We start from the raw sequence: 57671 nt of genomic DNA on the forward strand, positions 1-57671 counted from the left end.
GTCCATGCAGATTTGCTCCTGGCCACTACGGTAAAGGCGCAACAGTTAACAAAGGGGCAGCCGGTCCTGGCAGGGGTGACAACTGAAGATCCGGATAGCAGTCCCATGAACAGGCTTTGCGAACTTAACGGACAATCGGATGGATATGTCCCCAAGATTTCAGAACTGGATATTTCCGCGTATCCACTGGATGATCTTATCGCGATGATCAACCGGAAAGAGATCTGGCTGCTCGTCGAAGGCATGCCGGACCAGTCGCCCGCGGGCTGCGTGGCGCTGAAACTGAATATTCAGTCCGTATTAAACCGTGTGCGCTGCCCCTTATTGCTGGTGCCGCAAAGCTGGACAAACCACCTGCCGGAGCGGATCGCTTATCTGGCCGACCTGCGCTATTGCCGGAATCAGGTATTACGTTATGTGGGTGAGGTCTGCACTGCGCTGGATGCGGGGCTGACCATTGCTCATTTGTCCGCCAGGGGCCTGGCCGATATCGCCGAGAGTTATGCAGAAGAGCTCTTCTGCAAAGACGTGGTGCCGCATACGCATCACAAAAAGGTAGTATTGAATAATATCCGGGAACGGGACCTGCACAAAGCCGTAGATGTACTGGTTCATGGCATGCAGCAGGACCTGCTGGTTTTTGTTAACCACCGTTATCATTTTGAAGAGCTGATCGGCCGGCGTATCGGCGACACGCTTCCGGCGGACATCACCGTGCCTGTGCTCATCTTCCCCTTATAACCATTTGATTTATGAACACATTAACCATAGCACCAAACGCCGACACTAAAACCGAGATCCAGTTCCTGGACGGGCCGCGTTCGCGCTTAAAAGAGCTGAAGTTTGCATTGCAGACGATGATTGACCTGGTACGCGGGCTGCGGGCACTGCATTTTATCGGGCCGTGTATCACGGTCTTCGGGTCGGCCAGGTTTGGCGAAGACCACCCTTATTACGAACAAACGCGGAACGCCGCCGCGGCCTTTGCCCGGCTGGGTTTTACGATCCTGACGGGCGGGGGACCGGGGCTGATGGAGGCCGCCAACCGCGGTGCCAGGGAAGCCGGGGGCAGGTCAGTAGGCTGCAATATCCAGTTACCCGTGGAGCAAAAGCCTAATCCTTACCTGGATAAATGGGTATATATGCGCCATTTTTTCCTGCGTAAAGTACTGCTGGTCAAATATTCATTCGCCTTTGTGGTCATGCCCGGCGGCTTTGGCACACTGGACGAGTACTTCGAGGCGCTGACCCTGATCCAGACACACAAGATCCATGATTTCCCGGTTATTATCTTCGGCAGGGAATATCACCGGGAACTGCTGGAGCACGTCGCGGTCATGCAGCGTTACGCCACGATCGGAGAGGCAGACAGCAGGTTGTTCCTGGTCACCGATGACCTGGAGGAAGCGGTTGAACTTATCCGTGCGAACAGTATCCGCAAATTTGGCCTGAAACCTCAACAAAAAAGAAAACCGCTCCGCTGGCTGTTCGAGCGTGCCTGATAAAGGATACGTGACTGCCCGGTCCGGGTTATGAAACCCGGGAATGACAGGGATCACCTCCAAAACTGATCTTCGTCATTTGCGGAAAGCGTAGCCGGGCCGATCTTAGCGTCCGCAACCTGTCAAATAAAAATGTTATGGATACTATGTTATTGAATTCGTCCCGCCCGCTGCAATATTATGTGATTGCCAGAAGATGGTCCTCTGACCTCGAATTTTTCAGGCTGGAAAGCGGCTTTTTGCAGCGATTACTTGACCGCTACATGAGCCGTTTGCAGGGCCATTCACAGTTCGGCAAACTGGTAAAGGCAGGCGAGGACCTGCAGGAACTGGAAAGAATGGTTGACGGCGACCTGCTGGACCGGCAGCTTACACAGCTGGAACTGATGGCGGAGGATGTTATCCCGGAGGATGCGGATGCGCTCACCGAAGTTCAGGTAAAACTGGAACGGCTGATGAGTAAGCTGACTCAACGGTTTCGCGAGGTTAAACAGGAGGTCTATGCCCTGGTGCTGGAGGCGCCAGACATAGACATCCTACTCTGATTGAAGTATTAACTGCTCTGATTAAACCCCTGAGAGGCGCCGTGAACTTCACGTGCGCCTTTCTTTTTTCAATCCTTTGGCAGCGAACCGCTTTTTGCAGCGCGCGGTACCACCTTCCGGATTGTTTAGCGGAATTCAGGTACGGACAGCAGGTAACCACGAACAGACTGCAAGTATCCCAAAAGACACTTAACGAGGCTCGTCCAGGTATCCCCATTCTTCGTCCTTCGAAAGTTCGGGGTACTGAAAAGATTTATCCTTTAATACCCTGTAAACTGCCCATATCAGCACGACAGGTGCGGCGGTGAACAAAGCGCCCTGCAGGGCGAGTGGCACGCCTGCTGCCAGCAAGCCGGTGTAGACTACCAGATAAAGGGTAGCCAGGCCAATAGCAAATTTTGCGTTCATAACCCATCCTTTTTTATAGATACAAGCAATGGTTAAAATTGTGTTTACCGGTTTATACAAAAAAGACACCCCGTAATTTTCCCGTTTAATAACTCCAAAATGAGGGTGAAACGGACCTCATTCCGGTGCCCATGCACTTTGATCGAAAGGCATGAACTTCCATGGGAAATCACCGGTTAAACCCGGTCGGAGAGGTGTAGGTTTACCTGGCGTTACTGTTCAAAAAGCTGGTACAGGCATCGGGGTGGTCCGCCACTTTACATTACTCCGGTTGGCAAGGCTTGAGCTAAAACCGTGAGCCCGGGCGTGACATCGACAGTTTTACCAGCAGGTAATATTAAAGGGGTTTGAGCAAACGCCAAATGGTGACCACCCGCACATATTAGCGTCCGGGGTTCCTGCAATGATTTCTATCAGGAAGCCGGTTGAAGTTTATCATGGCGGGCCGGGCTTTGGACGGATAGCTTTGCTTTATAATTCGAACATAATATGAAAAAAATCAAATTTTATTTAGCACCTATCGGCCTTTTTTTGGCCCTGAATTCCTTTGCGCAGGAAAAACACGAGTGGGATTTCCGGCTGCGTGCGATCACGGTCGTACCGCAGGAAAGCGCCTCAATCAGCGTCATCGGCGGTAATATCACCCTGAGCAACTCCTTCGCGCCTGAACTGGACATCACTTATTTTTTTGCCAGAAATTTTTCGGCCGAACTGATCCTCGGTACCGTGAAACACACGGTCAAAACTACCGGATCGGACCTCAGCGCTATCGGCGGTCCTTCATCCGCGGAGGTTGGCCTAGGCAGTGTGTGGCTGCTGCCACCAACGTTGAACCTGCAATACCATTTGCCTACGCGTTCTTTTTTCAAACCTTATGTAGGTGCGGGCGCCAATTATACCATTTTTTATAGCGCGGACAAGGGGACGGTGGTGCAGGATATCGATTATAAAGACAGGTTTGCCTTTGCCGCGCAGGCAGGGCTGGATGTTGACCTGAATAAAAAGGTGTTTTTGAATATCGATTTGAAGAAGCTTTGGTTGTCAACGACCGCTACGGTCAATGCCGCTAACCTGACGCCATCCGGCAGCCCGGCGCTGGCACCGGTTTTGCAAAACATCAAGGCTGATGTAAAAATCAATCCTTGGGTTATCGGTGTGGGCATCGGATACCGCCTGAAATAGTTTTCAGTGACAATATGCCTGGGAACCCCTCCATGACGGCATGTGAGGGGTTTTGGTTTTTACCGGAACCTTTGGAATAGACATCGTCATGCTACATTTTAAAAAGCGGAGACCTGCCCGGCCGTTTTTCAAACGTTACCGGCCTAAGCGGCCGGTACTGAATTAGCGATAACTTCCGTCAACCGGTTGCGATCGAGCAGCGTGATCTGCTTACCGGTCACGGCGATCATTCCTTCACGCATGAGTAACCGCACGGTCCGAAAGACCGTTTCGTAGGTAGCGGCGGTAAAATCAGCAAGATCCGTCCAGGCCATGCAAAAATCTATCGCACCCAGGGCATTTGTCCCGAACTGTTCTTCCAGCCGGAGCAGGGCCTGGGCAACGCGTCCCTTGACAGGCATGTGTGCCAGATCACGCATCTTCTGTTCGGCATTTTCCAGTTCTTCTGCAAACAAAACCATGAGCTGATAGCACAAAGCGCTGTTCGTCTGTAAGGTTTCCCGGAAGAATTCGAGTTCGACAAAGCACAGGACAAGGGGTTCGACGGCCGTGGCGGAAACCGAATAAACCAGCTTGCTGCCCAGGCCGCGGTGCCCCATGATGGCTCCGCCTGCCGCGAAACGAATGATGAGCTCTTTATCCGCTGTCCATTGCTTATGTACTTTTGCCGTACCGGTGTAAACAAAGTATATACCCGTTACGGGATCTCCTTCGCGAAAGACCGTTTCCCCTTTTTTAAAGGACAGATTCCGGTGATGCAGGTCGATAGCTGGATGAAACCCCGGCGGCGTATGCCGGCAAAGGAAACATTTTTCGAGGTTGCAGTTCAGCGGCGTTTTGAACATGGCTTCAGACGGTAAAATATTGGTCGAATAACTTTAAGCGTATGGTGATCGTAATATACGCTTTTTCAGCGGACCGGGCCTCTTCGGCCTGGTTCAGCAGGCTAAGCTGTTCTATTAAAGGTTCCAGCCAATGATGGAGGGCCTGATGGTCTGCGCCTTTAACCCTGCACTCCCGGATCATTTTGGCGATGCCTTTTTGCAGTGCACCGCCGGCCTTTTTATAGTGCATCAGATTACCCGTTCCTGCAGCTTCTTTAACGATTGCCTGCAGGGCGGCTACATTTGCGCCGGTCACCTTATCCACTTTCCATTTAACACCGTTATTCAGTGCCAGTTTATCCTGGCACCAGGCATTGCCGGCGGTAACGCATACCGTCAGCAATAGAAATATAAAAAATCTTTTCATCAGAGGTCTTTCTTTTTAAATATCCGTAAAGCAAAAAACAGGGGTACCAGGATCCAGACCAGTTGCATCAGGAGTGAAAATATAATACCTGAGCCGCTGCCAAAGAACTGCTGGTAAAGGGCGCCGGTATAACCCATCAGGGCGGAGATATCCAACTGCAATAAGATCAGTATCCGGGCAAGGTCTATCGGGTTTAGGGCGGTTAGCATGATCATCGCTTTTTCCAGCGGGTAATCTGCAAAGGTATACAGGAACAATAGCACGAGGCCATCGAAAATTATGGAAAAATAAAACCACAGCATTAATGCCAGGCCAATACCTCTGGCCTTATCACGGGTAATTGTAGATGTAAGGAAAGCCAGAGAAACAAAGCTAAGCGTAAGCAGGCAGCCGGATACCATTAAGGTGATACCAGTGGCTGAAAACGCAAACAAACACACGGGAATACAAACCCCGATGATGAAGGCGAGCAGAATGGAACTGCTGATCCCGATGAATTTTCCCAGTAAAATATTACGCCTGCTGATGGGTTGTGAAACCAGCATTTCGGTAAACTCTGCCGCGTTGAAATAATAAGTTGTGGCGTAAACGATGCTGACCAGCGGTACGATGATCAGAATAACCGTTGTAATACTTACCAGTCCCTTGGTCACATCCGCATCTGACATGAAAATCGTCAGGCTGATTGCTAATAGTAAGAGGGTGTAGGCCAGCAGCACTTTGCTCCTGATGATATCGAAGATAATGTATTTAGCGATCTTTAACATGACGTTGTACTTAAAAGCTGCGTGAGCGCCCGGCTTAATTTTTGTTCGCCTGTCTCCATTTTCAGGTCCGGCAATGTTTTATAGAATTTGATCTTTCCTTCAAAGAGGTAAAGGATATGGTCAGATATCTCGTCCGCCTCGCTGAGGATGTGCGAGGTGATCAGCACCAGCTTGCCGTTGGCCCTTTCGGCCAGGATCTTTTCCTTCAGCGCATCCGCGGCGAGCGGGTCAAGGCCGGCAGACGGTTCATCGAGGATTAGTACATCGGGACTGAACATAAAAGCCAGTGCCGCGCTTACCTTCTGAAGCGTACCACCTGATAAGGTGCGCATTGTTTTCTGATACATGCCTTCGAGTTGATAGGCTTTCAGCAGATCAGTATCCACCGCGTCCTGCTGCCTGATATCCATAACCATTTTAAACAACTGGCCGATCTGCATATTATCGGGGTAATGACCTATTTGCGGCATGTAACCGATGTGTCTTTTATAATCAAACGTATTTAGTATGGATTTGCCCTTGAACAGAATGCTGCCGCTATCGGGAAGCACCATTCCGAGGATCGACTTGATCAGCGTGGTTTTGCCGGAAGCGTTCGGGCCGAGTATGGATACCACCCCGCCGGCAGCGAAATCGCAGCTGACGTTTTTAAGCACTTCCAGCCTGCCAAATGATTTTTTCAGTCCTTCGACCGCAATTATCTTTTCCATGGTTTCATTCTTGGTTTTTCGTCTTTAACAGATTCGGGCGTAACAGAGGGAATGGCACGTTCTACCTTATCAATAAGGTTGACGATAAAACTTCTCATCAGCATCACACTTTGGGGATTCTGTTCAATGATCTGGGCGTAAAGGCTGATCGGCCGGTAAGGTATATCGCCGGTGCCGTCCCTGTTCAGGTCGTAGCCTTCATATTTATCCCAATAGTTAACATTGAAATAAATTTCTTTTAAAGTGCCATTGGTTGTCACGTCGAAAGAGTTTCCTTTATAGTTATTTTGGGTGAAGATGTTCTTACTGCAACTGGCCAGCACGCGCATGGCCCAGCCGTTAGAGATAAAATCATTATGCTTCACGGTAATGCGGTCTGAGTTCTCCATGTAAATACCGGTGGTGTTCCTGATAAAATGGTTGCCTTCAATCCGGGCATCCGTAATTTCTTTGAGCAGCACGCCGTAAATAGTGCTTCCCCAGTTCTCGATAAACGTATTATCCAGCATGGCGATACGCCGGGTGTACATGACGGAAACACCGGAGCCGTTATTCTTAAAGGTGTTGTGGCGGTAGGTATCGTCATCGGAGAACATAAAGTGCAGGCCGTAACGAATGTTTTTTTCGCTGAGGTTATTTTCGATCAGGCATTTTTTGGCGAATTCGAAATAGATGCCGTCCCGATGCTTCGTTACGTAGTTTCCCCGGATCAGTACTTCCTTACATTTCCATAAATGGATGCCGTTACCGGAATTCTCAATATCATTCGAGCCGGTGATGCGGTTATTCAGCACTTTTATAAAGCGGCAGTTGGATAAATATATTCCGAAGAAATTATTCCGTAATATGTTGTTGCTGATCGTTACCTGTTCGACATTGCTCAGGCGGATCGCGGCGAAATCCCGCATGGAACCGGTTTTCGTATTCACCACCGTAAAACCGTCCAGTTTGACATGGCTGGCGGTGATCGTCAGTACCTCTTCCCGGAAACGGGCGTCCAATACCGGTTGTCCTTCGCCAAGTATAGTGAGTGATTTATCAATCAGGGTGTTCAGGGAGATATAAACCCCTTTTTTTACCCTGATCGTATCGCCGTTTTGGGACAGCATAACGGCCTGGCGCAAGGAACTGACCGGCGTCCCCGGTGCAACCAGGATGGTTCGGGCGGCCAGGATCAGGGGTAACAACAACCCGGAAAAGATCAGCAGCAGTGTTCTCATCAGCGGTTTTGTTTTATAAAACCCGGCCAGTCGGATACGATGGCCGCGCTATCCTGCTGCGCGGCTTCCGCGGCCCGTCGGTTTATAAAAGCCGCAAGGTTTCCACCCATAGGTGAAGCCAGCGAAGCATCATGGAGGTACCAGGCTTTGCGGGCGTCGGAAAAAGTTCCGGGATGCCCAAAATCATTGACCAGCAAACTGCTTTCCGGGTCATTGGCGACAGCGGGATTTTCCCTTAAAAAACCCGCCATGCATTCCACCGCGTCAAACTTGTATATTTTGCCCTTCTCGCTGATCACTTCGGTGGCAAAACGTTTGTCCATAATCGTCATTTTACAGTGAGTACAGGCGTCTTTGCCGTATAAGATCGGTTCGGGGCCGTGGCTACAGGCTGCCAGCAGGCAGCAAAGGGTAATCAAACTTAGCGGTTTCATTTGGTGTGGTTTAGCGATAAACGCGGTTTGTAAAAAAGGGCTGCTGCGACTAATAAGCCCCCGATACCCACCAGTATACCTCCGGTATCGGGTAATGATCCGGCGGTAAAGTTGAGCAGTTGCTTGTAACCAAAAAGGGGCGGCTGGTAGTTCATTCCTTCTACTTTTATAGCCGCATGCGGGTTAAGCCGGTGGCCGTAATTATATTCCCAGATGTAAAAATCGGTGAACCCCACTATCGCAAACAGGCACAAACCGATAAACCAGACCCATAGCAATTTGCGGCTTTTGGCAATGGCCGCGGCGATACCGATGACTGTAAGCGCCCCGAAAACATAAGGAAGAATCTTAAACTCCTTAAAATCATCTTCTGAAATAAACTTCATCCCTATATAGTGGTTCAGGCCGTTGATCTGGTCAATGTTGCCCGTGAGCCCGTTCAGCCAGATCTTCATTTCCAGCCCCTCGGGGTATTGTGGCGCGTCCAAATTAATATGCCATAGCGGTAGGAAATAGGCAGTCAGCATAAACAAACAGGCAGCGGCTATTAATATTCTTGTAGTCGGTTTCATGAGCTATAAATTAACCATAGCATATGGCGCCTGAGCACTATATGCTATGGTTGTTAAGTTTATTGAGTTACCGGGTTCACGCCGATAGAGAATTTAACAGGTACTTTGGAGCCTGCCGGAGATACCCTGAAGTAACCCTGCATTTCCTGATGCAGCGCAGAACAAAAGTCGGTGCAGTAGAACGGTACAATCCCCTGCTGGTATGGATTCCATTTCAGCGTACTGGTTTCGCCCGGCATAATCAGTAATTCCGCATTATTCGCGCCTTTAATGGCAAACCCGTGCGGTACGTCCCAATCCTGTTCAAGGTTTGTTATGTGGATATAAACATCGTCACCTACCTGTATTCCTTCGATATTATCCGGGGCCAGGTGTGAACGCATCGCTGTCATATAGACATCCACGCGTTTCCCTGTCCTGACCACCTTGGTTTCCTTTTCGGATTTAACCGCGTAGGGATTGGTGTTTTCAGCCAGTTTGAAGAATTTTACCTGGTTCTTTACGATCTTATCCGCGGGGATCGACTGGGCGTAATGCGGTTCGCCGATGGTCGGAAAATCCAGCAGGAGTTTCATTTTATTGCCCGAAATATCGAACAACTGCGCAGCCTGTGAAAGTTCGGGCCCGGTAGGCAGGTAACGGTCCTTGGTGATCTTATCCATAACGATAACGTATTTACCATAGGGCTTTTTAGAATCGCCACCGGGGATGGATAAGTGGCCGGGTGAATAAAACACCGGAGCCCGGTCAATGATCTCCAAATTATCTACTTTCCATTTTACCACTTCAGACGATACGAACATGGTGGTATAAGCAAAACCTTTATCATCAAATTCGGTATGCAGCGGGCCAAGGCCGGGTTTCTTTACTTCACCACGTAAAACGGCTTCGTACTTCAGCACGGGCAGGTTACCGTCAATCATGCCATCGTACGCTTTTTTAGCGATCGCGTCCAGCATCTTTTTATAAGAGAATACCGGGATCACAGCGGCCAGTTTACCACTGGCTACAATACTCTCACCATCCGGTGTCACATCAACGCCGTGCGGGGATTTCGGGCAGGGCATATAATACACCAGGCCCGGAAATTTGGTCACGTCCAAAATTTGTGTTTCCTTTTCAATGGTTGAGGTGGCGCTATGAGTTTTATCACTGTACACATTGTGGGCATATTTCACCGGGATCTTGGTGCCTTTGCCTGCCAGTATCAGTTCTTCGGCTTTTTTCCAGTTGATGGCCATCACAAAATCCTTATCGCGCTGGCTGGCATTTACCTCCAGCAGCGTATTCGCCTGTTCGGTATTGTAGCAGGTAAAGAACATCCAGTCGTGTGAGGGACCTTTCCCGGCATGGGCCAGGTCATAGTTGAATGGCGGCACGATCAGTTGAAAAGCAAGTTTCATCCCGCCGGTTTCTTTATCCACTTTTACAAATGATACCGCGCCTTTAAAGTTCTTTTTATAACTGTCAATAGGTACATCGTTGCCGGCATTGTCCAGCGGCTGGCTGAAACGGGTGTTACCCACTACGTATTCCGTATTTTCGGTACAGAATGGCGAAGCGTGGTTGCCGCCGATGTTCGGCAATTCGATGATCTCTGTTGTTTTAAACGTGGTAAGATCGATACGGGCGATCCGCGGTGTATTGTTCCCGTTGATGAACAGCCAGCGCCCGTCGTCCTCGCCGTTGGTTTTGGAAAGCTCCGGGTGATGGGAGTCGTCCCAGGCCACAAAGCCGTGAGAAGTGTTCAGCATGGGCTTCGTTTCTTCGGAATAACCATAACCGTTTTCCGGATTCTGTGAAAATACCGGGATCACTTTCAGCAGCCTACCTGAAGGAATACCGTAGGCCGCCACCTGGCCGCTAAAGCCACCAGACATAAAGGTGTAGATCTCGTCATATTTACCCGGCGCGACATATACTTTTTGTGCGGCATCGGCATCTACGGAAGAACCGGCTTTGCCCGGTTTGCAACCGGGCATGGTGCTGCCGGCCAGCAAGGCCAAAGCGGGTATGAGTATTTTATAGTTTGAAAATTTCATGATTCTTTATCGTTTTGAATTATTTACTGTCGTTTTTCCTGAAGTATTCCAGAAGCTGGCGGGTCTGTTCGTCGGTGACATCCTGAAAGGTCATCTGGGTCAGGTGTTTTTCCAGCAGCGCTTTGCCCACCGGGTCCTTCGCCGCCATCTCCACCGGGTTCGTGATCTGGTTCATGATCCATTCAGGTGTACGTCTTTTGGTAACGCCCAGCAGGCCCGGCCCCACAATTTTCTGATCGGTCATCTTATGACAGGCAGAACATTTGGCGGTAAAAACAGCCTCCCCTTTGGCGGCCATGGCCGGGTCCAGTGCATCCAGTTTTACATTTGTAAATTTGCCTATACCTTTACTGTCACTTTTGGCTTCGGGATCCACGTCCGCACTGGCGGCAGCAGTTTCCGGTGCTGATGCGGCGGTGTCAGTTTCAGATCCGCCGTTAGATTGCCCGCAGGCGAACAGGAGTGTCATTCCGGCCAGCAGTGCGGCGAGAAATAAGGTTTTTTGAGTTTTCATTTTGATGAATTTTGATGGGTTAAAATTATCGGTAAGTCAGGGGCCGGTACGTGACCACCCTCAGTTTAAAATATGATCTGTATCATGTTTTGGCTACCGAATGTATTACAGTGTCTTTTACTGGTTCAAATTTTTTTATTTCAAAAAATATCCGTTGGCGCCAAAGCCCGAAACCAGTTCGGTAACCGGTGTCCTGGAAAATTCGTCGTGCAGCATGTCCCTGATCGGCTTGACCTGCTCATGCATCGGGCAGGGCTGCACTGCTGAGCAGCGCTCCAGCCCAAGCACACAGGAGGTGAAGAGCCCGTTGCCATCAATGGCGCGCACAATGTCAATCAGGAACAGGCGGTCGCCATTCTCCAGGTAGAAGCCGCCGGTCGGTCCCTTGGCTGAGGAGAGGATCTTTTTGCGAACCAGGGTTTGCAGGATCTTACCGGTAAAATGCATCGGCGATCCGATGGCCCGGGCTACCTCGATGATGCCGGCCTTTTCACCGCGGCTGCTTTTCAAAGCGACGTAGACGGTCGCCCGGATGGCATATTCACAGGTTTTGGATAGTATCATTTTCCGGTTTTGGATTTGCGAACCTGAACTATTACGGACGACTAGGACAATTCCTTTTCCAGCTGTATGGCTTTAGGAAAAAGGATATTGCTTTCCAGGTGCACGTGGCGGTGCAGGTCGTTTTCGTATTCTTCCAGTTTTTTGAATAGAATGGTGTACGAGCTGCAGGCATCTGCGGGCAAGGTGTAATTACCGGTTATCCTCCGAATCGTTTCGAAGTCTCCGCCGACCTGCTCGTGTTCACTGTCCATGACCTGGATCGGCACCGATATCCTGCCGAAGTTTGCCGCAGGCAGCAGGCCGCCGGTATTATAGACCTGTGCGAGCTCTTTAATAAAAGGGAACAGGATCTTTTCTTCCTTGACCATGTGGAGGATCAGGTCGTTGCCGATCTTTTCAAATAACTGAGCCACCTGCACCAGTTCCGGATGCCGGTCGCCGTGTACGCGGGCTACTTTTTGGGCGATCTCCAGGATGAACGGCGTGTTGTCGCGCACGTAGCGGTGATGGGTGTTGATAATATAATCACTCAGGAAACCGATGTCCCAGTTCTGGAAATCGTTCTCGCTGTTGGCTGATTCCCCTTTCACTGCTTCCAGCTGCCGCTCAACCTCGGCAGGATCGAGCCCCTTTTTCTCGCAGGCCTCGGCAATGGTTTTTTTGCCGCCGCAGCAAAAATCGATACCCAGCTTTTTGAATACCTGCGCCTTGCGATAATCTTTGGCTACAATCTGCCCGATCGTTTCCGCATTTTCCGGTTCGGTCTTTTTTGCGATTTTTACCTGCCAAACTTCCGGTCCGTTTTCCAGGTAGTCCCAGTGAAAAACCTGGCCTCTTTCGGCCAACAGCTGGTAGTAAAGTGGTTTTGGATCGTGGTCGTTGTGAATAATAAAAGCTTCGCCGCCCTGCAGCGAATCAAATTTGTCGAAGATGGTCGGATGCTTGAACCTTGGTTCGATCACCGTTACGTCGAGAATGTCTAATACTTCCATTTTTTGATGTTTAAATAATAAAAGACAAACATATCTTTTATTGTTAGTTTAAAAAGTGACGCTCATCACTAAGGTCCCGGGGAGAAAAAATAAAGACAAAAAAAAACGCGCTGTAAAGAAACAGCGCGTTGAAAATGGAACAATATTTCGGTTTTAACCGCATTTGGAGGAGCCGCAATCCTTACAGGTCAGGCAGCCTTCCTGGTAGTGCAGATTGGCTGACTGGCAGTTCTGGCATAGCTGCCGGCTTACCCGGGTGCCATCCGGTATAAACTTTTTAAGGGCGCGGGCGACTCCGTTTTTCCAGGTGTTGATCGATTCATCCAGTTGCAGGGTGCCGATAAGATCGACGACCTTCTCAATGGGCATGCCATGGCGCAGGGTCCCGGATATCAGTTTGGCGTAGTTCCAGTATTCCGGATTAAATTTATAAGACAGGCCCTCGATGGTGGTCTTATGCCCGTAGCGGTTACTATACTGAAAGTCATAGCGGGAATTACCGTCAGGCTCACGACTTTTAAGAATATGTCCGTGGTCAACCCAGGCCGGTATAAGGATGCCGTCCTCATCGTCAGCCAGGCCGGTGAAGATCTCATAGGGTTTACCGCCGAGCAGGCCGATAAACGCGATCCATTTATCCTTATCGTTATGGAAGCGGACAATACCGGCCTCCAGCACCGGCGGCCGTTTTGTTGGCAAAAAGGGGGGTGCACCAGGCTCAGCGGCAGGCTTGCCTTCGGTATTAGCGATCAGCACACCGGAGCGTGAGCCGTCACGATAGACTGTCAGGCCCTTACAGCCGGCTTTCCAGGCCGCCATGTACAATCGCCCGACCAGTTCTTCCGTCACCCCGGCGGGCATATTAATGGTCACGCTGATGGAATGATCGACCCATTGCTGGATCCGTCCCTGCATTTCCACCTTTTTCAGGTAATCAACATCATTGGAGGTGGACTTAAAATAAGGTGAAAGGCCGATCAGTTCATCCATTTCCTGCTGCTTGTAGTTCTTATTCAAATCATGGCCGTTCACCATCATCCATTGTTTGAATCGATGATGAAAGACCAGGTATTCTTCCCAGGAGTCACCAACCTCGTCAATGAAATCCACGCGGGCATCCTGGTCATTGGGGTTCACTTTGCGGCGGCGTTTGTAGACCGGCATAAATACAGGTTCGATACCGGAACTGGTCTGCGACATCAGGCTGGCTGTTCCTGTTGGAGCAATCGTGAGCAAGGCGATATTGCGACGGCCATGTTCGGTCATTTCGTAGTACAGCTCCGGGTCCGCTGCTGCCAGTCGCAGTAGGAATGGATTGTTCTTTTCACGTTCCGCATCGAATAAAGGGAAAGCGCCGCGTTCTTTGGCTGTACCGACGGAACCCCGGTAGGTTTCCAGGGCAAGCGCCCGGTGCACGCCGACCGCAAATTCTGTCCCTGCCGCGCTGCCATACCGCAGGCCAAGCGCAGCGAGCATATCGCCCTCGGCAGTGATGCCAATGCCGGTCCGGCGACCTTCCGTCGCTTTGGTGCGGACCTTTTGCCAAAGCAATATTTCCGTGCGTTTCAGCTCTTCTGATTCAGGATCAGCGGAGATTTTTTGCAGGATCAGGTCGATCTTTTCCAGTTCGAGGTCAATTATATCATCCATAATGCGCTGTGCGGAATGAACATGTTTTTTAAAAAGGTCCCAATTGAAGGATGCCTGAATGGTAAAGGGCTGGTCGACGTAGCTGAACAGGTTGACGGCAAGTAAACGGCAGGAATCATATGGACATAGCGGGATTTCGCCGCAGGGGTTTGTCGATACCGTCTTAAAACCCAGATCAGCATAACAATCAGGGAGCGATTCCCGGATGATCGTATCCCAGAACAGGATCCCGGGCTCGGCGGAGCGCCAGGCATTATGGACGATCTTATTCCAAAGCGGCAACGGGTCGATCTTTTTTTCAATCAGGGGCGATACACTTTCTATTGGGTATTGCTGCCGGTAGGAGGTTCCCGCCTCAACGGCCTGCATAAATTCATCATCGAGGCGGACCGACACATTGGCGCCGGTCACTTTGCCCTGTTCCAGCTTGGCGTCAATAAAGTCTGCTGCGTCCGGATGCCGGACAGCGACCGATAGCATGAGTGCTCCGCGCCGGCCGTCCTGCGCCACTTCACGTGTAGAATTGGAGAAGCGCTCCATGAATGGCACGAGGCCGGTCGAGGTGAGCGCTGAGTTTTTTACAGGAGATCCTTTCGGGCGGATATAAGAAAGGTCATGACCTACACCACCACGCCTTTTCATCAGCTGTACCTGTTCCTGGTCGATCTTGAAAATTCCGCCGTACGAATCAGCTACCCCTTCATGGCCGATGACGAAACAGTTGGAAAGCGAGGCGACCTGATAGGGGTTACCGATCCCGGTCATAGGACTGCCCTGTGGAATGAGGTACTTAAAATTGCGTATCAGGTCAAAAATCTCCGCTTCCGGTAATGGGTTTGGGTACCGCTGCTCGATACGCGCAAGTTCAGCCGCGATGCGGTGGTGCATATCATCAGGCGTAGCTTCATAGATCGCGCCGGAAGAATCCTTGAGCGCATATTTATTCACCCACACCCGCGCCGCCAGCTCATCACCGTTGAAATAAGCGAGCGAAAGCTGGTAGGCTTCATCAGCCGTGTAAATCTTGACGGGGTTTTCAGGTTTGGCGACATTTATCATAATTTCTGGTTCTTGTTGATCATTTTGCAAGCCCGGGCGGGGCATATTGACCCGTACAAACTTGCTTTTTTTTACCCGGTCGAAAAGTGACGCGGGTCATATCCGCGGATTATTATTTTGTTTGACCAGGGTGAGTAGGCCGACGCCGAATAATAAAAATGCGGCGCAAAGGCACAACAGTAAAGGCTGGTAATGGGGGATGGATACCGCCCAAAGCGCAAGCAGCGGCTGCAGGAATAACAGGGCCAAATAAATGGCTGCGAGGGCGACATAGATATATTTCAGCCAAACAAACAGTACTCCGGAACGGAATGCTTCGATCCCGGCGAGCTGTTCGATCAGCAGGGGCATCAGGATACCGAGTGTCAGCAGGTGAATGTAGCCGATGATCAGGTTACGGTTCAAAAATGCCCAATCGCCGATCAGCGGTATACAGACCGCCAGTTGCAGCAGGCATTTTATGGTCAGCGCCAGCAGCGCCACTTTCTGAAGAAAGGAAAGAGCATCCTGATGTTTTCGGTGCCGGTGCATGATCGCAAGCCAGCTGAGCAAGTTGAGGGCAGCACCGGCACCGGCAAGTATCCCCGCCCATATCCCGTGCTGCGCCCATAAGGTGAAAATAAAAAATAACGGCAGGGTCGAAAACAGGAACAGCCTGAACCAGTGCAGGTCGGTGCGTGCAATCCTTTCCAGCGGTAAATTTGCGGCCAACAGGCCCAGCGCGGCCAGTTCCATGAAGCCGTTCATTTGGAAATGAAGGTAAAAATAGATGGCATCCTGGTACCAGGGGCCGGCCTTCAGGCCCAATACCGACAGGGGGCCGAGCGCAAAAGGGCCCAGTGCCGACAGACAAAGCAGGATCATGGCCCCGCGGATGAGTGTAAAGGCGGCGCTGTTTACGTTTGAGCGCAGCCGCGGGTTTTTAATGACCAGGTACGCCAAACGAAAACCGGCAATGACAAACAGGCTTGAAAAGCTGATGGAAACAATTTTATATCCCTGCCATGAAAAACTGACCAGCATTCCCCAGGCGCTGACCTGTGCAGCGAGCAGCACATGGCGGAAACCGTCGTTCAACCGTTCGCCGCAGCAAAGACGGGCAAGGAGGTAAGCAATGGTCAGGAACATCCAGCCCGAAAAGGCGAAATGGGAATGGGCGTGTAACAAATACTGGTAGTTAAAAGGCAGCATCCCCAATTGCATATAACGCAAAGCAAGGCCCCATACGCTCAGGACAATGAAATTCAGCACGGCCAGACGCGCGTAGTTCAGGTTAGGCAGCCGGGCCATCAGATGCCCAATAATCGCTTACCTTCCCCGGTAATGCTGTCGTAAGACCATACAGGTTGCCATACCAGTTCAACGGTAGCCGTATAGCCGATATAATGCCCTTCGATGCAGTTCTTCACCGCCGATACAATGCTTTCCCCCATTGGGCAGTACGCTGAGGAAAGGGTCATGGTGACAAGGATCGTACGCTTAGCGGCATCAATGGCGACGCCGTAGACAAGGCCGAGGTCTATTATATTGATGTGAAGCTCAGGATCAATGACCAGCCGGAGGGTTTCCAGAACCTCCGCCTTCATAAAGGATAACGGATCGGTAATATCAAAGTTGGCCATAAGTACGGGTTTTGTGAAAAATGACGATACCTACATTGGCTAAATAAAGCAGTGCGGTGATGACCAGCGCGGCCCCGCCGGTATAGATCAGCGGAATAAGCATGAAATAACAGCCCGGCATAAAAGTCAGGCAAAAGATCACAAACGCAATGGTCTGGGCTTTCAGCAGGTGACCGGCGAACAGGTCGGACGGCATCGGGGTACTGAATTTACCGGTCAGGTGTTCGTAGTGCCTCACCCAAACAATGAAAGGCAGGGTTTTAAAGGTCTGACCCAGTATCAGCGGGGTGATCCAGCCCATCAACATCAATTGGCCGTAGGCCATGGAAAACCGGAGGGTCGCCGGGTTATGTTTGAGGTGAAAATAGATAATGAACGGCACCATCAACACGGCGATTTTCAGGATAATAAAAGAAAGGAAGCTGATCAGCATTGGAAGGTCGATCTGTTTACGCAGGCGGGATCGCAGGCATTTATACAGGAAAATGAAATAACAGCTGAGCCCGGCACCGCCGGCCAGCAATAGGAGGTAAGTCCGGTAACTGAGGCCAGAAAAATAGGCATCGACCAGGAAACACAACAATGCACCAACAATCAAATAATAACTCCAGGTCAGCAGTCTGGTTTCCTGGTAAGAAGATACGAGGAACATCGGCACCAGCTTGGAACTTACACCGATCAGCATGAGCAGGAACCAGCCGACCAGACCCATGTGCGCATGGATGCGGAGAAAATGCAGCTGATCCTGCGGGAATAGCTGCAGCGTAAAATTGAAGACGAGTGCGACCCCCAGGGCTACGGTCAGGCAAAGGCAGATGCAGGCGCTGAAAATGAAATCTTCCTGGATCGTCTGTTGCTGTTTCTTCCGGCCGGTAAGATAGACATTGACCGTAAACAAAACAATGCTGAGCAGCAACAAGATGGCACCGCATTGCATGTGTATACCGGGCACAAACACCCAGAAGGAATAAATAAGACCGGCCATCCCCGGCACAAAAAGCACAAAGCTCAGCCAGGCCAGTTTTATACTGTAAAGATTCGTTTCGAGGACGACGGGAATCAACTGGTACGACGCACCTAAAATGATCATGGTTCCCCAGCCCAGCGCCGCCAGGTGGGTGACAGCCAGGATATGCGGATGGAAATAGTGGCCTGTAAAAGCCTTTACGGATAACAGCATCATCACGGATAAGATCAGGAAACAGCAGGCCGCAAGTACGTAATGTGTTACGACGATATTGTACAGACCTGGTTTTTGTTTGATTGCGGTCATTTGAGGAAGATCAATAAGTGCACATTACCCGGCGCGATATTTTTGAAGAGGTAGCTGAGGCCTTGCTTTTCCAGTTCGGGAAGCAGGTATACCGGGATCTTTTTATGGTAAACGAACAAAGCCTCTCCTTTAGTCAATCCGGGCGTATGTTCCAGGATGGCCAGCATCGGCTTTGGCATTTCAAGTGCTCGCACATCCAGGTAGCTGACCTGCTCCGGGCGGAATCCCGCCAGAACCCGGTCAAACAGCGCATCGTCCACGAAGGATTCGGGGTTTGCCGGAACGTCAATCGTACCGGTACCGGTATCTGCCTGATTAAAAAAGGTGATCACCAGATCCGGCTTTTCAAAAACCACGCGATGGGCAAAACCTTTAGCCGTTAACAGGTGAATAAGCGGCAGAGGCTCGAAGGTATTGATCAGCTTCAATCCCTGTCCGGGTCCAAGCGAATTGATCGCGGCCAGAATCTCCTTCAGCGGGTCCTTGTCTTTGGCAAGGATCGGCCGGACATCCAGTTCGAGGTAATCCTCCTGCTCGATAAACGCGGTGTTCAAAGGCAACGCATTATCAGCAGCCGCTCCCCGGATTACCTGAAATCCGATCTGCTCCATGCTGTGCAAAAAATCTGAGAGGGGTGTGTTGGAAATTTTGCAGGCATCGGAGATACTTACCCGTTTGACCAGCAGTTGCCGTAAGACCGGGTTTCTGAGTTTTGCAAATTTGCTGTTAAGGCTGATCAGGGTTTTGATAACCAGGTCACGGTCGAACCGGAGTAACTCGCTGATCTTGGTATTGGCGTCGATAGTCATTTGCATTTACAAAAATGAACTGTTTTTTATGCTTAAAATATGACCCATATCATGTTTTGTGGTGACTTTTCAACAAACCATCCCGGGACACCACATTTGTGCGTCATAACAGATGAACAATCCGTCTTTTACTGGTCTCCTTTTGACACAAGTCGTTTACCGAAGATGCCATATGAAAACCGCGACAGGACAGCAAGTGCAGCTTGTCTGGCGGCCCGCTGAAATGCCCCGGGCATAGCCGGGGCGGTTTCAGGGCGAAGCGGCAGGGCCGTCAAATGAGCGGCGCTTGCAACAACCGGCTCGCCGGCGGCTGCAAGACAAGATTCCGTCCTGGTCATATATTACAGGACCATCAGCACAAAAAAAGCCCGCTTAAAAAGCAGGCTTTTACCCAAAACAACATCGTGTTGATTATTTTCCTTCGTTCTTTTTGTCGCTAACTTCTTTCCTGATCTCGGTTGCCACCACTTTAAGTTGCTGCATCGCGTTCCTTAACCTTGTTCCGGCCGCTTTATTGCCTTTTTCGTAAAAAGATGCGGCGTCCGATTCCGCATGCGCGATCAGTTCTTTTAATGAATTGAATTTTTCCATGATAATTTGTTAAATGTTTTATGCTGTTATATCCAGCAAAGGTGACATTTTGAATAAAACTTCCAAAATAAAAATGGAGCCTGCTTCGGGGGCCTTCATGGCTGGCTCGTTATAACAAAAAATTTCTGTCTCTTTAAAAGAGGGTTAGCTTGAACCAGGCTGATGTGCTGGGGCATGTACCCCAAACGCCCACGCGTCGGCGTAAAAGACCAAATAGGAACGAAAATGACTATGCGATACCTATTCGGTCCTTTGATTTGCGTTACAGGGGTGATGGGATCAACTTTTAACTTTTAATAAACCAGCGTTTATAGCCACAACAACCGTACTGACAGTCATTAGGACAGCGCCTATTGCCGGACTTAGTAAAATTCCCTGGTTATACAATACCCCGGCGGCCAATGGCAACGTAATTATGTTATAACCCGTGGCCCAAACCAAGTTTTGCATCATTTTCCGATAGGTTGCTTTGCCAAACAGGATCAGATTTACAATGTCCTTTGGATTGCTGTTTACCAGAACGATCCCGGCTGTTTCGGCAGCGATATCACTGCCCGAAGCCACAGCAATGCCAATATCTGCCTGGGCAAGTGCAGGTGCATCGTTTACACCGTCGCCAGTCATCGCAATAAACCCGCCCTGCCGCTGCAACTCTTTGATCTTTTCTAACTTCTGGTGTGGTAATACTTCCGCAAAAAAACCGTCCATTTTCAGTTGCTTGCTAACACTTTCAGCCACCTGCTGGTTATCGCCTGTTAGTAGGATGGACCTTATACCGTTTTCATGGAGCGTAGCGATCGCATCCGCTGATTCCGGCCTGATGGCATCAGCAAGGGCGATGAAACCAGCTAATTGATCATTTAGTAATACAAATACCACTGTTTCGTTACCGGCAATACCCGCATTTTCAGGAAGTTTAAGGCCGTTATCTTTCAGGTAGCCGGGACTAACCACTTTAACCCTTTTATGCTCTACAGTGGCTTCAATGCCTTTTCCTGTAAGGGCGTTAAATTGATCAGCTTTTAATAAAGTCAACCCCCGCTTTCTTACTTCACTCAAAATGCCTGTCGCAATAGGGTGCTCGGAATTGGCTTCCAGTGCACCGGCCAGTCCGATCAGTTCGTCTTCGTTTGCCACAGTATTGCCGGTAAGGACGACCCTGGCTACTTCAAACTTCCCTTTAGTCAACGTTCCGGTCTTGTCAAATACAACGGAAGTGATCTTCCTTGAGTTTTCAAAAGCCGTCCTGTTTTTGATCAAAAGGCCGTGCTGTGCCGATAAGGCTGTCGATCTCGCCACAACCAGCGGTACAGCCAGTCCGAGTGCGTGCGGGCAGCAAATAACGATAACCGTAACCATGCGTTCCATAGCAAATGCAAGGTCGCGTCCCAGGCTTATCCATACCACGAATGTGACTATGCCGGCTAATAGCGCTATAACGGTTAGCCAGCGGGCGGCTTTGTCTGCTAAAAGCTGTGTATTGGATTTGGCATCCTGCGCATTGCGTACCAATTCCACCACTTTAAAAAGGTAGGAATCTTTTCCGCTGTGCATCACCCTGACCTTCAATGCCCCGTTGCCGTTTACCGAACCGGCAATAACCTTCTGTCCCTTTATCTTCTGCACTGGGGCAGATTCTCCGGTCAGCATCGACTCATTCAGATAGCTTTCGCCATCCTCAACCATACCGTCAGCCGCAATCTTTTCTCCGGGCTTGATCAGAATAAGATCGTTTTCCTTCAAATTTTCCGTTTGCACATCTTCGACATTTTCACCGTTGACCAGGTGCGCGGTGGATGGCATCAATTGAACCAGCAGCTCAAGTTCGCGCGACGCACCGGCCACGGATCGCATTTCTATCCAATGCCCCAACAACATGATCAGGATCAATGTATTCAACTCCCAAAAGAAATCCATCCCCTGCAATCCAAAGATGATGGCAGTGCTGTAGGCATAGGCAACAGATATGGCGAAACCGATCAACGTCATCATGCCGGGATTTTTCGCTTTCATTTCAGCCAGCCAGCCACTCAGAAATGGCCAGCCACCATAAATAAAAACCACCGTCGATAAAGCGAACAGAACATACTGATCACCTATGAACGATACATGCAGATGTAGCCAGTGCTGGATCATCTTGGACAGTAACAGGATCGGTAAAGTCAATGCCAATACCACGTAAAACCGCTTCCGGAAATCCTTGATCATTGCGTCATGGTCATGCCCTGGATGGCCCATGGCATTGTGGTCCATATGGTGCCCATCATGATGATGTTCATTTGTATGTTGTTGTTCATGCTTATGCATGTTGTGCTGATGATCGTGATGTTCCATAACTTTTATTTTACGGTTTAATCATTATTAATTCATGCTTTTAGTAGATCAATGTTAATCCTCCGCCTAAACCCATATCACTATCATAGTGACTGGATATGGAGAAGTTTTCGTTGATAATATAACGCAGTCCTGTACTATATTCTTTATCTGTATTACCAACCAAAGTCCACCTTAGGCGGCTCGTCAGGGGTATATCTTCACGCCCTAACTGAAATCTCAATTTCCCGTTGCCGTCTATGCGGGCATCGGCAACAAACAGGAATGGTAAGGTGTAAGCCAGACCCGCGACTACAGTATGGCGGTTATTCTTATTGCTTACCTGGCCAAACATATTTGTTTCCAGTTCATCTGTCTTCTTATAGTGATAGTCAAATCCGGCATAAGCATATAGCCATTGCATCCGGCCAAAGTAGCGCCCGAACATGGTTTCGCTTTCGTAGCCTTTGCTTTTGTTTAAACCCAGATGCCACATAGTCGAAAATTTCCACCTGGTGTTGGCTAATGATGCATTGCCATCGCTACCGTTGGATTCCAATCCTACCTCAGCAGCGGCATAAAATTTACGATCGTCCGCCGCGATCTTTTTAAACCCTGCAACCGGGTCAGGTACCTCGGGATTTGGTGGTGAATTTTCGTAACTAAAAATCCGGCCCATACCGCTCATCATATGGTAAAGGATATGGCAATGAAAAAACCAATCACCACTTTCCGTTGCACGGAATTCTATGGTATCTTTTTCCATGGGCATAATATCGAGCGTATTCTTCAATGGTGAATACTCGCCCTGCCCATTCAACACCCGAAAGTAGTGGCCGTGCAGGTGCATCGGATGGCGCATCATTGTATTATTGTATAAGACAATGCGCACGTTTTCCCCTTTTTTGATCAGGATCTTGTCTGTCTCAGATACGGTTTTGTTATTGATGGACCATACATAGCGGTTCATATTACCGGTCAGCTCAAAGTTCAATAGTTTTGTCGGGCCTGATGGCAACGTGGTCGGTCGAACAGATTTCAGCATGGTATATTTAAGCGTGACATGGGGCTCCCCGTCGTTCATTTCAGCATACATCACCATATTCATGTCCATTACCTGGTTGGTCATCTTCATGCCCGGCATTTCTTTCATGTTGCCCTTCATGTCCATCATGTCGTTCATCATTTGCATACCTTCAAAATATTTCAGCCTGGGTAACTTCTTCGCCGGCTTCTTTTCGCCGCTTCCCAGCCATAACGAGGTATACCTTGTCCGGTCTTCCGATGTGGCTAAAAACTCGTAGCTGCCATCCCTTGGGATAGTGACTTCAACATCATAGGTTTCGGCAACGCCAACAATCATACGGTCAACCGTAACGGGCTGCACATCCTCCCCATCATTGGCGACTACGCTGATCTTTCCACCAGCCCAGCCAAGCCAGAAATAGGTAGACGAACTGCCATTGATCACACGCAGCTTTACCCGGTCACCCGCTTTAAATTGTGGCGCAGCATCTTCGGCCTTTCCGTTACTGAAAAAACGGTCATAATAAACATCACTCACATCCATAGCGGTCATTCTTTTCCACTCGTTAGTCAGTTTTGTCTTCAAATGTCCGGTTTGGATAGCTTGCAGATAGTCCTGGGTGCTTCCTTTGCGAATAGCATACCAGTCTGTCGCGTTATGTAACCTGCGCTGCACCTGCTCAGGGTTTTCGTCAGTCCAGTCACTTAACATTAAAGTATATTCCTTAACCGGCGATGGCTTTCTTTCATTGATAATAAACGCGCCGTACAAGCCGCTTTGTTCCTGCGTCATGGTATGAGAGTGATACCAATAAGTACCATGCTGAACGAGCGGAAACTTAAATAAGTGCGTTTGCCCACCTTCAATCGGGGTGGTGGTTAAATAAGAAACGCCGTCATAACGGTTTGGCAGGATAAGTCCGTGCCAATGGATGGAGGTTTCCATCATCATTTCATTGTGTACATAAATTTCGGCGGTATCGCCCTCTGTGAAGGTTAACTGCGGAGCCGGTATAGTTCCGTTGATCGCCATAGCAGGCCGCTTTTTACCCGTATAATTTACCGTAGTATCGTTGATATACAAATGGTATATCTCCCTATGACCTTTTTTGGTAAAGAAAGGGAGATGTTTATTGCCTTCGGTGTTGCCCATACCCATTTTATGATCCTGGGAAAAAGCAGGAACCGCCAGCAGAATTGTGAAAACATATAAAATAAATTTTTTCATCATTTCTATTAAAAAGGGCCGCTATTACGGCGGCCCTGTGAACTTATTTTGCCGCCGGAAGCGTTTGGTTTACCCCACCGCAGGTAAGCATCTCATTACCGTAATAAGGATTTTTGATGGCTGCAGCTTCACTTAGCCAATAGCTTTTTTTCATCGGACAATAAGCCCAGTACACCGCCGCCGTATTCAATTTTAATGCCTTAACCAGGGCAAACATATTCTCAGATAAACTGGCAAAATGCTCACGCTGATGGGCGATATTGCTATTTTCAGCAATGTGGCGGGCATCGAACTGAAGCTTAGCAGTATATTTTGTCCAGTTTGTTTTGTCAGCAGCCGAAAGCTGGTCAGCCGGAAACGCAGTAATAGCAGCAAGAAGGTCCTTTGCTTGGGCGTTTGTAGCTGCAGCATTACCGCTGATGAGGGCATTTTTTACGCCATAATACGCACTAAGAACTTCATCTTTTGGCGCATTGTCTTGCGCACTAACTGAGGAAATAGAAAATATCGCGATCATCGCGCCTATTAGAATTTGGATCTTTTTCATTTGTCTTTAGAATTAATTGTATAAACAATGCGCTTCTGCCTTAGCAGAAGGTTATATTTTGAAACAGGGGCTGATTATCAATACAGATTCGGCCCTAGGGAATGACAGAAGAAATTATCAGATCCGAAAGGCGCAGTTACGCAGAAAGAGAGGCACAGCAATTTGGGGTGGCGGTGCTTGTTTGATAAACGGCTTAGCTGCCACCGTAATTATGGTGCTGCCGACAAAACGAAAGGGCTCACCAATCGGTAGACCTGTGCTCGTACCCAAACTGATATGGGTATAGCTCGGCGAACTGCTTTTGTCCGATTTAAGTAACTGATGCTGGTGGGTACAACACTCTTTAGCAGCTTTTTCTTTGCGCTCCATACCGCAGGTGTCGCACTTTTTTGTATGACCATGCCACAGGCTGACTTTGATCAAGTGCCCCATGCAATACTGGTAATGCAGGGTCGCCCCGGAAGAAACACCCAGGTATAGCACAGTTATAAAGGTGACGAACAGTTTTTTAATCACAATATAAATATCAGCAATAAATGCGAACGGCGTTTATATAATTCCGTTTTCCTTTTATAATTTAATGCTAAAATAGGCCGTTCGGGCATAGCGCCTAATGACGAAGATCATCTTTTTATATGCTGTTGATCAGTTAATTACAGGTTGTTTTCAAGTTGTTTTGTAAAAAAACAATCATGAAAAAGATCCACACCACTGTATTAGCTGTAGCGGCGCTGCTATTGCTGACCGTTACTACCGTATTCGCGCAAAAAGCGCCGGCAAAAGCCACTTCGACAATCATTCGTATCGACAAAAAAGGCGGTATACATGATCATGGAGGTACACTTCTCGGACATATCGGCAAGAACAATATCGTCAGGAATATTAAAGGGGAAACCATTTACTTTATTGACAAGGATGGTAACGTCATTGATGCCAAGGGAAATAAACTAGGAAAGGCAAAAAAGAACGGCTTTTACTTAAACAATAACGGCGAAACGATACTGACCGTAAAAGACAAAGGTGCAGAAGAGTGCGAGATATTGGATCCGCAGGGACATAATTTAGGAACAACGCATAAAAATTACAAATTACATGCCTGTGCAGCCCATTGCCTTTTTTTGAAAGAGAAAAACACACCCCGTCCCATAAATTAATTTAAAGGGTACGGAGGCGGCACCCTTTAAATTATAGGCCTCGCTGTCACTGTCCGGATAGCTTAACTGGCTGAGCATAATGCCGGTGACGCTTTTAAATTGTGCGAACTGTTACGCAAAAGATCTGGTCTGATCGCTATCGCCGGCATCGGGAATATGGAAGAACTTGCCGCTAAGGAGGCGAGCGTTAGCAAAGCGGCCGAAGCTATGAAGTTCTGTCGTTGAAAACAGATAGACTGTTAAGAGTAATATCGCGGTGACTTTTTTCAAAACTTTGTAAAGTTAGGAATAATATTTAATCGTTATTGATCTCAAATGAGGTGATTGTCAACGAACAATCATTTAAATCTGTAGGAACCAAACACACATTCACCTGCTGATCATCAACCTGCCGATTATAGGCGCGGCGTTGAGTGTATTTGTTTTGCCATGGAGAAAAATCAATTCTACTTTGTATAATCCCCCATTAGAGCGTAGAAGGTCACTTGCTTACCTATTAATAAAAATAAATATTGATTTCTTTTAAACTCCAGATTTTATTCAGCATTTAATGATAAAATTGATAGCGGTTGACCCAATGTTTAGTGTCGATAATCAATTTTTAAAAGAAACATTGACCGATTGTAATATTTTTCAAACTATGAATAGTCAATTCTCATGCATAAAGAAAATCATGTAACCGGCTCTGAAACTATACGAGATATAGTTATCGGAATGTCAGATGGTTTAACAGTCCCCTTTGCGCTTGCTGCAGGCCTAAGCGGAGCCATAAGTTCTTCTGGCATAGTTGTAACCGCGGGCATTGCAGAGATCGTGGCGGGTTCAATAGCGATGGGCCTGGGTGGCTTTTTAGCCGGGCGAACGGAATCTGACCATTATAATTCCGAATTAAAGCGGGAGTACGATGAGGTAGAACGTGTACCGGAGCAGGAAAAGGCAGAAGTAAAGGAAGTATTCGCGGCATTTGGACTGTCCGAAGCTTTGCAGCAGCAGGTTGCCGATGAGATGGCTAAAGACAATCATAAGTGGGTAGATTTCATGATGCGCTATGAATTAGGTCTGGAGGAACCTCAAGCTAACCGGGCCACTAAAAGTGCCGTTACCATTGGCTTGTCTTATATTGCGGGTGGTATTATACCACTGTCTCCTTATATTTTAGAAACTAATTCTCAAACAGCACTAGTTTATTCCTGTATCGTAACATTGATTAGCCTTTTTATATTCGGCTATTTTAAAAGCAGGCTTACCGGCCAGCCGGCTATAAGCGGTGCGTTTAAGGTTGTTGTAATAGGCGCTCTGGCTGCCGGTGCTGCATTTGTTATGGCCAAACTGATCAATGGGAAATGATCCTGGTTCATTTAATTGTTAAAAATTGTTAATTAATAAGGCATACCCCGAAATTCATATTAAATCCAGAATTGGCGTTTAAACTTGTATATCAAAACGCTTGTATTGCGAGAATACAATCTTTCGTTAGCGGCCTGCGATACAAGCCGGTCAGAGGCACATCATTACGGATATATTCTTAAAATTAAAACCATGAAACGAATACTTGCTATTATATTATTTGCTTTTGCAACGCCTGCAATCAATTGGTCAGGCGATTTTAACGAGGCGCAAAAAGAAGCACAAAAAACGCACAAACTGATTATTATAAACTTTTCGGGAAGCGACTGGTGCGGCCCTTGTATCCGTACACGAAAAGAGATACTGGAAACCAAAATATTTGAAGATTACGCTTCCGGTCACCTGGTGTTAGTAAGGGCCGATTTTCCCCGTCAAAAGAAAAATCAACTTCCTAAAGAACAGGTAAAAAGAAATGAAACTTTAGCGGATAGATACAATCCAGACGGCGAGTTTCCGCTAACCCTGCTGGTTGACGAAAATGGTAAAGTGTTAAAAAAATGGGAAGGCTTCCCTAATGTAACCCCACAGAAGTTTGTAGATCAAATTAATCAAACCGCAAATGCAAGCCATTGAAACCGTTCACAAGCGGGTGCTCAAATTGATGGGTAACCGGTTTGAGATAAGTGTAGTTGCCGATGACAAACACTGGGCGGAAAATAGAATCGATATAGCTATAGCTGAGATTCAGCGCATTGAGAAACAACTTACAACATTCAGTGACGATAGCCAAACCAACCGGATAAATGCTAATGCCGGTATTGCTCCTGTTAAAGTGGATCAGGACGTATTCGATCTTATAGCGCGCTCCCTAAAGATTTCTGAATTAACGCAGGGTGCTTTTGATATTACCTATGGTTCGATTGATAAGTGCCTGTGGAATTTCGACATGAATATGAAGGCTCTGCCTGATGCTGCGACAGCTCAAGCTTCTGTAAGATTGATCAATTACCAAAACGTAATATTGGATAACGAAAACACAACCGTTTTTTTAAAAGAACAAGGTATGCGTATAGGCTTCGGCGGTATTGGTAAAGGATATGCCGCAGATAAAGCCAAGGCTATTTTGCAGCAAAACGGGGTTAAAAGCGGTATTGTAAATGCTGCTGGCGACTTGGTTACCTGGGGATTACAACCCAGCGGCAAACCCTGGACGATAGCGATTGCCGACCCGGATCAGGCAGTAACACCATTTTCCACACTGAATATTAGCAATATGGCCATAGCCACATCCGGTAACTATGCAAAGTATGTAGTTATTGACGGAAAAAAATATTCACATACCATTGATCCCAAGACCGGTCTGCCGGTAAGCGGAATTAAAAGCGTTAGTATTATCAGTCCAAGCGCTGAATTCGCCGACGCCATGGCTACCCCTGTTACGGTCATGGGTGCCTATGTAGGGCTCAATTTGATCAACCAACTGCAAAATGTAGCCTGCGTAATCATTTCAGATGACAGCAAAGTTTATACATCAAAAAACATCAATATTAAATAACATGATAAAAGCCCCCCTACGTGTAATAACTCTCATTTGCGCATGCGCAATGTATAATCTTTCATCCTGTGTCTCTGTTAAACCATACCAAAAAAACCGACTCAATGACAGTGAAATGGACCTGACGGCGCGTAAATCGCAGAAGTTTGAACAAAGTTTTCAGCTCTATCGGGAAGGTGGGTCCGGTGCCAACGGTGGCAAAAGTGGTGGTGGTTGTGGATGTAATTAAATAAACACTTAAATGAGAAAAATATATTTAGGTGTATTGGCCATGTATATGGGCATATTGGCATCACACGCACAAACCAAACCGCAACCGGTTAAAGATTCCACTAATTATGAATCGCGAAAGCTGAAGATTGATGAGATCAATTTTGTATCGGCGTACTACCATCAAACCGGAAATAACTCAGCCGTAACGGGAGGCGTAGGGACAGAAAAGCTGACTGATTTTGCGAATACTTTCGACCTGCAAATGTCGAAATACAGCAAAACAGGTAAAAAGCACACGTTTAATTTTGAGTTAGGTGTTGATCATTATACATCGGCCTCATCAGACAAGATCGATCCTAACAGTGTTTCATCGGCGTCAAGCCAGGATACCCGTATTTACCCATCTTTTAACTGGACGGTTTCCAATGATAAAACTGGGAATGCCTTTGGTCTTACTGCATCCTATTCACGCGAATATGATTATCAATCATTCGGTGGGGGCATCAACATCACCCGTATGTCTAAAAATAAAAACACGCAGTTTGATTTTAAGGCACAGGTATTTTTAGACAAATGGAAAGTGATATTGCCGGTGGAACTTCGGCCCCCGGGCTATGGATCAGGTTCTGAACATGAAGACAATAGACCAGTAGATTATAAGGCGCGCAATTCGTTCAGTACATCCTTTTCACTTTCACAAGTGTTAACGCAGCGTTTACAAATGGCGCTGATTGTAGAACCATCCTACCAGCATGGCTTATTAGCCACCAAGTACCAGCGGGATTATTTTACGGATGGGTCTGTGCGGGTAGAAAACTTGCCTGATAACCGTTACAAACTCCCTATCGGGTTAAGATTTAATTACTTTTTAGATGACCACTTCGTTGTCCGCACCTTTTACAGGTATTACATGGATAATTGGGGCATAAGGGCACATACTGCCGAAGTGGAGATCCCTGTAAAATTAACCTCCTTTGTTTCGGTAAGTCCCTTTTACCGTTACAATACACAAATAGGTACCCGGTATTTCGCGCCATACGGTCAGCATGATCCGTCGGCACAATTTTACACCAGCGATCATGACCTGTCCAGCCTGCACAGCAATTTTGTTGGTGCTAATATCAGGTTGTCTCCGCCTACCGGCGTGTTTGGCAATGCACACTTTACATCGCTGGAATTACGTGCAGGGCATTATATGCGTTCAACCGGTTTAAACTCAAATATTGTTACGCTTGCGCTAAAATTTAAATAGCAAGCTAAAGTACTTTCTTATCCCGGTTTAAACCTGCAAAACAGTATCGGACGATTACCGACACTCAGGATTGTTCAATCTTTAGTAGGGTCTGGAGGGCTCCATAGTATGATGCGCAAAATGGGAAGTAAAATAGCCTTTAAAAGCATCCCCTTACTGTTTTGGAGCTTTTAAAGGCTATAGTAATGGTAACGCATATGTGTTCATACAACGATTTGCCGATACACTAGTTTACTGACTGGCTTACTTTAGCTTATCATTCAGTTCTTTTGCCATCATCAAATGATGCTGCAGAACGGGAACACCTTTGGTCGCAAAAGCTTTGATATCGGCATCTTTACCATTTTTTGCTTCCTTCGAAAATTCGCTGATATCTTCTTGATGATCTCCGACCATAAAACTGATATAGGCCTTGTCGAACTCAATACCTTTTTTACTGGTTATCTCATCGATATGCTTTTGGAATTCTTCACCCGTTTGTGCAGGTATGGTGATTTTTTTATCCGAAGCCAATTTGGTTAACAATTGCTTGTCTTTGCTGTGATCCTTAATCATCTTTTCCCCAAACATTTTCACACCCGGCGTTAACGCGTGTTTCGCAGCAAACTGGCCTAATTCGGTTTCCATAGTAACACCACTTGTGGCTTTCACCACAAATTTGCTGTCATCTTCAATTTTCTCAAGTGTTTTACTACTGTCTGCCTTCTCCTCATTAGTTTGCTCGGCAACTTTTTCACTATCTTTCCCACTGTTACTGTGACAGGCACTTAGCGATAGTAGCAAGGCGGGAATAAGAACTAAATGTTTTTTACTCATTATGATATGTTTTATTTAATTTCAGTTACAGAACATCCTCTAAAAGGTTAGCATCCCATTAGGGATGGTTATAAACATATTTATTGTTAGCAATATGTATTTTAACAATTAACCCGGCATCAACAAGTTTCTTAAGTCGGCCGTAAAACGAACTTATGCTCATCTTATAGCCTTTTTTCTTAAACTCCAGCCACAGAAATTCAGCATCCTTAGGTTCAGTTAACATCTCAATAAATACAACAATCAAGTCGTTGGTCTTATTGTATTCTAATTGTTTTGTAGTTAACCGAGACTTAGATGATCTGTATGTTTGTAACTGCCTTTCCATTAACTGTTAATTATGCCCACTGCCGCCATTGATCATATCAGAAACAATGCCGCTTCCTTGTTTGCGTTCCGCCAGTAAAACGCCAATAATATGCACCGAAATAAATGCCAGTATAAGATACATGCAAAAGCCATGAACTTCTTTAACTGAATGACGAATTGATTTGTATGCCGCAAGTGCATCTTCAAAGACAAGAAATAAACCTGTAAAAACCATTACAACAAGCAGGAAGTAAAACATTCCATAGATGATTTTTACAGTCAACTCGTGCCTGGCAACCTCCCTGTCCTTTTTAATAGTATTGAATTGATCATACGCACTTTTGATTTTTCGGAGAAATTTCTGATCAGCTAACTGAAAGAATTCCAGTATCAGCCTGAACGCCAGCAGGCCGGCTAGTGCATAACCAAAATAAATATGTATGCCCCACACACTATCGCTCAAAGCATGTGCTGCAGATCTTGCTTGGTCTTGAGCTATCGTTACTCCTGCTTTTTTCAATTCGTCCTTCATCAAAGCAGATGTAGCGTGGTCATCTGTAATAGTCGAGTTAATTAAGACTGTAGTAAGCGAGCCACTAATGACTAAAAGGTTAATCCAATGCCAGGCACGTAATGGCAAAGAGTACTTTTTATTATTTGACGGATGCTGAACATCACGGCGTGTTGGTTCTATTATTGCCATAGTGTAATGATTAATTTAAAGGTAAAGAGGAATACTGAAGTAATACTGGATGGGCGATAAAACAGCGATTTATATTAATAGCGGCATATATGAGGTAATACAGATTATATTCAGATTGTTTCTTTAAATAGCATGAAAGTAAACATTATGGGATTGGGTGGCCGGGTTGAACGATCAGAAGATTATGTTAAAAAGCTGCTCAAAGAGCGGCTACCTGATGATATGTTTTTTCATAATATAAAACATACAAAATTGGTTGTCAAAGCTGTCAGGGAAATCGGATTAGCATGTAATCTAAATAAAACAGAATCAGAAATTGTAATTGTCGCGGGCTGGTTTCATGATAGTGGTTATTGCTATACTTATGAAGGGCACGAGGAAAAAAGCAAGGCAATAGCGACCGCTTTTTTAAAGCAGTTAAATGCTGACGAAGACTTTATTCTCCATGTAACTTCCTGTATCGGGGCCACCCAAATGCCTCAGAAGCCAAATGATTTATTGCAGCAGATTATCTGTGATGCAGATATGTTCCATTTGTCTCTTGATCAGTATGTATCTTATGCTGAAAATCTAAGAAAGGAGTGGCATGCTAAAACAGGAAGATCTTATTCCGAAAGGGAGTGGATACTATCAAATGTCACGATGTTAAAAAAACACAGGTATTTTACGCATTATGGTCAAAACGTATTGCAAAAAAACAAACAAAAAAACATCGACCGCATGTTAACCAGCTTATAGATAGCATCATTAGTGCTTTATTAGTTGTAAATTAAGAGACTGTGAAAATATTAATTGTTGAAGATGAAAAGGGCCTTCGTGAAAACATGCTGACCTACCTTAGTGAGGAAAAAAATATATGCGAAAGTTGCACCAACCTTGCAGCTGCCATTTCCAAGCTTTCCCTATACAGCTATGACTTTGTGCTTTTAGATATTGGGCTACCGGATGGTGAAGGGTTTGAGGTGCTTCGCTATCTAAAAGATGAAATGAGAACAGAAGCGGTCATCATCATTTCAGCAAGAAACTCTTTAGATGACCGGATTAAAGGACTCAACATCGGCGCAGACGATTACCTTACAAAACCATTTCATTTGTCTGAATTAAAAGCCAGGATAGTTGCTGTTTTCCGGCGCAAATCCAGCAGTAGTAATAACAAGTTGATTTTTAATGAGATAAGCATCGACCTAATCGAAAGAATAGTAACGATAAACGGAACGGAAATCATTTTAACACGTAAAGAATTTGACATCCTTTTATATTTTGTTGCCAATAAAGGAAAAGTAATCGCTAAAACAGCCCTTGCTGAACATTTATGGGGAGACGAAATGGATATGCATGATAATTTCGATTTTATATATTCCCACATCAAAAATTTAAGGAAAAAAATCCTTGATGTTACTTCTAACGATTACTTAAAGTCCATTTACGGTATTGGCTACAAATTTACGGATAGATGAAGTTAGCATCACATTATAATAAGGTTACTATTGTGGTTACGCTCTCTGTTTTAATTGTCGGTGCCGTTATTTATTATTTCGCCATCAACCACATTGCCAGAACCTTGCTTGACGACCATCTATCGGAGGAGGTTTCGGAAGTGATTGGCTATGTTAACCTAAAAAAAGAATTACCCAAACAGGTTGATTTTGATGAAGATCAAACCACTTTTGCCTTACTTAAAGACCAGCACGTTCCAACAAGATTTTACGATACCCTATACAATAATCCAAAGCTTGCAGGAACAAGAGCAGGTCGTGCTGTGGAAGGCACGATGGCATTGAATGACCGGCTTTACCGGTTTAATATAATTATCTCAAAAGAAAGCACAGAGTACCTGTTACAGATAATAACCACCATCACTTTAGTATTGGTACTGGGTTTATTTTTAGTTCTGTTTCTGACGAACCGGTATTTACTTGGCGATCTTTGGAAACCATTTTATAGGATACTTGGCCAGCTAAAGGCATTTAACGTTTCTGAACCGGTAGAATTTAACCGTGTTGAAAGCAAAATTGATGAATTTGCCGAATTGGATGATGCCGTTTATCTGATGGCTAAACGTGTTAAAGGCGACTATCAAAATTTAAAACATTTCACAGATAATGCCTCCCATGAGATGCTTACGCCTTTAGCCGTAATTACATCGAAGCTAGATACCTTTATTCAAGATGAGACATTACGAAAGGAGCAATTTGATCAAATTCAGGACATTTATAGTGCTGCAGGTAAACTGTCCCGGCTTAACCAATCGCTGTTATTACTGGTGAAAATAGAAAACGATCTGATAACTGATACCGAAGAATCAGAGCTCCAGGAAGTTATTTTAGAAAAATTAAAACAATTTCAGGAGTTACTTTCCTCGAAGGAAATAACAGTGGAAACTGCTTTAACTGTTAAGAAGCTAAAAGTTAGTAAATACCTGATTGATATCTTATTAAATAATTTGATTAGTAATGCAATCAGGCATAATTATTCTAATGGGCATATTAAAATTATATTGACCGGTTCCCATCTTGTTTTCGAAAATACAGGGTCAGCAGTTACTTTGGATTCCACCGCAATTTTCAATCGTTTTCGAAAAGGATCAGGATCAGAAGGTACCGGTCTCGGTTTAGCGATTGTAAGAAATATTTGCAAAGTATACGAATGGACTCTCGATTATAAATTTGTCGATGGCTTTCACTCTTTTGAAATTCGATGGAATCAAACTGAAATCCCGCAAGTACTTCACTAAATATCCCACGAATGATAATCCGGCTCAGCAAAAAAACAATGGGTAATATCAACAAATCGTTTAAATAAAATCTGACGGAGATTCTCGTTTTCCGCTTCTATAGGCGCTAAGACCTAAACAATTGTTACCTTTGCGCTCTCCATAAACTGAATAATCATGAGTGAATTTGCCCCTTGTCCCGTCTGCCAATCCCCTTATACTTATGAATTGGAAGGCTTATTAGTTTGTCCTGAATGCGGACATGACTGGAAATCAACGGAAGAGCCCGCAATTGAAGAGGGCTTCCTGGTGAGAGACAGCAACGGCAATAAGCTTGAAAATGGCGATACGGTGATCACGATCAAAAACCTCCCTGTAAAAGGAAGTCCGCAATCCATCAAAGCCGGCACTAAGGTTAAAAACATCCGCCTGGTGGACAGCGACCACAACATCGACTGTAAGATCGATGGTTTTGGCGCAATGGCGCTCAAATCAGAATTCGTTAAAAAAGCTTGATCGGGACCTGATGATTTTACGGCGTGATGCGCTATCTACCTGTATTAACGTTTTGGTCGCAATTGAGAATATACGTGCAACTGGTTTGTTCGAAGATTATAATCAATATATAGCGATATCTTCACAAATGATTGCTGTTAATAAGCCGGGCGCTTATTATCTAAATTAAAAAACGAGATGCTCAGGCACTTAGGCGCAAAACGGACTCCGAAGCATAATCTTAAACTGGCAAGCCTTTTAGGATTAACTGCCGGACTTGTCAATGCAGAAGGATTTTTAGGGTTTTCGGTATTGATTACCAATGTTAAATTCCGAATACTAATGACCCAATGAATCGGATGTCGCAAATTTCGTACCATTTTCTAAAAATCTATTGCCCCTCTCACTGTATATTACGATGAACTTTCACTGAAATATACTGTCAAGGAATTAATGAATCCGCGGCTCAGCCGATGTAATAAATACTCGGTACGATCTTCATTTTTCATTGGTTTTAATCACACGTTCAATTATCTTCACGTTAAACAAATGTTTTAATTGTAATGCACCTAATTAACGAAGACGATCTGCGCAACGTAATATCCAACGCTCCGGTAGGTATTTGCATCCTGGACGCGGCAACTCAAATCATTGAAATCGTTAATCCCCGTTTTCTGAAGCTGATGGCCAGACCCGGTGAGAACCTGCTGGGAAAAAATTACGGAGAACGCTTTCCAAAACCGCAAGCAGACGAAGCCGCCATGAGCAAAGCACTCGGGGAGGGCCGCCCATATACTGTCCACCAAACGGAACATTTGCAGGCAGGCTATGAACAGAAAGAAGCGGTTTTGCTCAGCCTTCTATATTCACCGGTAAGGAACCGGGAAGGCAGGGTAACCCGTATAGCGGTATGGCTGCTGGAAAATGCCGTTCAGGCCGTTAATGAAGAATTGGCCGCAACGAACGAAGAACTGGCGGCCGCCAACGAGGAATATGCGGCCGTGAATGAAGAATTGGCCGCCACCAATGAAGAATTGCTGGACACCCAGGTCAGTCTCCGGCAAAGTGAGCAACTCTTTCGTTCCATTGCGCTGAACATTCCCGGCTCGTTGATCGTTGTGATCGACCGAAGCCACCGGTATATTGCCATTGAAGGGGACCTCATGGAAAAGATGGGTTTCGTTCAGCGGGATTATGAGGGCAAGCACCCTTCGGAGATTTCGCCCGAACGCTATGAATCCTTCAGGCATTTGTACGACAGGCTACTTGCCGGCGAGAAGTTCTCTGTGGAGCGCCGGACGGAAACAGAAGAGATTTACATCGTGCATTTCGTACCGCTCAAAAACGAAGCCGGTGAAACAACGCAGGGCCTGATCATCACCCTGGACATTACGGGCATCAAACAGGCGGAAGAAAAGAGCGCGAAACTGGCAGCGATTGTTGAGTCCTCTGATGATGCGATCGTGAGTAAAACACTGGAAAGTGTAATCACCAGCTGGAATGCATCGGCCGAACACATGTTCGGCTATACGGCCGGAGAAATGATCGGACAGACGATTTACAAAATTATCCCCCCAGATAGACAGGAAGAAGAGCCGGCGATACTGGCCCGTTTAAAAAAAGGCGAACGGGTACACCATTTTGAGACCAAACGGTTAACAAAAGGCGGACAACTGTTGGACGTCTCACTGACTATTTCCCCGGTTAAAGATAAAGAGGGCCGGATCATCGGTTTGTCTAAAATTGCGCGGGATATTACCGAAAAGAAGATGGAAGAGCAGCGGAAGAGCGATTTTATCGGCATGGTCAGCCATGAGCTTAAAACGCCGCTGACTTCCTTGTCGGCGATAATTCAAATGGCTCATATTAATCTACGGCATAGCGACGATCCTTTCCTGCCCGGGGCAATGGAAAAAGCAACCCGTTTGGTAAAAAAAATGGCCATTATGATCAACGGTTTTCTGAATGTTTCGCGGCTTGAAGCAGGCCAGCTGTTCATGGAAAAACAACCTTTTGAACTGGACGTACTGCTTCGGGAGATTATAGAGGAAAGCCGGCTAACAGCCAGTAACCATAATTTCACTCTGGAGGAATGCGACCGGATCACTGTTTACGCCGACCGGGATAAGGTCAGTTCCGTGATATCCAACCTCATTGGTAATGCCGTTAAATATTCGCAGAAAGGCAGGCGCGTTGATATCCACTGCCATGTGGAAGAGGAAATGGCGATTGTGAGTATAAGAGATGAGGGCCTGGGTATCAAACCGGAGGATACAGACCGGATATTCGACCGGTATTACCGGGCGAAGAGCGATCATACGCGGCATATCTCCGGTTTCGGTGTAGGCTTGTACCTTAGCTCGGAAATTATCAGGCGGCACCGCGGCAAAATATGGGTGGAAAGCAAAGAAGGCAAAGGCTCGACCTTTTATTTTTCATTACCGCTTGCAGGACGTTCTTCCGGTTAAAGATAAAGATGGCAAAAATGAGTTGATTACGCTGTGAAATAGCTGCGCTTAGTTGCTGTACCGCAGGAGCAGATCGGCTTTTGGGATTATGTCTACGCTGTCATTTTACCGGTGGCAGATCTATCATCCGATGGAAACAACATCATGCGGAGATTTGGGCTTGCCGGCAGTTTAACCCGGGAATGCCAGTCAGGCTGACTGATTGTGATCAGCCTGCGCGATGGGTAACGGGTTCTTTTTTCATCGTCTACCTTTTCCAAATAGACATCCTCAGGCGTTACCCAATAGGTCTAACCACGCAATATGACCGTCTGGCAATTCGTCGGTCATATCTCCGATCAGGGGCAGCGCCGGATCGTCAATCGCGCTTTTATGAAAGATACCATCCCTGCCGATCACTTTGTAAGCAAGTTCGCTGCAAATCGCGAAGACGGTGGGCTTTATAGTCAGCTAACCGGATCTGGTTTATCTTCAACCGGACGAATGCGCTCAAATGTTTCCAGCAGGCCTGCTATAAGGCTTTTATCCGCGACAACACCAGCTTTCTTAAAATGCTTCTTTTTGGGCTTATCAAACTTCTTTTTAATGGTACGAACTTTTAGTATGGCATTCTTATCGTGTTTCAAGAGTTCTGCAACCATGTTATAAGCATAAAGGTAACCTGTATACGGAGTGGGTGTGTGAAAGATTTTCAGGTTCTTCGTTTTCTCCTCTGTATAAACTTTTAAAATAAACAGCATGCCCTTCTTCCAGGTTATTCGTTTCATTATCCCCGTTGGGCGACAATAGATTTATCACCTCATGGGATAGTTGAAATATGCCCTCGTCGTGGTTGGTTTTCGCGCCTGAATGCAAAGTGATGTTTACTTTATATTCTATTGGATGGCCGGTAGTGTTGCTCTCCGGGTAACTTAAATACAGGCCATCAGGTTCATAGCAAATCTCATTAAATTCCCATTTCTTAACCTTTTTTCCATAAAGGGATTGCGCCTGCTCCAAAATCCCGGGAACAAGCCTGGTGTATTCGGATGTAAAATCAGGTATTGCTGCTGATGTTATTGCCATGGCGATTATTTGATAGCAAATATCCTCATTTATTGGCGAATACCGGCCTCTCATGACACACGCCTGGAAGTCTTTATCGCCTACGGCTCCAATGGCATTTTTTTATTTAATCAATTATTATTTTAAACGAAACGGGTAAAAAGCGCAGCTAAAATCAAGCCCGGATCTGTCGTGGGGTTTGCAAAAGACTACGGCATAAACGGTTTCCTCCCCAAAGGGTCCCCTCCAATTATTCCGTTTCCTTTTGCCCGCTGCCGGGCTTTTCGATTTGCTTTCTTTTTTCCCTTTTTCTTTTAAAAATAATCAATCAAGGCAAGGCGGCGAAAGGAAGAGCAAACAACACATTATTCATTATTAACGGCGGAGCCCTCTTGGGTTCCGCTAGAAAACAGATTTACAAACGAAGAAACATTAAAAATTATGCTATTCACAGGAAGATTAACCGCAAATGCAGCAATCAATGCGTTAACAAGGGACAAACAGGTCATCAATTTTACCGTAGCGATTAACCAAAAATGGAAAAACAAAGCGGGCGAAAAAAAGGAGAAAACTGCATTCGTTGAATGCGCCTACTGGCGCAATTCAGGCATTGCCGAATACCTCACCAAAGGGGCAGTAGTGGAAATTTCGGGATGGATGGAAGCGCAGGCCTACCAAAGCAAAAAAGACGGCATCCGTGCGAGGCTGATTTGCACCTGCGACACCATCAAGCTTTTTTCTTTAGTGGCAAAAGCTGCCGAGCCTACCGACAGCGCAGGGAAAAGGGCGGTAACCATAGAGGCAGGCGCAAAGGACGACGACGACCTAAAATGCTAAGCAAATCCAGTCATTAACAAATTTCAAAACACTTAAAAATTACCATCATGGCACACCATATCAGTTTCAACGAGCAAACAGGACAACACAGTTTTTTCAGCGTAAAAGAAAGGGCATGGCACGGATTAGGGCAAATCGTAGAAGATTACCCCACCAGTAAGGAAGCATTAACTTTTGCAGGGCTTGACTTCAATGTAGAAAAACGCCCCCTGTTTACTTATGATACCGAAAATCATACAGGCAATCCCGACACAGATATTTTAATCCCTGAAATCGAAGTGCCGAATTATTTTGCGACCGTCCGTACTGACACCGAACAGGTTTTAGGGGTAGTAGGTAAGGATTATGAAGTGGTACAGAATGTAGACGCCTTTGGGTTTTTCGACGCCATCGTTGGCGGTGGTGACGGTTTGCTGTACGAAACCGCAGGGGCATTAGGCAAAGGCGAACGCATATTTATTACCGCTAAACTGCCCGGTTATATCCGTGTCGGCAAAGACGATTTTATAGAAAAGTACTTATTTCTCACCACCTCCCACGATGGTTTCGGAAGCATCACCGCAGCGTTTACTCCCGTGAGAATTGTGTGTAACAACACGCTTAACGCCGCTATGCGCAATCATACCAACGCCATTAAAATACGTCATACCGCATCCGCAAACGACCGCCTTAAACAGGCGCATACGCTTATGGGTATCAGTAACAAAATGGCTGATGAAATGCAGGAAATCTTTAATCATTGGTCAACCGTCCGCATCACCGATAAGGAGGTGAAGAAACTGATACAGGTTGCTATGGTGCCAAATAAAGAGGTACTAAACAACCTGATGGCAGGCAAGACCGATGAATTGTCAGCTACTTACACCAACATGGTAGACAGGGTTTACGAATATGCCATGAGCAGCCCGACACAGCAAATGGAAACTACTGCGGGTACTTTGTTCGGCGCTTATAATTCGGTAACCGGCTATTTCCAAAACGTACGGAACTACAAGGACGGCGAAGCCAAATTCAAATCCATCATCGAGGGAACAGCTAAACAAAGAGGGCAAACCGCCTTTGATTTGTGCCTTGACTTCTCCAAACACCTGAACGATAATTTTCTGCACTTCAATTAATCAACTCAAAGGGGGAGCAATCCCCCTTTACAAAATATCATCAACATGACACGCTCTAATCTTCATATCATTTTAAGCGACGGCGAACATATCAAATGTGTTGCCGACAGCAGCACCGCACCCGAACAGGGCTATATCGTAGAGGACTTTTTATTACCGCTCTTATCACTTAAACAAGTTGGTAAAGAAATGGCGCTCATCAGGGAGCATTGCACCATGGACGAACAGCGAAGCAACGCCACCTATCGCTACGAGATTGATTTACCCGCCCAAAACATTACCCTCTATGAGGAAAATTATATTGCCGCAAAGGACACCTTTAAAAGGGGCTTAGACCTGACAGGCCGTTATATCTCTTATCTCAAAAAGATAGAGAATGAAGCGGCAAAATATACCAAGCGCAAATTTAAGCACCTGTCCAATAAGGAACTCATTAAACGGGCGAACAGCCTGCCTGACTTCCAATGGGACGACGAGGGCTCGGAACTCACCCGCAGGAGCCTGCTATCCAATGGCGCTTTCATTTACCGAATGAAAGGGCATGCCCTCATCATCCTTAAAGACGAACAGTAATTATCCACCTTAAAACATCCAAAATGACAACGAACTTTTTTCAGAATATCGCCAGTCTGAACCTCCAAGGGGTTTGGAGACTGGTTATCACCACCGACGATAAAGGCGGTTTTATCGTATCGCAATTATTCAATACCTCCTGCGGCGACAAGGCCGTAAACCTCATTGTTCCGCTGACCCTTTCAGGTACAGCCGAAGATTTGGACGAGGGTTTTTTTGACAAGGTTACCGAACCCACCATCAAAAGCGCAGGCTTACAGGTCAATATGGAAGCCCATTTAAAAAGTGTCGAGCAAGCGAAAGCCGCCTCTAAACTGGAGCAGGACAAAAAGAACAGGGAGAAAGCACAGGCAGCAGCAAACGCTACCAAAAAAACCGATGATGCCGAACTGCCTGGGCCTAAAATCAGCAAAGAGGAAAAGAAGAAATTATACGATGAAGCGATGGAGCAGGTGACCGAACTGATAAAAAAGTTCAAATTCTCTGAAGCCCTGACCATCCTGCCAACCGTCGAAGAACACCCGAACAAGGAAAATGAACTGAAAAAGAAAAGGCAGTATTTGACGCAACAGGCTGGCCTGTACGAAAAAGTATTAATTGATTATAACGCTTAATTCCCAAAGCCATGATACAGACAAAATTATTACCACGAATTTTTATCCATACCGAGAACGGCCAGAAAATACGGCTGACCGACCCCAACGAAGATTTCAGCCCCGAAGCGGTTTGCAATCATTTTTCGGGCCTGTACGCCATACTGACCACCGCCAAAATCGTCGGCCCTGAATTTCAGGACGATTTTAGGGAGTACGAATTTGTATCGACCATAGGCACGAAAGGTTAACCATAAACACCATGAGCAGCCCCCAAACTTTAATTACTCATGGTAGCTTCATTGTCCTAAAACGGCGAAGCGCTCTTGAGTGCCATTGAGAAATAATCATAGCACGAAAAAAAGCAAATAGTATGAATGAAAACAAGCAAACTGAAAACAGATTGATACCACAACGAAAACAACCGCAATGGAAACTACATCAGCAAATCGCACACTTCGCCACAGACCTCGACAGGTTACCCGATGCGCAGGAAGCAAGGCAAAACCCGCCACGCTCAGCCCCGCAGCACCTGTTGCCGATGGTTTTTTAAGGTACCCTTTTACGCCCATGTACGCACCTGCACGGGAGTTGCCCGAACGTTCAGCTACAGAACGGGATTTTTTTAAATCCCGTTCTTACCTCGAAAAGCATTACGGTTTGGAACTGACCGATTTTCGTTCCCTGTCCTACCCGTATAATTTGCTGATGGCGGAAAGGGAATTGCACCATAAACTCCGGGTGAAAGACAAATACCGCCACCTGAATATTATCGGGCAGGAGAACAGCGAAATATGTTTAACAATAGAAGAAACGTTTGACGAGGATTTTTGCCTGTACTATATCCCTGTTATGCCGGTTTACCAGTTATGGCAAAACCCGGCGCATATTCCCTGCGCCGAATTGCTGACCGCCGTTTGCGCATACCTCTATGCAGATGCGGGTATCAGTTACTATCGGGATGACGATACCTATATGTATTACAATTACGAAGCTTTGGAAGAGTGGATAAATGACGATTGGGGCGATTGCGAAGATGACGAATACGCCCACGAAAAGGCAGCGCTCGAAAACGCCAAAATACAGGGTGATTTCCTGCAGGCTAAAATGATGGAAACAGGTTTTCGCCAAAGTCTGGACAACCTGATAACCGGTTTCAAAGCTATTACCGACTTTGAAAAGGATTGCCTTGATTTGGCGCAAACCTGCCTGCGATTAGGAAAGGATTTCCCAAACGCAAACCTTTTTCAGCATGCCAGTTTACAGGATTATGAGGCGGAGGATTATGAAGATAACTACGTAGGCATGCATGAATATATCTCCTTTATCGGGAGCGTGAACGACGACCTGAGTGACCGCCTGAAAAGTATGGTCAACGATGATTTTAACGAGCGCGCCCGTTATCAGGAACCCGAGGTTATCACCTTTTTTAACCAACCGCAACCCGCCTATACCAATGAATTAGCCTATGAGCAACGGGCGTTCGGACTGATAGACGATTTGTGTACCCTTTTATACCGCAAACCATGAAAGAATTAACAGGCACATTCGGAAACCTGTACGAGCCGGTAAAGGCCTTAATCATCCTGTGCAAAACAGGGGAGAGCCACCAGTCCGATTACTATATCGAAAGTTACGACATGGATGAGAAAGGTTGCCCCATCAACGGGCATCCCTTATCCGTCAGGGAAAGCAACAACTTAGCTAAGGCTTTACAGGTAAATGAAAAGAAAGCACAGGGATTCTTAACGCCTAAAGGCCTGATGCCCTCCAATGTTCTGCACCTGAACAGCGGTGCGGACGGTTATGTCATATGGCACACGCCACCACAACCTGTAAAACTACTCTTTACCGAAAATTTGGGCATCCCATCGGCATTGGCAAATATTCCTGCATTGGTTTGGAAAGCAGGCAAGGGAAGCCTGCAGGTATTCGCCGTTGTGGACACTGTTTTTCAGGAATCCACACCGCTGTTTTACGCCCCGTTCTTCAACCTATATAACGATGGCAGGGTATGCATGGGCAACGTGCGCATCCGTATCCCGAACGATTGCGGTTTGGAGCAATTCATGGAACTGTGGCAGGACTACTTTTTTAACAGCTATTTCAGCCACTTGATAGGAGGGCATGAACCCATCAAAGGCAATATCGTGCAGTTATGGCAACAACTGACCGCCACCGCAGCACCATTTCCAACCGAAGTATTAAATGCAACCAAATACCAACTCAAAAACCTGATAAGATGAAAACGTTAACCGCCGTACATATAACCGATAGTTATTTAGTTAACCCTGCCAATCCCATCACCGTAAACCTTATAGGAGCAGGGGGGACGGGCAGCCAAATGCTGACCAGCCTTGCCCGTATGAACCAGGCCATGCTGGCGCTGGATTATCCCGGTCTGATGGTTACTGTTTACGATGATGATACCGTCAGCCCTGCCAACCTCGGGAGGCAGCTTTTTGCAGAGGCGGAAATAGGCTTACATAAATCTGTCGCCTTGGTTAACCGTATCAACCGCTTTTTCGGCACGAACTGGAAAGCGGTTACCAAACGCTATGACACCGAAACCCGCCAATATTTACCGGATGGGGGCAAGGCCAACTTTTATATTACCTGCGTGGATAACGCCGCCGCCCGATTTGAAATCGCCCGAATCTTAGGGGAGTACAAGAACTATCGGGGCTATGAGCGCAACAAGCCGCTCTACTGGATGGATTTAGGCAACAGCAAAGACACGGGACAGGTTATCCTTTCTACCATCGGGAAACTCAAACAACCCGCCTCGGAAAAGTTTGCGCCCGTGGGTAACCTGCCCTTTGTGACCGAGACTTTTAAAGGCTTACTGGAAACAGCGGATGCGACCGATGACACGCCAAGCTGTTCTTTAGCCGAAGCCCTCACTAAGCAGGATCTGTTTATCAACTCCACCTTAGCCAATATGGGCGCTTCGCTTTTATGGCAGTTGTTCCGTGAAGGCATCTTATTAAACCGCGGGTTTTTTCTGAACCTGCATGACTTTAGGACACAGCCGCTAAAAGTGGTATTTGATCAAACTGAAAACGCAGAGCAAGCCGCCGCCTGATGCGGCTTAACAGGTTGAACGTGATAGGAGTAAGGGGTGTGCCCGGAACTTGCTGCTGTAAACCTGAAAAAGCGCGCCGCACTGCCACTTGCTCCTTGCATCCGCAACAGGCAGTGCGGCAGATGGTACGCTTGACTTTCCAAAAGTCAAATCCCGGCTATGCCTCAATTGCCTTTTGGAAATACAAGCGTTAGTTTAAGCAGGTGAACAGGGCTACCCAACCAATCGAATGGCTATTTCCGCCTTGGACGTTTAGGCTTTTGTGGCGAGATCCTGTTATCCCTGCGCGGATTAACTGTTGCCGGCCTGCCGGCAGGCTTTTCCTCAGCGAACCGAACGCTGATTGTCCGGCCTTCCATTGATGTTCCGTCTAGTGCCGCAATCGCGCGTTTGGCACCGGCATCATCATTCATGGTGATAAAGCCATAGCCTTTGGGCTGCCCGGTTTCTCTATCAGTCACCAAAGTGACCGTATTGACAGTGCCATGGATACTGAATAATTCAACAAGCGCGATCTGTTGATACTCTTTCGGAAAACCTACAATAAATAACTTAGCCATAAATCAGGGGTAATATAACCATCTGGCCGGAAAAATAGAATTCTAATTAAAAAACGAGCATGGCTGTTGGCGGCAGGTCAGACCAGGGTGGATGCAAAAAGATGTGGAAAAAGCCCCTTAAAGATGGCCTCTTCATAAACTACAACAATTACCTCGATCTCCTCCCTGCTGTATGTAGCCTGGAGGCGCTCTGCATAAAATAAGTTCCCGTCTTCAAGCTCCTCAAAAGCCCTGATCACTTTTTCATCACTAAAAAAATCACTGATCTTAAAATTTACGGGATCCCCGGTTTGCGGAATATGTGGTGGATTCTCAAAAATGATATTTTGGGGACCCTCATATTCCGGGTAAAATAACTGCGTATCGAACTCAAAGCGAACTATTGTTTTCATGTGCTGGCGGTTTGATAAATGAATTTCGGCATTTATTTTTAAGAAACCAATACCAAGGCGCTGATTTGCAACACTTAACCCGCTTACGGAGTTGAAATATAATCTAAAGTATTTTCAGCGGTTTCCCGAAATATTTTTAGATTTTCCCTATAACTCCGCCCGATCCGCTTTATCTGATTACATCCCTTACTGGGCAAATATCGAATTATTTCAAGGATGATTTAAGCAAAATAGCCTTTTAAGTTAGGATTCGATTCCCTCAAGGGGCTGAATTTTAGTCTTTTTACCATTTTTTTATATAGCTGTTTATGTGATTTAATCGATTTTTATGCTGTCAAATGCCTTCTCCATAGCCAGTTCTTTCACGCCGGGTACTTTCAACCCTTCGGCACGGAAGACCGTTAAATCAGTCATTCCCAAAAAGCCGAGGAAAGCCGTTAGGTAAGGAGCAACGAAGTCATTAGCTTTCCCTGGTCCTTCTGAATAAACACCACCAGAAGACATGGCGATATAAATTTTTTTACCGGCAACCAGTCCAATAGGTCTACCATCTTCACCGTAACCAAAAGTTATTCTTGGCCTGGTAACATGATCGATCCAGGCCTTAAGCGAGGTATGGATAGTGAAATTGATTAGTGGTGCACCGATAACGATAATATCCGCTGCTAGCAGTTGCTTCACCAGCTCATCAGAAAGGTAATTGGATTTCTGATCCTCTTCACTAAGCTGCTCAACAGGAGTAAATAATGTACGAAGGGTATTCGGGGTGAGGTGCGGAATTTCGCTTTCGACCAGATTTAATTCTTCCAAGGTACTACCTGGATATTTGCCCTGGATTTTTTCGACGATCGCATGGCCCAGTTTAATGCTGTAAGATGCTGCACCTTGCAGACTTGATTTTAAATGAAGAATATGTTTCATAGCATTTACTTGATTAATTTGATGAAGCAAAGCTATGGTTACCAGGTGGTAAAAAGTGAGTACTTACCCAAAGGTAAGCGCTTACGTTGAGGTAAGTGATTATCTTTGCCTTAATGAAAATCATTAAAAATGAACTGCTTCCAAGCCCGGCAGAATGTGCAGGCTCACTGAAGAACGTCCTTGATGCACTATATGTCCTCAATGGAAAATGGAAGCTCGCTTTGATCCTTTCCCTCGTGCAATCATCAAAGCGTTTTAACGAGATTCAGCATGAAGTAACCGGCATATCCGCCAAAGTATTAGCTAATGAACTAAAAGATTTGGAATTGAATGACTTTATTAAGCGTAATGTTTATCCAACTACACCAGTCAGTATCATTTATGAAGCAACCGAGTATAGTCTGACTTTGAAAAGCGTGTTAGTTGAGCTAAGTACATGGGGTGAACAGCACAGGGATAAAGTCAAACTAAGCATGCGAAAACAGCCTTGAGCACGACCGGAAATATTTCTTATGTGCATCAAACGTTTTGATTACGGAAAGGCAGTGAATAGCTATCCGCCTTGCTAGTAAGCAAATATGCTTATTCTTTATTCATTTTTATTTTATCGTTAGAAATCAGGTCGACATCCTAATTCAATTTTTTCACTTAAAAATTAACGTTATGGAAATGCGTAAAGAGGTCTCAAGATCTTAGAAGCCAATAAGCCCGCTAAATCATACCTGAAAACAATCGCTCATAGTTAAGATGAAATTGCAACATATTTTTCAGACAAATTAGGCATCATTAACAAATATTCATTTGAAGAACTAAAATCAATCTGAAACTCACTTTCTATAACGGCACAGTTGCATGATAACCAAGGCGTAACGCAATGCCTTTACGGTGTAGTTTAGTTCCGTTAGCAGTAGAATATACTCTGCAATTTATTTTTTTTAATTCTTTGACAACTGCTGGATTTGGATAGTGCTTTGATCCATCACAAGATATATAGGCTACTTTCGGTTTAAAAATATTGATTAGTTCTGAATTGATATTATATCTGCTACCATGATGAGGTACATCAAGCCAATCTAAATCCGATAAATCATATTCATCATGCGCTTTTTTGAGCGCTATTGGACCTGCATCTGAGGTAAATAGATATCGGCCCTCTTGGGGCGTAAAAAGCAAAATTACACTGCTGTTGTTTTCCTTGGAACGATCATTGTCTTTATCAATTAATTGTTGTGAGTTTAATAACTCAAATATTGGCTCTCCACCAATTTCTGCTTTAATCAATAAACTTTCTTCTTCAAATAGTTGATTAATGTCGCGAAAACGGCTTAATAGTATTTCGTAATAACTTTTAGTTGGGCCTACTACCGTAAGGGGTGCATATTCATATTTTAATCCAGCAAAAGGTTCTCTATCTCTTTTGATACCCTTTTTATCAATCAACGAAATTAAACTTTCGGAGAAATTCAAACTTTCAAATACATACTTTAGAGCTTTTTCAATTTCATTATCATAACCAAGTTCGTCACGTATTTTTTGAACTTCTACTTTGTGATTTGCGGGATCATGAATCCAAAATTCTTTGATTTCAATATTTTCAACTACGTAAAAAAAGCCACCTATATGATCTCCATCAGGGTGCGTACAAATTGCCAGGTCTATATATTTTTGATCGGTATACTTCTGAATATGATCAACAATTTTTTTACCGTCACCTTTGTTACCCGCATCGATCAAAATCACTATTTCTTGGTCGTGGGTGTTGAAGTATCGCACGACAATAGCGTCTGCTGCACCCACTGATAACATTTCAATTTCAAAAGCCATATTGTTTAAATAAAAAGAGAAGGACAATAAAGTCTTAATTGCAGTTCCGTTAATTTGCTCGCGTGAATAATCATATCTTCAATCAATGCTACTTTTATTGGAATTAAATTCGTCCCAATTGTTCGTATTTTTTTCAAATTTTCCGCAGATAAAGCACCTGTTATAATTGATTCTATCTTACAATTGTTATGGAGTAAGGTTTCAATTTCAGCGCGATATAGTTTTGGGTTAGCCTGCCATACTTCTGGTATGTGATGGGCGTTAACGACATCTATTAAAAGATTCTTAGAAATCATATTATCTACAAATCCAGGTACGCAACTGTTTAAATCCCAACCTAATGACTGATAGGCAACCTCACGCCCGGTTGAATTTTCATATATATTTTGTATCATTTGAAAATTTTTGATTCGCCCCATAAAGAGTTCGACAGTACGCAGCAAAAGCGTAATTGTATTGTTGTATAATCCCTGGAGTGGTAAGTTATTACCCGCATCACTAACTAATATGATTTCGCAAGCATAGGAACTATTTTTTTGAGTTATTTTATGGACGCCTTGATTATCGTATACTCCGCCATCAATTAATTGTGGATCAACGGTGCCATATTGTTCTTGATTTAAAAAAAAATCTTTTGCGATGCTAACAGGGGTGAACGCAAATGGCACGCATGAGGATGCAACTACAGCCCTCGCAATTGGGAAATGGTCTCCAATAAATTTTATGGGTACCGGCCGATAAGCGTAGTTGGAATCTTCCATTTTTCTTTTGGAAAATGTGAATTGCCTCCCAGTTTGCAAGTTAGTTGATCCAATTGCAATTTCAGGCTGAGAACGTAGCATAGATAGAGTTGCCTTTCTGTAGAAAAATTCATCATATGCCTTTTCTATTACACTGCTGACGGGGAAAATTTTAAACTGATAGGTAATTAATACGTATATAGAAATCAATAAAATCACCAACGTTAGAGGCGCCCAATTTGTAAAGAGCAAGTAAATGAAGAATCCGAAAATTATAACACCCGATAAAGCTAATCTTATAAAAATCCATGATTTTAGAATGAACCCTATAACACTTTTAGTGGATAATAAGCTTTTCATTCTCACTTCAAAATCTTCAAATTTACCGCCGTCTAAGCAATAGGCGGCTCCTGTGATGGAGCCCCCACTGATTGTTGACATTACATCAATCTTCCCAAGCAAATTTAACTCATGCAACTTTTTCAAAGTGCCAAGATGAAAAGTAGCAGCGCGATAACCGCCACCTGAAAGCGCAACACCAAATCTTTTATTTCTAATCATCTCATTCAAAAACAAATGGTAAAAGTTTAGTAGTTGTTACGATTAATGCTAGCGTCGGTATTGGTATGTTGTTATTAATAGCAACTAATTTCTCGACCGTATCTTTATCAGTACCGCTTAAGTGCTCTAAATCCATTGGGTGGGTATGCCATTCACCTATATATCCTATAATTCCACCGGTAACTAACTTTATGTCATCAATTGCTTCAGGCAACCCCTTAATTCCTCTTAAAAAAGTTGAAGGTGTTCCTTTACTGTCTTGGGTTTCAGTTATAAAATCGAAAACGTGTATGATGCGTGTTTTATAATTGGCAACTCCTACCAAAACACCTCCTGTTTCACGTTTTCCTTTCTTTGCACATTGTTTTAAAAGGGCTTTTGTGACCCCACTTACCATTCGTATTTGCCACCCACTTCCAGCGTTACATTCATATATTTCAAAGGCATCTACATCATAGTCAGCGCTACGCAACACAGGAATTTCTTCAGTATCAAACTTGCTGATATAAAGAAAGCCCTTTTTACGTATTTCTGCCTTATTCGCTTCGTTTGCTAAAAGTTTTGAAAACACACTTGCATGGAATGATATTACATCATCTGAAACCACGGTAGTGGTAGAGCTACAACCCAGCCCCACATCAACGTTAGTAATTTCTCGCTTCGCATCACCTAACCGCCACTGCTGGAGATCATAATTAGCTGTTGCTTTAAAATAGGCTAAGTTGACCAAATCATCTATCCTTGGGTTCCTGCTTTCTCCTTCGATATACAAAAGACCTAATGTGCCTTCGTCAGCCAGTTCACAACGACTAATTTTTAAATCATTAGGTGCCGATAACAACGTTAAATAGTTTAATACGTCGAAACTGGCTGTAGTATCAACGAGCCAGTTGTATTTTTCAAGTTCTTCTTTGTCTACCAGGATTAAGTCATGTGGGTACGCCTTAAAATTTTTCGTTGTGTCCAGATGATAGAAATCTGAGATTTCGGCGATAATTGCATCAGCTTTGTTTTGACCAACCCTATTTTGGTACAGGGCATGACGAACTATATTGTGCTGTAAAATTTTATCCCCATCTACCGCGCCAATGGTCAACTTTCCACATCTCGCATCATGAATGATAATCTTTGATCCTAAAGAGCCGGCTCCTATAAATATAGTTTTGGCGTCGCGACATTCATTTGTCAATTTCCCTGCAAGTTCTTTGCTAAAAGGTTCGATGTGGGACAAACTTGCAACCTTTGCATGATCAGGGAGTATGCCGCCTTTAAGTTCAGATAAGCTGATTGAAAAATTAAAAAACTCGTAATTTCCGCCATAACCCACCATCTTTTTAGGTCGGTGTACCGCGTAAATTATAGGTAAGTGCGTTCTGAAATCAAGTTTGGAATCAAGATATATTTTTAGTGCCTTTTTTACGTCTACTCCGGCTAAAGAGAGCATTTCTTTAAACTGGCCCCAATTTTCAGGCAACTGAGTATCGTAACTTCCGTCGGCAGTTTCGATTGGGGACCAAAGTAATAGCGAGAAATTAGGATGCGCAATTCCTCTAACCCCGCCCTTAGAATAATATTCTTTTGTAACAGAGAGAGCTGAAGGTAAACCGATAAATGGTATCGCGGATATGGTTTTATAAGTTAAGCTATCATCAATGGCCAAATCACTTTTATAAACGCATCCTAAACAAATAGCCATCGGAAGCTCGTTTACATATCTTTGATCAAGCCTTACAACTTCTTCAAGTGTTTGATATTTATAAATATTAAAGCCACCATAAGATTCAAGTCTTATAGGATCAAATTCATCGCCGTCATCTACCAATGTACCTGTTACTGCTTTAAAAAACCACTGTTCCCCCACTAAAAGAAAATCTTTAATAGTTTTATTAGCAAACCATTCATTCGGGCTATTTCTTACTAAGCAAAGCTTTGCAGGGGCATTAGAGGCTGTACTATATAAATGTGGTAGCTCTCGTTTAGGAAAATTCTTTCTATCACTTAATATCGATGGCATAACGTTAGGGTAATACTCTAACAGAAATTTAATCAATACGGGTTCTTCTCCACTAATGTCTATTCCTCCAACCACGCCTTTTGGCGGTATTGAAACTTTAAAGATCACTGGCAGAACAACAGAATTTTCATCGTACGACAATACTCTTACATCAGCCATATTGAAATAGGCTTTGATATTCTGTATAGCTGCTAAAATGCTGGGGGGGATTTCCCCCCCAAACATTTTAAGGTCATCACTAAAATACATTTTGTGAACCTTGTTTGATAAACGTTGAAGCAGCACCACCTCCACCGCCCGAAGTAAGCGCACCACCAATTTTGGAATTTGGCGATTTTGTTGGCCCATTCGGCGTAAGTACAAAAATGATGGGTTGAGGTGTATCACCGTCCATATCATTTGTACTTGTATTTAAAAAATTGCTTTCTCCTACTACCTTGACATATTCGGCTTTCGCCTTGTGATGTGGTGGGTTATCGGTGTTATTTTTAATTTTTTTGCTAGAAGCAACCACCTTCGCCCCTTTGTTTTTAAAACTCAACGCTTCAAGCGAAGTCGCTACCGGTTCAGGGTTATCTTCTTGCGGATGTTGATTAAAAAAAGTCCATGAGCAATGATGTGGCGCTATAAAAATATCCCAGTTTAGCGCTTTCTTATTCACATCATTTTTAAATCTTTTCGTGCGTTTAAGAATAGTTTCCCAAGTGGTATAATCCGAATCACCTGTAAAGAACACTAAACATGAAAAGTCTTTGCTGGTTGAACTTTCCTTAAACCTGGCCTGAAACACAATACTTGCAGAGTTTTTATCCTTCTCATTTGAATCCAAGTGAATTTTGAACGGTGCGTGAATGAAAATAGAAAACGTATCGTGATCCTTATCGTTAAAACGTGATACGATATCGCCTGGAACAGCCCTCAGGTGATTCAGATCCTTATAATCTTTATTGCTATCGTAACCAATAATTTTGATACGGTTGCCTGGATTATCTTTCTCAGCATGTTTCTCTCTGTGCATTTTTAGCCTTCGTTCAGCTTCGCATTGATGAGCGTCCTCATCATCATTGGTGTACTGCTCAGCAATCATAGGAGAAAACCACATGGTATCCATGATGATTAGTTCTTCTTTTAGATGCTTTTCGCCATAGTTTTTTGGATCTCCCTGATAGAAGTTCGCCTTAAAACCGCGGCAATGATCTTGGTCACCGTGGGTTAAAATAAATACGTCTACAAATGGAATTTTATTCCTGCGTTTGATGGAGCTTAACAAATCTTTATGTACGTCGTACATTTCTTTGTTGTCATCCCCTTTGCAACCTTCACGTATATTGCAATCGACTAGCAAAGTAGTTTCATCGCTTAACGTAATAAGTGTTTGATCGCCATTCCCAACCGGGTAAACTTTGATCGAGTTTTTAACGACTGCCATTAGATTGTATCCTTTCTGCTATCATTGATAGCGATATGGTCGTTAAATGGATGACTAACCTCCAAGGCAATTCGATTGCCAGGGTTAATGTTGAACGGGATGCTTACAGGCGCAACATTGGTACCTGTATAACTTTTAGTAATTTTTTTTGCCATGCTTATATGTATTAAATAAAAAATACTGAAAGGCATTATGGCAAGCCTTTTTCAGTTTTCCGTCATAACGCTTCGGGAAATTCTAGCGCGTTTCAGGTAGCATGGATATGAACTTGTTCTTGTGATTTTTAAATAAAAATTTGAAAAATTCAAACTTTTAATACATTTGTCACGTAAACAATATTAACAACGTCATACCAGCGGGTCAGAATGGTGATTAGTCATCCCTGAAACGTTTGACACACTAAAGCCTGTTTGGATCGCAACTCCTTCGGGCTTTCTTTTATAAAGAACAAATCATTAAGTCGAAGCTCTTAGTGCTTAGCGACTTTATCTATTTCTGAAATTATCTCTTCGATAGTTTCATGCAATTCCGATCCAGCTTTTAAATACTCGTTGGGGAATTCCGTTTTCATATAATTCATTAAAGCGTAATAAACCGGCTTCAAAATCTGCTTATAATTGAAATCTTTAGAGCTGAAAATCTCTTTAGCAATTGCATATTGCTTTTTTGAAATTAGCAACACAAAATATTGAGTCAGTTCGCTAACTAAATGCTGTTTAAAGTCTTCGTCGTCATCTTTAAAAGCATCTTCCAACATCGGCTGCGCAAGCACCAAATACTCCAATGCTTTTTTAGTCTGATCGTCCCAAAGCAACGCTCTCGAATATTCAAGCAAAACTGTCGGACCTATAATTTTCTTATCGATCAAATTCACCTGCAATTGATCAATAATAAATTTTTTACGTTCAGTACGCTGTAAAGAAAAAGCACAATCTGATAAACATAAAAGGGCACTATGCCTGCCGAGATTGTACGCTTCTAAAAACATTTTCTCAGCTTTATCGTAATCGTTTTTCTTTTCATAATAATGAGCCAAGAAATGCGCAGACTCAGCTTCTTTATTTTTTATGCCAAGTTTTAAGAACCTAAGTCCTTCCTTAATATCTTTTACAGTATTTATTAAAAATTTTCCTATGTTATAGTAGCAATCTGGTGCTCCAATTTCAACTGCCTTTAGGAACAAACGTTTTGCGCCGTCCTCGTCGTAAAATTCTGGATCAAGGTAGGCTTTGGCTAAGTTTGTAACGGCAAATTTATCACCCTTCTCTATTGCAAGCTCTAATATCTTCCTGGCTTCTGCATCCAAGCCTTGTTGTTGCTTGATGCTAGCCAAATTATTCATTGCACTGATATCTCCATTAGTAATAGCCAATTCACACAAAGCAGCAGCTTCTTCATATTGCTTTACCTCATAATAGATCTTCACTAATGAAAGGATTGACAATTTAAAATCATTTTCAATCGCGATTTTGTGATATTTAACCGCCGCATCTAAATCATGCAATGCAAAAAAAGAAATTTGACCCAGGCGATACCCGGCTTCAAATTCGCCTTTATCAAGCGCAATCTTATAAAACTCAATTGCTTTCGGTAAATCACTGATACTTCGATCATAAATGTCAGCAATCGTAAATGCTGTTACCGCATCTTGTTTAATCTCCAATACTTTTTGCAAGAACTCAACAGCAGTCGAGTAATCATCCATCTTATAATATACCCAATAAGCAAAGGTGAAGTAATGCAAATCTTTGGGTTCAATTTCGTTTAGTGCATCAATAGCTTTATCAAAAGCGCCTTGTTGAACCAACGACTTAATTCTATTATAAAAGATTTCTCGCGATACCTTTAATTCTTCGATCATCCCCTTAGGAAGGTATGATTTAGAAGTTTGCCATACATCATATTTCATATCTGGGGACACATTTATACACGATAAAAATGTGTTACCCATATCTAAAGCTGCTAAAGAATCATAGTTCCCGGTCTTTAAATTTTTTATATACGCTGCTACGTGTTCAGATAATTCAGTTTTATTACACCAAGCATCATAAAATCGCACAAGCCATACAATATTCTCTTTATCTCTTCTACGACCAAATCGCATGAGATACCAGATATTTAAAAAGCGATCTTTTATACGATATAAGTTATTTTTAACTTTTGTATTTACTATCTCAATCGACTGATTTTTTTCTAAAGCATTAAGCACTGATGAAACATGCTTACTCTCAATTTTTGTAATAGCTGATATTTCTTTAGCTGAAATTGCATCCCAATTTCGTGCAATGACATCAATAACTTTTTGTTGCTGTGGGGATAACTGATCTAATTCTGCTTTATAGAGAAAAGTGAGGTCATCCAACAATTTATATAAATCCAAAATAGCCTTACCATTACCGTTATCTAAAAAAATTTGGAACAGGTAAGACATCGTGCGCGGATTTCCGCCAGTTAACCTTCTTAATGATTCAATTCTTTTGGGATTTTTGTTTAAGATTTGATGAATTTTATCTGATTGATTGGTTTGTTCCCCCAACTTCATTAATAACTTGATAGACTCCAATTTATTAAGGCCATTCAACTGAACAATATTGAAAAAGTGGGTAAATGGTTGATTTTCGCCCGAGACAGACTCAAAATACGTTGTTGAAGAACCTATTAAACTTAATGACGTAGAGCCCTCTAAAACCTCAAGTAATCTATACTGTTCGTCAACACCTATTTTTTTAAAAAACACGTCGATGTTTTCTATAAATAAAATTGCTCGCTTTTTATTACTCAGTAATTCCGCATTAATAATTTTTAAAGCTCTGGCCTCATCTTGTTCGTTACCTACCTGCGAAGCTTCAACTTGATCACTTAGGTGCTCAAATCCGGGCAGTTCGTCAAGACTGTCGGCTACATTTTCCCAAAGGTTCAATAATTCGGTAATATGATATTGCTCTTCGTTGAACATGATTGGTATAAAAAGCTTTTGCAGTTCATTATCATCTTCAATTGCATATTTCAGCCGATACAATAGTGTTGTCTTTCCAGCCCCGCGCTGGCCAATGATTAAATGGCTCTTTAGGGTGCTGTTATTCTTATTTAATTTTATTTCTGAAAATATGCTTTTGTAGGCGCTCAAACGCACAACAAAGCTTTCTAAAAGCACAGTTTTTGCTTTATTACCAGTATTGTTTCTTAAAAGTACATCAAGGTTAGTATCCATTTTTACAGCTATATCGCACTTAGCAATTTTTTTCTTGTCAAATATAAACAATTTTTTCGTTGCTAAAAATATTTTAGCAATTTTTTTATTGTCATGTTGTGTTTTTGTGATTATCCTTGTTAAACGGTGACGTGTAGCACTTGGAGACACAATGCCATACAAAGTAATCTAAGAATATACTGCGGAGCATAAACAGTTATAATCATATCATAATGCTGAAGATGTTGCGCTATAATGGGTTTGACAACATTTCCTGTCCAAGCCACCATTACCACAGGCCAAAGCAGGCAATGCCAAACTCGTAACAGGATTTGTTTTAAGATATCAACCAAAGTTATTGTTAGCTACCTTTCAGAAGCACAGGTTTGCGTTTTAGTATTGCCTTAAATGGACAAACGATAAGGAAATAAGGGATTACAGAGTAAAATTAAAAGATTATTTGAGTTGCTGTCTCCTTATATTAAATACCTAATTCATCGGGACCTTGTTATGACCATAGAATATATCGGAATATAGATGAAAAGCATGAATGCAGATGCCTTTCACAGGTGGGCGATCACTTTTTATTCTATGACGGAGGCGAAGACTATGAAACAATTAATCCCGTTGGAAGAGCCAAAGGCACACAAAAGACAAGGGGGGAATACCGGACGCCAAAATTAAACTCAGCAAAGAAAAATTTATCTACATACAATATATGATGTTGAAAAAAGGACATTTGGCCAAAATCTACGAATTGAAAGAATACGAGATTGTAAATTAAAAATGATTGTAAATATATCTGTTAGTAATATGCAGATATATTTACAATCCTTACCCAAAAAAACTAAATTGCCTCACCTAAACTTAAGCAATGGAAACCAACGACGAATTGACCTATCGTGTTTATACAACAAAAAGCGAAGCTGACAAAGCCATCAACT

Annotated in this window: 63 protein-coding genes (1 of these 63 running past the window's edge); 26 read left to right on the forward strand and 37 right to left on the reverse strand. The window is 44.6% G+C overall.

What is annotated here, in order from left to right; translation table 11 throughout:
• The 3 genes from WC743_RS00005 to WC743_RS00015 form a co-directional block, all read left to right on the forward strand.
• Window positions 1-741: hypothetical protein (locus WC743_RS00005; protein ID WP_373009658.1), on the forward strand; the 741-nt coding region annotated here is incomplete at its 5' end.
• Between the two features lie 11 nt (window positions 742-752).
• Complete coding sequence (locus WC743_RS00010; RefSeq protein ID WP_373009659.1) at window positions 753-1502, forward strand: TIGR00730 family Rossman fold protein; 750 nt, start codon at window positions 753-755, stop codon at window positions 1500-1502.
• A gap of 137 nt (window positions 1503-1639) precedes the next feature.
• The gene (locus tag WC743_RS00015) at window positions 1640-2047 is read left to right on the forward strand and encodes a hypothetical protein (RefSeq protein WP_373009660.1); all 408 of its coding nucleotides are present in this window, start codon (window positions 1640-1642) and stop codon (window positions 2045-2047) included.
• A gap of 189 nt (window positions 2048-2236) precedes the next feature.
• On the opposite strand, the gene WC743_RS00020 is transcribed toward WC743_RS00015, so the two are convergent.
• A complete protein-coding gene (locus tag WC743_RS00020; protein WP_256539422.1) occupies window positions 2237-2455 on the reverse strand; it encodes a hypothetical protein in 219 nt (72 codons plus the stop codon).
• Window positions 2456-2944: 489 nt separating this feature from the next.
• Here WC743_RS00020 and WC743_RS00025 point away from each other — a divergent pair, with 489 nt between their 5' ends.
• A complete protein-coding gene (locus WC743_RS00025; protein WP_373009661.1) occupies window positions 2945-3637 on the forward strand; it encodes an OmpW family protein in 693 nt (230 codons plus the stop codon).
• Between the two features lie 143 nt (window positions 3638-3780).
• Here WC743_RS00025 and WC743_RS00030 read toward each other — a convergent pair whose 3' ends face one another.
• From WC743_RS00030 to WC743_RS00130, 21 genes are all read right to left on the reverse strand, one after another.
• The gene (locus tag WC743_RS00030) at window positions 3781-4482 is read right to left on the reverse strand and encodes a Crp/Fnr family transcriptional regulator (protein ID WP_373009662.1); all 702 of its coding nucleotides are present in this window, start codon (window positions 4480-4482) and stop codon (window positions 3781-3783) included.
• Window positions 4483-4486: 4 nt separating this feature from the next.
• A complete protein-coding gene (locus tag WC743_RS00035) occupies window positions 4487-4888 on the reverse strand; it encodes a hypothetical protein (protein WP_373009663.1) in 402 nt (133 codons plus the stop codon).
• A complete protein-coding gene (locus WC743_RS00040; protein WP_373009664.1) occupies window positions 4888-5655 on the reverse strand; it encodes an ABC transporter permease subunit in 768 nt (255 codons plus the stop codon). The genes WC743_RS00035 and WC743_RS00040 overlap by 1 nt, the downstream gene beginning before the upstream one ends.
• Window positions 5649-6365 (reverse strand): ABC transporter ATP-binding protein, encoded by a 717-nt coding sequence (locus WC743_RS00045; RefSeq protein ID WP_373009665.1) that lies wholly within the window; start codon window positions 6363-6365, stop codon window positions 5649-5651. Before WC743_RS00045 ends, WC743_RS00040 begins: the two co-directional genes overlap by 7 nt.
• The gene (locus WC743_RS00050) at window positions 6353-7585 is read right to left on the reverse strand and encodes a nitrous oxide reductase family maturation protein NosD (RefSeq protein WP_373009666.1); all 1233 of its coding nucleotides are present in this window, start codon (window positions 7583-7585) and stop codon (window positions 6353-6355) included. The genes WC743_RS00045 and WC743_RS00050 overlap by 13 nt, the downstream gene beginning before the upstream one ends.
• Complete coding sequence (locus WC743_RS00055; protein WP_373009667.1) at window positions 7585-8019, reverse strand: nitrous oxide reductase accessory protein NosL; 435 nt, start codon at window positions 8017-8019, stop codon at window positions 7585-7587. The genes WC743_RS00050 and WC743_RS00055 overlap by 1 nt, the downstream gene beginning before the upstream one ends.
• On the reverse strand, window positions 8016-8591 hold the full coding sequence (locus WC743_RS00060; protein WP_373009668.1) for a hypothetical protein: 576 nt from the start codon (window positions 8589-8591) through the stop codon (window positions 8016-8018). Before WC743_RS00060 ends, WC743_RS00055 begins: the two co-directional genes overlap by 4 nt.
• Window positions 8592-8650: 59 nt before the next feature.
• A complete protein-coding gene (gene nosZ / locus WC743_RS00065; RefSeq protein WP_373009669.1) occupies window positions 8651-10633 on the reverse strand; it encodes a Sec-dependent nitrous-oxide reductase in 1983 nt (660 codons plus the stop codon).
• A 19-nt stretch (window positions 10634-10652) separates the two neighbouring features.
• Entirely contained in the window at window positions 10653-11147 is a 495-nt protein-coding gene (locus tag WC743_RS00070; RefSeq protein WP_373009670.1) for a cytochrome c family protein, read from the reverse strand.
• Between the two features lie 135 nt (window positions 11148-11282).
• On the reverse strand, window positions 11283-11711 hold the full coding sequence (locus WC743_RS00075) for an Rrf2 family transcriptional regulator (RefSeq protein ID WP_373009671.1): 429 nt from the start codon (window positions 11709-11711) through the stop codon (window positions 11283-11285).
• A gap of 41 nt (window positions 11712-11752) precedes the next feature.
• Window positions 11753-12703, reverse strand: coding sequence for an iron-sulfur cluster repair di-iron protein (gene ric / locus WC743_RS00080; protein ID WP_373009672.1), 951 nt, complete (start codon window positions 12701-12703; stop codon window positions 11753-11755).
• A gap of 153 nt (window positions 12704-12856) precedes the next feature.
• The gene (locus tag WC743_RS00085; protein WP_373009673.1) at window positions 12857-15412 is read right to left on the reverse strand and encodes an adenosylcobalamin-dependent ribonucleoside-diphosphate reductase; all 2556 of its coding nucleotides are present in this window, start codon (window positions 15410-15412) and stop codon (window positions 12857-12859) included.
• A 96-nt stretch (window positions 15413-15508) separates the two neighbouring features.
• Window positions 15509-16702, reverse strand: a complete 1194-nt coding sequence (locus WC743_RS00090; protein WP_373009674.1) for a hypothetical protein — start codon at window positions 16700-16702, stop codon at window positions 15509-15511.
• Window positions 16702-17034, reverse strand: a complete 333-nt coding sequence (locus WC743_RS00095; RefSeq protein ID WP_373009676.1) for a metal-sulfur cluster assembly factor — start codon at window positions 17032-17034, stop codon at window positions 16702-16704. Before WC743_RS00095 ends, WC743_RS00090 begins: the two co-directional genes overlap by 1 nt.
• Window positions 17021-18307 carry a hypothetical protein gene (locus tag WC743_RS00100; RefSeq protein ID WP_373009678.1) on the reverse strand — a complete coding sequence of 429 codons (1287 nt, stop codon included), beginning with the start codon at window positions 18305-18307 and terminating at the stop codon, window positions 17021-17023. The genes WC743_RS00095 and WC743_RS00100 overlap by 14 nt, the downstream gene beginning before the upstream one ends.
• Window positions 18304-19116, reverse strand: a complete 813-nt coding sequence (locus WC743_RS00105; RefSeq protein WP_373009679.1) for a DUF2249 domain-containing protein — start codon at window positions 19114-19116, stop codon at window positions 18304-18306. Before WC743_RS00105 ends, WC743_RS00100 begins: the two co-directional genes overlap by 4 nt.
• 411 nt (window positions 19117-19527) lie before the next feature.
• Window positions 19528-19707, reverse strand: a complete 180-nt coding sequence (locus WC743_RS00110; RefSeq protein WP_256539440.1) for a histone H1 — start codon at window positions 19705-19707, stop codon at window positions 19528-19530.
• Window positions 19708-19986: 279 nt separating this feature from the next.
• On the reverse strand, window positions 19987-22041 hold the full coding sequence (locus tag WC743_RS00115; protein WP_373009680.1) for a copper-translocating P-type ATPase: 2055 nt from the start codon (window positions 22039-22041) through the stop codon (window positions 19987-19989).
• 40 nt (window positions 22042-22081) lie between these two features.
• Complete coding sequence (locus WC743_RS00120) at window positions 22082-24277, reverse strand: multicopper oxidase domain-containing protein (RefSeq protein WP_373009681.1); 2196 nt, start codon at window positions 24275-24277, stop codon at window positions 22082-22084.
• 40 nt (window positions 24278-24317) lie between these two features.
• Window positions 24318-24821 carry a DUF3347 domain-containing protein gene (locus WC743_RS00125; RefSeq protein WP_373009682.1) on the reverse strand — a complete coding sequence of 168 codons (504 nt, stop codon included), beginning with the start codon at window positions 24819-24821 and terminating at the stop codon, window positions 24318-24320.
• Between the two features lie 117 nt (window positions 24822-24938).
• Window positions 24939-25337 carry a hypothetical protein gene (locus WC743_RS00130; RefSeq protein WP_373009683.1) on the reverse strand — a complete coding sequence of 133 codons (399 nt, stop codon included), beginning with the start codon at window positions 25335-25337 and terminating at the stop codon, window positions 24939-24941.
• A gap of 176 nt (window positions 25338-25513) precedes the next feature.
• Here WC743_RS00130 and WC743_RS00135 point away from each other — a divergent pair, with 176 nt between their 5' ends.
• The 6 genes from WC743_RS00135 (at window position 25514) to WC743_RS00160 (ending at window position 30342) form a co-directional block, all read left to right on the forward strand.
• Window positions 25514-25975, forward strand: coding sequence for a 5-fold beta-flower protein (locus tag WC743_RS00135; RefSeq protein WP_373009684.1), 462 nt, complete (start codon window positions 25514-25516; stop codon window positions 25973-25975).
• Between the two features lie 657 nt (window positions 25976-26632).
• On the forward strand, window positions 26633-27322 hold the full coding sequence (locus tag WC743_RS00140) for a VIT1/CCC1 transporter family protein (RefSeq protein WP_373009685.1): 690 nt from the start codon (window positions 26633-26635) through the stop codon (window positions 27320-27322).
• A gap of 192 nt (window positions 27323-27514) precedes the next feature.
• Window positions 27515-27955: a thioredoxin family protein gene (locus WC743_RS00145; RefSeq protein ID WP_373009686.1), complete on the forward strand. Its 441-nt coding sequence runs from the start codon at window positions 27515-27517 to the stop codon at window positions 27953-27955.
• The gene (locus WC743_RS00150) at window positions 27942-28877 is read left to right on the forward strand and encodes an FAD:protein FMN transferase (RefSeq protein WP_373009687.1); all 936 of its coding nucleotides are present in this window, start codon (window positions 27942-27944) and stop codon (window positions 28875-28877) included. Before WC743_RS00145 ends, WC743_RS00150 begins: the two co-directional genes overlap by 14 nt.
• Window positions 28878-28926: 49 nt before the next feature.
• Entirely contained in the window at window positions 28927-29106 is a 180-nt protein-coding gene (locus WC743_RS00155) for a DUF4266 domain-containing protein (RefSeq protein WP_373010269.1), read from the forward strand.
• Window positions 29107-29118: 12 nt separating this feature from the next.
• A complete protein-coding gene (locus WC743_RS00160; protein WP_373009688.1) occupies window positions 29119-30342 on the forward strand; it encodes a DUF3570 domain-containing protein in 1224 nt (407 codons plus the stop codon).
• 243 nt (window positions 30343-30585) lie between these two features.
• Here the strand turns inward: WC743_RS00160 and WC743_RS00165 are convergent, their stop codons facing one another.
• Genes WC743_RS00165 through WC743_RS00175 form a run of 3 tightly spaced genes read right to left on the reverse strand, consistent with a single transcriptional unit; the run spans window position 30586 to window position 32170 of the window.
• Entirely contained in the window at window positions 30586-31158 is a 573-nt protein-coding gene (locus WC743_RS00165; RefSeq protein WP_373009689.1) for a DUF4142 domain-containing protein, read from the reverse strand.
• A gap of 58 nt (window positions 31159-31216) precedes the next feature.
• Window positions 31217-31486 carry a hypothetical protein gene (locus WC743_RS00170; protein ID WP_256539454.1) on the reverse strand — a complete coding sequence of 90 codons (270 nt, stop codon included), beginning with the start codon at window positions 31484-31486 and terminating at the stop codon, window positions 31217-31219.
• Window positions 31487-31492: 6 nt separating this feature from the next.
• A complete protein-coding gene (locus WC743_RS00175; RefSeq protein WP_373009690.1) occupies window positions 31493-32170 on the reverse strand; it encodes a cytochrome b/b6 domain-containing protein in 678 nt (225 codons plus the stop codon).
• 132 nt (window positions 32171-32302) lie between these two features.
• Between WC743_RS00175 and WC743_RS00180 the strand changes: the two genes are divergently transcribed.
• The 5 genes from WC743_RS00180 to WC743_RS00200 all read left to right on the forward strand — a co-directional run bounded on the left by WC743_RS00180 (window position 32303) and on the right by WC743_RS00200 (window position 37846).
• Window positions 32303-32908, forward strand: coding sequence for an HD domain-containing protein (locus tag WC743_RS00180; protein WP_373009691.1), 606 nt, complete (start codon window positions 32303-32305; stop codon window positions 32906-32908).
• 41 nt (window positions 32909-32949) lie between these two features.
• On the forward strand, window positions 32950-33627 hold the full coding sequence (locus WC743_RS00185) for a response regulator transcription factor (protein WP_373009692.1): 678 nt from the start codon (window positions 32950-32952) through the stop codon (window positions 33625-33627).
• Complete coding sequence (locus WC743_RS00190; RefSeq protein ID WP_373009693.1) at window positions 33624-34904, forward strand: sensor histidine kinase; 1281 nt, start codon at window positions 33624-33626, stop codon at window positions 34902-34904. Before WC743_RS00185 ends, WC743_RS00190 begins: the two co-directional genes overlap by 4 nt.
• Before the next feature lie 156 nt (window positions 34905-35060).
• Window positions 35061-35399, forward strand: coding sequence for a zinc ribbon domain-containing protein YjdM (locus WC743_RS00195; protein WP_256539459.1), 339 nt, complete (start codon window positions 35061-35063; stop codon window positions 35397-35399).
• A 542-nt stretch (window positions 35400-35941) separates the two neighbouring features.
• Complete coding sequence (locus WC743_RS00200) at window positions 35942-37846, forward strand: PAS domain S-box protein (RefSeq protein ID WP_373009694.1); 1905 nt, start codon at window positions 35942-35944, stop codon at window positions 37844-37846.
• A 92-nt stretch (window positions 37847-37938) separates the two neighbouring features.
• Here WC743_RS00200 and WC743_RS00205 read toward each other — a convergent pair whose 3' ends face one another.
• From WC743_RS00205 to WC743_RS00215, 3 genes are all read right to left on the reverse strand, one after another.
• Entirely contained in the window at window positions 37939-38106 is a 168-nt protein-coding gene (locus WC743_RS00205; RefSeq protein WP_373009695.1) for a hypothetical protein, read from the reverse strand.
• 186 nt (window positions 38107-38292) lie between these two features.
• The gene (locus WC743_RS00210; RefSeq protein WP_373009696.1) at window positions 38293-38487 is read right to left on the reverse strand and encodes a hypothetical protein; all 195 of its coding nucleotides are present in this window, start codon (window positions 38485-38487) and stop codon (window positions 38293-38295) included.
• 1 nt (window position 38488) lies between these two features.
• Entirely contained in the window at window positions 38489-38911 is a 423-nt protein-coding gene (locus tag WC743_RS00215; protein WP_373009697.1) for a hypothetical protein, read from the reverse strand.
• A gap of 420 nt (window positions 38912-39331) precedes the next feature.
• Here WC743_RS00215 and WC743_RS00220 point away from each other — a divergent pair, with 420 nt between their 5' ends.
• The 9 genes from WC743_RS00220 to WC743_RS00260 all read left to right on the forward strand — a co-directional run bounded on the left by WC743_RS00220 (window position 39332) and on the right by WC743_RS00260 (window position 45096).
• Window positions 39332-39727: a single-stranded DNA-binding protein gene (locus WC743_RS00220; RefSeq protein ID WP_373009698.1), complete on the forward strand. Its 396-nt coding sequence runs from the start codon at window positions 39332-39334 to the stop codon at window positions 39725-39727.
• 47 nt (window positions 39728-39774) lie between these two features.
• On the forward strand, window positions 39775-40845 hold the full coding sequence (locus tag WC743_RS00225; protein ID WP_373009699.1) for a DUF932 domain-containing protein: 1071 nt from the start codon (window positions 39775-39777) through the stop codon (window positions 40843-40845).
• A 45-nt stretch (window positions 40846-40890) separates the two neighbouring features.
• Window positions 40891-41418, forward strand: a complete 528-nt coding sequence (locus WC743_RS00230) for a hypothetical protein (RefSeq protein ID WP_373009700.1) — start codon at window positions 40891-40893, stop codon at window positions 41416-41418.
• Between the two features lie 23 nt (window positions 41419-41441).
• Window positions 41442-42032 (forward strand): hypothetical protein, encoded by a 591-nt coding sequence (locus WC743_RS00235; protein ID WP_373009701.1) that lies wholly within the window; start codon window positions 41442-41444, stop codon window positions 42030-42032.
• Between the two features lie 11 nt (window positions 42033-42043).
• Window positions 42044-42262 carry a PRTRC system protein C gene (locus WC743_RS00240; RefSeq protein WP_373009702.1) on the forward strand — a complete coding sequence of 73 codons (219 nt, stop codon included), beginning with the start codon at window positions 42044-42046 and terminating at the stop codon, window positions 42260-42262.
• A gap of 122 nt (window positions 42263-42384) precedes the next feature.
• A complete protein-coding gene (locus WC743_RS00245; RefSeq protein ID WP_373009704.1) occupies window positions 42385-42564 on the forward strand; it encodes a hypothetical protein in 180 nt (59 codons plus the stop codon).
• Window positions 42565-42581: 17 nt separating this feature from the next.
• Complete coding sequence (locus WC743_RS00250) at window positions 42582-43541, forward strand: hypothetical protein (protein ID WP_373009705.1); 960 nt, start codon at window positions 42582-42584, stop codon at window positions 43539-43541.
• Entirely contained in the window at window positions 43538-44257 is a 720-nt protein-coding gene (locus WC743_RS00255; RefSeq protein ID WP_373009706.1) for a PRTRC system protein B, read from the forward strand. Before WC743_RS00250 ends, WC743_RS00255 begins: the two co-directional genes overlap by 4 nt.
• The gene (locus tag WC743_RS00260; RefSeq protein WP_373009707.1) at window positions 44254-45096 is read left to right on the forward strand and encodes a PRTRC system ThiF family protein; all 843 of its coding nucleotides are present in this window, start codon (window positions 44254-44256) and stop codon (window positions 45094-45096) included. The genes WC743_RS00255 and WC743_RS00260 overlap by 4 nt, the downstream gene beginning before the upstream one ends.
• A 233-nt stretch (window positions 45097-45329) precedes the next feature.
• On the opposite strand, the gene WC743_RS00265 is transcribed toward WC743_RS00260, so the two are convergent.
• From WC743_RS00265 to WC743_RS00275, 3 genes are all read right to left on the reverse strand, one after another.
• Window positions 45330-45656, reverse strand: a complete 327-nt coding sequence (locus tag WC743_RS00265) for an RNA recognition motif domain-containing protein (RefSeq protein WP_373009708.1) — start codon at window positions 45654-45656, stop codon at window positions 45330-45332.
• 77 nt (window positions 45657-45733) lie between these two features.
• Complete coding sequence (locus tag WC743_RS00270; RefSeq protein WP_373009709.1) at window positions 45734-46048, reverse strand: hypothetical protein; 315 nt, start codon at window positions 46046-46048, stop codon at window positions 45734-45736.
• Window positions 46049-46363: 315 nt separating this feature from the next.
• Window positions 46364-46969: an FMN-dependent NADH-azoreductase gene (locus WC743_RS00275; RefSeq protein WP_373009710.1), complete on the reverse strand. Its 606-nt coding sequence runs from the start codon at window positions 46967-46969 to the stop codon at window positions 46364-46366.
• A gap of 113 nt (window positions 46970-47082) precedes the next feature.
• On the opposite strand from WC743_RS00275, the gene WC743_RS00280 reads away from it, so the two are divergent.
• Complete coding sequence (locus tag WC743_RS00280; RefSeq protein WP_373009711.1) at window positions 47083-47460, forward strand: winged helix-turn-helix transcriptional regulator; 378 nt, start codon at window positions 47083-47085, stop codon at window positions 47458-47460.
• A 343-nt stretch (window positions 47461-47803) separates the two neighbouring features.
• Here the strand turns inward: WC743_RS00280 and WC743_RS00285 are convergent, their stop codons facing one another.
• The 6 genes from WC743_RS00285 to WC743_RS00310 form a co-directional block, all read right to left on the reverse strand.
• On the reverse strand, window positions 47804-48793 hold the full coding sequence (locus tag WC743_RS00285; protein ID WP_373009712.1) for a ComEC/Rec2 family competence protein: 990 nt from the start codon (window positions 48791-48793) through the stop codon (window positions 47804-47806).
• Between the two features lie 5 nt (window positions 48794-48798).
• Window positions 48799-50094: a patatin-like phospholipase family protein gene (locus tag WC743_RS00290; RefSeq protein ID WP_373009713.1), complete on the reverse strand. Its 1296-nt coding sequence runs from the start codon at window positions 50092-50094 to the stop codon at window positions 48799-48801.
• Window position 50095: 1 nt separating this feature from the next.
• Entirely contained in the window at window positions 50096-52456 is a 2361-nt protein-coding gene (locus WC743_RS00295) for a ThiF family adenylyltransferase (protein WP_373009714.1), read from the reverse strand.
• Complete coding sequence (locus tag WC743_RS00300; protein WP_373009715.1) at window positions 52347-53537, reverse strand: hypothetical protein; 1191 nt, start codon at window positions 53535-53537, stop codon at window positions 52347-52349. The genes WC743_RS00295 and WC743_RS00300 overlap by 110 nt, the downstream gene beginning before the upstream one ends.
• Window positions 53537-53692, reverse strand: a complete 156-nt coding sequence (locus tag WC743_RS00305; RefSeq protein ID WP_373009716.1) for a hypothetical protein — start codon at window positions 53690-53692, stop codon at window positions 53537-53539. The genes WC743_RS00300 and WC743_RS00305 overlap by 1 nt, the downstream gene beginning before the upstream one ends.
• A 314-nt stretch (window positions 53693-54006) precedes the next feature.
• The gene (locus WC743_RS00310; RefSeq protein WP_373009717.1) at window positions 54007-56898 is read right to left on the reverse strand and encodes a tetratricopeptide repeat protein; all 2892 of its coding nucleotides are present in this window, start codon (window positions 56896-56898) and stop codon (window positions 54007-54009) included.
• Window positions 56899-57601: 703 nt separating this feature from the next.
• On the opposite strand from WC743_RS00310, the gene WC743_RS00315 reads away from it, so the two are divergent.
• Window positions 57602-57671, forward strand: partial view of a BRCT domain-containing protein gene (locus WC743_RS00315; protein WP_373009718.1) — the 5' end (the start) only. It continues 827 nt past the right edge of the window; the window shows 70 of its 897 coding nt (coding positions 1-70); it begins with the start codon at window positions 57602-57604; the stop codon falls past the right edge of the window.

It is taken from the genome of Mucilaginibacter sp. (assembly GCF_041660805.1).
Taxonomy (GTDB): domain Bacteria; phylum Bacteroidota; class Bacteroidia; order Sphingobacteriales; family Sphingobacteriaceae; genus Mucilaginibacter.

Coding starts and splice junctions, on each gene's coding strand:
- WC743_RS00010 (WP_373009659.1), top strand. CDS start 753: ATGAACACATTAACCATAGCACCAAACGCCGACACTAAAACCGAGATC.
- WC743_RS00015 (WP_373009660.1), top strand. CDS start 1,640: ATGGATACTATGTTATTGAATTCGTCCCGCCCGCTGCAATATTATGTG.
- WC743_RS00020 (WP_256539422.1), bottom strand. CDS start 2,455: ATGAACGCAAAATTTGCTATTGGCCTGGCTACCCTTTATCTGGTAGTC.
- WC743_RS00025 (WP_373009661.1), top strand. CDS start 2,945: ATGAAAAAAATCAAATTTTATTTAGCACCTATCGGCCTTTTTTTGGCC.
- WC743_RS00030 (WP_373009662.1), bottom strand. CDS start 4,482: ATGTTCAAAACGCCGCTGAACTGCAACCTCGAAAAATGTTTCCTTTGC.
- WC743_RS00035 (WP_373009663.1), bottom strand. CDS start 4,888: ATGAAAAGATTTTTTATATTTCTATTGCTGACGGTATGCGTTACCGCC.
- WC743_RS00040 (WP_373009664.1), bottom strand. CDS start 5,655: ATGTTAAAGATCGCTAAATACATTATCTTCGATATCATCAGGAGCAAA.
- WC743_RS00045 (WP_373009665.1), bottom strand. CDS start 6,365: ATGGAAAAGATAATTGCGGTCGAAGGACTGAAAAAATCATTTGGCAGG.
- WC743_RS00050 (WP_373009666.1), bottom strand. CDS start 7,585: ATGAGAACACTGCTGCTGATCTTTTCCGGGTTGTTGTTACCCCTGATC.
- WC743_RS00055 (WP_373009667.1), bottom strand. CDS start 8,019: ATGAAACCGCTAAGTTTGATTACCCTTTGCTGCCTGCTGGCAGCCTGT.
- WC743_RS00060 (WP_373009668.1), bottom strand. CDS start 8,591: ATGAAACCGACTACAAGAATATTAATAGCCGCTGCCTGTTTGTTTATG.
- nosZ (WP_373009669.1), bottom strand. CDS start 10,633: ATGAAATTTTCAAACTATAAAATACTCATACCCGCTTTGGCCTTGCTG.
- WC743_RS00070 (WP_373009670.1), bottom strand. CDS start 11,147: ATGAAAACTCAAAAAACCTTATTTCTCGCCGCACTGCTGGCCGGAATG.
- WC743_RS00075 (WP_373009671.1), bottom strand. CDS start 11,711: ATGATACTATCCAAAACCTGTGAATATGCCATCCGGGCGACCGTCTAC.
- ric (WP_373009672.1), bottom strand. CDS start 12,703: ATGGAAGTATTAGACATTCTCGACGTAACGGTGATCGAACCAAGGTTC.
- WC743_RS00085 (WP_373009673.1), bottom strand. CDS start 15,412: ATGATAAATGTCGCCAAACCTGAAAACCCCGTCAAGATTTACACGGCT.
- WC743_RS00090 (WP_373009674.1), bottom strand. CDS start 16,702: ATGGCCCGGCTGCCTAACCTGAACTACGCGCGTCTGGCCGTGCTGAAT.
- WC743_RS00095 (WP_373009676.1), bottom strand. CDS start 17,034: ATGGCCAACTTTGATATTACCGATCCGTTATCCTTTATGAAGGCGGAG.
- WC743_RS00100 (WP_373009678.1), bottom strand. CDS start 18,307: ATGACCGCAATCAAACAAAAACCAGGTCTGTACAATATCGTCGTAACA.
- WC743_RS00105 (WP_373009679.1), bottom strand. CDS start 19,116: ATGACTATCGACGCCAATACCAAGATCAGCGAGTTACTCCGGTTCGAC.
- WC743_RS00110 (WP_256539440.1), bottom strand. CDS start 19,707: ATGGAAAAATTCAATTCATTAAAAGAACTGATCGCGCATGCGGAATCG.
- WC743_RS00115 (WP_373009680.1), bottom strand. CDS start 22,041: ATGGAACATCACGATCATCAGCACAACATGCATAAGCATGAACAACAA.
- WC743_RS00120 (WP_373009681.1), bottom strand. CDS start 24,277: ATGATGAAAAAATTTATTTTATATGTTTTCACAATTCTGCTGGCGGTT.
- WC743_RS00125 (WP_373009682.1), bottom strand. CDS start 24,821: ATGAAAAAGATCCAAATTCTAATAGGCGCGATGATCGCGATATTTTCT.
- WC743_RS00135 (WP_373009684.1), top strand. CDS start 25,514: ATGAAAAAGATCCACACCACTGTATTAGCTGTAGCGGCGCTGCTATTG.
- WC743_RS00140 (WP_373009685.1), top strand. CDS start 26,633: ATGCATAAAGAAAATCATGTAACCGGCTCTGAAACTATACGAGATATA.
- WC743_RS00145 (WP_373009686.1), top strand. CDS start 27,515: ATGAAACGAATACTTGCTATTATATTATTTGCTTTTGCAACGCCTGCA.
- WC743_RS00150 (WP_373009687.1), top strand. CDS start 27,942: ATGCAAGCCATTGAAACCGTTCACAAGCGGGTGCTCAAATTGATGGGT.
- WC743_RS00155 (WP_373010269.1), top strand. CDS start 28,927: ATGTATAATCTTTCATCCTGTGTCTCTGTTAAACCATACCAAAAAAAC.
- WC743_RS00160 (WP_373009688.1), top strand. CDS start 29,119: ATGAGAAAAATATATTTAGGTGTATTGGCCATGTATATGGGCATATTG.
- WC743_RS00165 (WP_373009689.1), bottom strand. CDS start 31,158: ATGAGTAAAAAACATTTAGTTCTTATTCCCGCCTTGCTACTATCGCTA.
- WC743_RS00170 (WP_256539454.1), bottom strand. CDS start 31,486: ATGGAAAGGCAGTTACAAACATACAGATCATCTAAGTCTCGGTTAACT.
- WC743_RS00175 (WP_373009690.1), bottom strand. CDS start 32,170: ATGGCAATAATAGAACCAACACGCCGTGATGTTCAGCATCCGTCAAAT.
- WC743_RS00180 (WP_373009691.1), top strand. CDS start 32,303: ATGAAAGTAAACATTATGGGATTGGGTGGCCGGGTTGAACGATCAGAA.
- WC743_RS00190 (WP_373009693.1), top strand. CDS start 33,624: ATGAAGTTAGCATCACATTATAATAAGGTTACTATTGTGGTTACGCTC.
- WC743_RS00195 (WP_256539459.1), top strand. CDS start 35,061: ATGAGTGAATTTGCCCCTTGTCCCGTCTGCCAATCCCCTTATACTTAT.
- WC743_RS00200 (WP_373009694.1), top strand. CDS start 35,942: ATGCACCTAATTAACGAAGACGATCTGCGCAACGTAATATCCAACGCT.
- WC743_RS00210 (WP_373009696.1), bottom strand. CDS start 38,487: ATGGTTGCAGAACTCTTGAAACACGATAAGAATGCCATACTAAAAGTT.
- WC743_RS00215 (WP_373009697.1), bottom strand. CDS start 38,911: ATGGCAATAACATCAGCAGCAATACCTGATTTTACATCCGAATACACC.
- WC743_RS00220 (WP_373009698.1), top strand. CDS start 39,332: ATGCTATTCACAGGAAGATTAACCGCAAATGCAGCAATCAATGCGTTA.
- WC743_RS00225 (WP_373009699.1), top strand. CDS start 39,775: ATGGCACACCATATCAGTTTCAACGAGCAAACAGGACAACACAGTTTT.
- WC743_RS00230 (WP_373009700.1), top strand. CDS start 40,891: ATGACACGCTCTAATCTTCATATCATTTTAAGCGACGGCGAACATATC.
- WC743_RS00235 (WP_373009701.1), top strand. CDS start 41,442: ATGACAACGAACTTTTTTCAGAATATCGCCAGTCTGAACCTCCAAGGG.
- WC743_RS00240 (WP_373009702.1), top strand. CDS start 42,044: ATGATACAGACAAAATTATTACCACGAATTTTTATCCATACCGAGAAC.
- WC743_RS00245 (WP_373009704.1), top strand. CDS start 42,385: ATGAATGAAAACAAGCAAACTGAAAACAGATTGATACCACAACGAAAA.
- WC743_RS00250 (WP_373009705.1), top strand. CDS start 42,582: ATGTACGCACCTGCACGGGAGTTGCCCGAACGTTCAGCTACAGAACGG.
- WC743_RS00255 (WP_373009706.1), top strand. CDS start 43,538: ATGAAAGAATTAACAGGCACATTCGGAAACCTGTACGAGCCGGTAAAG.
- WC743_RS00260 (WP_373009707.1), top strand. CDS start 44,254: ATGAAAACGTTAACCGCCGTACATATAACCGATAGTTATTTAGTTAAC.
- WC743_RS00265 (WP_373009708.1), bottom strand. CDS start 45,656: ATGGCTAAGTTATTTATTGTAGGTTTTCCGAAAGAGTATCAACAGATC.
- WC743_RS00270 (WP_373009709.1), bottom strand. CDS start 46,048: ATGAAAACAATAGTTCGCTTTGAGTTCGATACGCAGTTATTTTACCCG.
- WC743_RS00275 (WP_373009710.1), bottom strand. CDS start 46,969: ATGAAACATATTCTTCATTTAAAATCAAGTCTGCAAGGTGCAGCATCT.
- WC743_RS00280 (WP_373009711.1), top strand. CDS start 47,083: ATGAAAATCATTAAAAATGAACTGCTTCCAAGCCCGGCAGAATGTGCA.
- WC743_RS00285 (WP_373009712.1), bottom strand. CDS start 48,793: ATGGCTTTTGAAATTGAAATGTTATCAGTGGGTGCAGCAGACGCTATT.
- WC743_RS00290 (WP_373009713.1), bottom strand. CDS start 50,094: ATGATTAGAAATAAAAGATTTGGTGTTGCGCTTTCAGGTGGCGGTTAT.
- WC743_RS00295 (WP_373009714.1), bottom strand. CDS start 52,456: ATGGGCCAACAAAATCGCCAAATTCCAAAATTGGTGGTGCGCTTACTT.
- WC743_RS00300 (WP_373009715.1), bottom strand. CDS start 53,537: ATGGCAGTCGTTAAAAACTCGATCAAAGTTTACCCGGTTGGGAATGGC.
- WC743_RS00305 (WP_373009716.1), bottom strand. CDS start 53,692: ATGGCAAAAAAAATTACTAAAAGTTATACAGGTACCAATGTTGCGCCT.